Below are 51,093 nucleotides of genomic sequence, written 5' to 3' on the forward strand. Positions count from 1 at the left end.
GATTTTGGTGATCGGTTCAAAATGAAAAATGCGAAGATCGTCTTTTCCATGGGAAAAATGACCTTCGCATTTCGTAACAGGATGTCCCTACCCGGATTCGAACCGGGGGCGTTTCGCTTAGGAGTAGGGGCTGAAGCCATAAATCCTAGGCAAAAGTAGGTAAAACAAGTAACGTTTTATCAATTGATTTTTTGTTGCGCTGTCAATCTGAGTAAAGAACACAAACCCCGAAATAAAACGAGTAAAAGGCTTTTCATTAGCAGAAAATTAGCAGAGCTAATGAAAAGTGGAAGGTTCATTGTAAAATGCCCACCTTTCATTAGCTGGGAAGTGTACGTTTCCCTACGGATATTTGCTTGTTTAGCATTCGTGAACCAGACCATACAGCCGTAGCTGGTGTGATGGACAAATGTTTTCAATAGAAAAAGACCAGAGCTTTCTGCGAGAAAACTCTGGTCTATGTAACAGTGCGAATGGAAATGCGCATTGTCTTGTAAAAGGAAGGGGCTTATGGTATTCTTACGGGAGTAAAGGCACTGGATGCAAGGAACTTTGCGTGATTTTAGGAGTGTGCGATGGAAAAGAAATTTAATATTGTAGTCGGTGAAGATGGAACTGTAAAACTCCCAGATGCGGTTCTGGAAAAACTTGAAGTCAAACCCGGAGAGGAAGTTCGCTTCGAGGTAGATGACAATTTCTATGCAGTCAGGCTTCTATCGCGGATAGAAGCTGAACGCTTGGATTACTTGAATTGGATGCATAATAAACATTGCCCCTCTATTGAGGAAATGATTGCAGAGTCGAGAAAACAAGCCACTCAGAACATTGTGATCTCCCGTATCCTTGATGGGATGCCGGCAGAAAAAATCGCAGAAGGCTATGAAGTTTCACTCGATTATGTAAAACAGCTTACACATCAGCTGAAGATGGACATAGAGGAAGCTAAGGCGAAAAAACACAAAGAAACGGGATCATCCTAAAACAGATAGCGGCAGTTTTCCATATACGGAAAACTGCCGCTGTTTATGTATAGAGGCTTATAGGTTCTTTGCAAGATTTTTAATGAGTGTAGCCATAGAGGGGTCAGCCAGCAGTTTAGCAAGAGCTGCTGCCGCATCTGTATCGACGGGACTGGCTTTGGGAGTGGATTGCTCTGCGCGAGGGAGGACTTCAGGCTCTGCACCATGATGCTGATAGAAGAAATCGTCGAATCGTTGTGCGTTCAAACGCCGATCATCATCCAGAATGTGTGCGTACTGCTCGGTGACCATCGAAGCCTGTGCATGACCGGAATCGCCCTGCACGGCTTTGATATCGCCGCCGTTCAGCTTGAGCTTGTATGTAATGCTGGAGTGTCGGAAGCTGTGGAAAACCACTTTGGGGAGATCGTTTTCCTCAATCAGCTGCTTCAATGCACCGTTAATGGTGGATTGTTCGGTCGGCATTCCCAGCGGGCCGGCAACCACGAGATTATAGTCTGCATACTCTGCACCCAGTGCGTCCTTTGTCATGTCCTGCTCGGCTTTATAGTGGACAAGCATTTCAGCAACTGTTTTGGGGAGAAAAATGGTTCGGATACTGCTGTCTGTTTTAGGGCTTTTCAGAACCTGGACCGTGGTGCAGCGGGAACTCAGCGAGGGAAAACGAGTGATGACATTTTTATTTTCCAAGGCGTTCAGCGAAGCAATATCTACACGCTGCAATTCCTTATTTATGTAAATGGAGGCTCGCCCGGCTTCAATGCTTTCGGGGGAGATATCCACACAATCCCATGTCAGACCGAGCAATTCCCCTAAGCGCAGGGAACAAGAGAAGGAGAGGTTGATGCAAAGCCGGAGCCGTGGATCATCACAGACTTCTAAGGCATGGAACAGGGTCTCGGCAGTCCAGATATCACGCTTCTTTGCAGTGTATTTGGGCAAGGTGGCATAAATACAGGGATTCTTTTCCATAAGTTCCCACTTTACGGCCTGCTCAAAGGCACTTCTCAAAATTTTGTGAACCGAACGAACTGTGCCGGGAGAAACGTATTGATGCTGACGCTTTCCACACATAGGGTCAACGGCTTCGTATTTAAGCAGCCGCTGATAATATCCCTCAATTACGCGGGTGGTGAGATCTTGCAGCTTCATTGAGCCGATAAGCGGTTCTATGTAGTTTGAAATCAGTGCAGTGTTTGATTGATAGGTTGAAAGTGCCCATTTGGTTCTTCCGTACAGGGTGACGTATTCTTTAAGCAGGTCTTTTAGAGTTCGGCACTGGGGTGCCACAAAGGTACCGACGGATTCTTTGTATTCGACCTCTTTCTTACGGTTTTTGGCATCTGCAAGGTCGGTAAAGGTTTCCCATTTCTGCTTTAGCGTTCCATTAGTGTGTTTGTAGGTATAGACAACGCAGTATCGGTTATTGCGTTTGACAATGCTAGCCATTATACATCCTCCTCTACTTTACGTTTGGACTTCAGAACTTCATCGAAAGCATCTTTTTGGATGCGTTTTACCCTTCCCAACTTCATCGTTGGAATTCCTTCTTTGAGAACCCACGAGTCAAGTGTTGGGCGGCTGATTCCGTAAAAAGCCTGAATTTCCTGAAAACTGTAGTATTTCCCATTCTTGGGACATTGCAGTTTTAGCGGCGGCTCCTCATGCGTTTCTTTTTTCGGTTTTTGAAGTTGGTATGTAGATTGGCTTTTAAGCCATGCCTTAAAACTTTTTTTGGTAATGCGCGGCCTGTCGGCCATGCACTCAATGACGAAACAATCTCGGTATTTTTTGCAATCAAGAATCCCATAAACATTCTTGCATGGGATACCGAGTAGTTTTGCCATTTCCGGGATGGAGATGGTTTGCGCTTCAATCTCCCGGTCACGCTCCCGGTCAGCTGCTGTGCGGTAGCGGCTTTGTGACCGGTACCACCGCTCAAATTCCTCTTTGGGAATCCTCATACAGAAGTCTGTCGTTTCTGTTTTCAACTTGCCCTGTCGGATGAGTGTATAGATCGTTTCGGGTTTCACCTTCAATATCTCGGCGGCATCAGGAACGGAATAGGATCGTTTGCAAAGTTCCTCGCCCGGTGGTGGGCCATTGACCTTATGATATTTGACCTGATTGGTATACCATTTCTCAAAGCTGGAAATAACGATACGCCTTTTTTCGTTTATCAGAATGACTTCAAAGAGATTCTTATGAAGCAGCCAATAGCTGTCTGTTTTGCCAAGGCCGAGAAGCTGCCGCATCTCACGAACCGACATGGTGGTTTTGGTAGTGGCAGGTTCAGCTTTTCCGTATAAGGGAGCCGAAGTATTCCGCATATCATCCATGAAAGACACCTCTCTATCTATGTAAAAGTTTAGCCGGGATTTCTCATCCCGGCTAAAGAATAGCAGATTTCGCGTGAAATGTTGAGGATGTCAAACAGCAGGATTGCGTTCAACAGTGCCATCATTGAGCCATGCTTCAAAGCTGGCTTTGGAAATACGGTAAGCGCCGCTTACCTTGAACCAGCGGAATTCGTTCTGCTTCAGTAGACGGTAGACAGTGGGACGGCTCAGGAGCAGCATTTCCATCAGGTCTTCTACGGTATAGCAGCGGCTGTCCTTTGCTGTGGAAACAGGGGAGGAAACCGAGTTGGGCGAAGGTTCTTCATGGATAATCATTGGATAATACCTCGTTAAATATACTTGAAGTTAAAACTTGAGCGGCAATGCAGCCCGGCGGCTGCCACCATTATAAATAGTATAGACCTGCTGAAGGTACTTCGTCTTGCCGGGAAGGCTTACGCCTGCGGTTCGTGCAAGGCGAAAAATCGTGAATGCATCGACCTGCCGCAGTTTGGCAATCAGACGGCTTTTACTGTATTCGGAGTGGTACAGTTCTACAAAGCGGCAGATGCCGAGCAGATTTGCAGAACTCATGGAATCAGGTTCTCCGTCCCACGCATTCAGCAAAACATCAAGGGATTCGATATACAGTTCAGGACCAAGCCGGATGAATTCGTGATAGGCGGTTGCGATGCAGCTGATCCGCTGCTTGCCCCGGCCTTCTTCAAAAGAAAGATGAACGCCAGCCAATTCGGTGGCCTGCTGGAATGCAACGGCAGCAGGCTCCCCTGCAAAAATCAGGGCACGGAGCTTCTGCCCTGCACTCAGCCGTTCCGAAATGCCTGTCTGCTGTGCAAACAGGAGGGCTTCTTCCTGCTCGGTCATGTTAAAGTAGACCTTGCAGCGAATCTGCAGATCATCACCACCGTTCAGGAACTTCCGGGCAGCGATGGTGTTCTGCCCGTCCATCACATAGTAGTGACCATCCCGGAAGCTGATCTTCGGCTCATTGGCAACCCGCTCGTCAAATTCTTTTGCGATGCGGGCAACACGAGCGGGGTGAAGAGCACGCTGATAAGTGTCGCGCGGCACGATCAGTTCGCTGCTGTTCAGGCACATCTCATGGTAAGGTTTTACAACTGCGTTCATCATAAAGGAACCTCCTTCTTTTGCAGAAAATCAATTCCTGATTGGATAATCAAACCGATTTTCTTCTTTTCGTTATCGGATAAGTGAAAACTGGAATACCGTTTATAACAGATATTCCAGCGGAACATAAGCGATTGAAGTGCATCATCCAGTTCTGCGACCATGAACTCAACAGAAGATTCTGTTGGGGTGGAGAGCATCCTTTCCGATATCTGCTCAATGCTATGTAAATCGCCTTTTGTGTGCTTGGTGAGAGCAGGGGGCTGACTGTTCAGCACACGAAGATTCTGAAACTGCTGGGAGAGCAGCTCTTTTGCAGCGGCGAGAACATCCTCCTGCGGAGGAGCCGTAAGGTATTTTCGGAATGACTTATACCCAATGAAGCCAAAGCTGTATTGCAGACACACTGACACTTGCCGCATTTCATATTTGGACAGGTGCCCAAGGTAGCTTAACACTCTGGATTTATCTGCGGGGCGCGGACTTTCGCAAATCGCCATAGATGGCGCACTCAAAAAACGATTGTGCAGAATAAAATGCGTTGGCATATTTCGCTTTTTGATCTGTGTTGTCAGTGGAACGACCAGAAGAACATTGGAATAAAAATTACCGTCATCGTTTTGGACAACAATGGCAGGTCGGATGCCGCCTTGCTCGGAACCGCTGTAAGGATTCAGATCCATCATGTAGACATCCCCGCGCTTGTACATCCAGTTTGCGGGCATAGGCGGATACTCTTTCTCTTTTTTACCTCGTGTGGCCAATTTGGATTTCTCCTTTCTATCCGTATATGTAACAGTGGGCTGCTCGCACAGCCCACCCTACTATCTCAAACAGCAAATTGCTGTGATTTATAGTTCTATACCTTTCCGTATTTGTCCCCGACATCCCCGGAAACCGAAAACTCTGTTTTCGTGTGGGAAATCTTTCAGCCGTCCGGCAGCGTACCGAATCCATAGGGTTCTCACCTCTCCGTGGTTCTCACCGAGCTGCCCGAAGGCAGAAGTATCATTATTCTGTGATGGCTCTTAGCTATGGAGAAGCTGTCATCCATTTACCGTCAACCTACCGCTCATTCCCTCAGTGGGAGATCATCGCATTTGTTACGGACGTGGCTCATCATCACAGGAACGTGACTGAAGAATGCGTGTTCAATTTTCAAGGGGCGGGATAGCTTGAGGGCTGCTTTGAACGCTTGCCGAAGCTATGGCTGTATTGTAACCGATGCGGAACGAAATGAACAGGAACTCAGAGTTCACAATTTTTGAGGAAAATAGGAAGTATCGTTCCTGTTTCTCGATGAGCCGTCAAAAATATATTTCCTGACTTTATGTAAGAAATGAAGTATTATACTCGTAAGAAACTAACTTACGAGTATATAAATTCGATAAATACACTTTGGGGAGGGAACAAACTACCACTACTACATTTTCTCGAAAGGCGGATTTACGGACGGACTACTTCAGGCACAGGAACGCGGAGAAGTACAGCTGCTTACCCTTGCCGATATTTTTGAATAACACAAGAAACGCTCTTGCCGGTGTAAAACTGGCAGGAGCGTTTCTTGTTGAAGTGATTATAAAAGACCTTTGATTTTTTCAAGATGATCTATAGCGGCTTGCAGTTCATTTTGAAACTGATCCCTAGAAGGATCTCGACCCAAAAGAAGATAATCCATACTGACATGGAAGTATTCTGCAATATCGATCAGGATTTTTACAGAGCCATTGGAGCTTCCCCTTTCAAGATCGCCGAGGTGTCGATGGGAAACACCAAGTTTTTCAGCAAGTTTTTCCTGCGATAACTTCGCATTTGTACGCAAAGTAAAAATACGGTTACCAATAGCATTCGGATCAAAACTCATGTGTGACCTCCAAATTTTCGATAAAGCGTGAGAAGTCGAAAACTCGGAGTTGCTACGGATATCTAGCCGCTTGGGGCATCCACGAAAAACGGACAAACATAAAGCCTGCTCCTTTTTACGGGAGCAGGCTTCCTGAAGGCTAAAAAAATAGCCGGACAACAACCAACTGAGGGATCTTCAAAGAAAATCTCTCAATCAGCTGTTGCCCGGCTATTTGGAGCACGTTTCATACATTGCCTTGCGGCAATGGCCCGTTGCTCGGAGCGAACAGTCCATATTCAGGGTGCAATGCACCCGTATTTGTTAAAATGACTGGAAAATCACCGGCATCTAAATGCCAGATCAAGTCTCAGGGTTTCTTTGCATCTATTGCACTTCACTTGTAGTATACCTGAACACCCCTCGATTTTTTGGTATAACTTATTTCCACAAACAGGGCAAAATCTCCAGCCTATGCTAAATTCTGCCTGCTGTGTAGTAGTCGGTGCTTTACCGGCAAAGGGACGGTTCTTTAACTGAATCATATTCATTCTCCAAATCGCATGATGTCCAATGGATGGCAGTGGATGGGTTTGCCTTTTATAACCTGCATCTGCTGCAGTCTGATCCTGATTGCAGACCACGATACTCCCATCCGCACAGCCATCTCCAGAATTTTTTCATAGTTCGGGTCAGATGCGGATTTGTATAGGATTCCATTCGGCAGGCACAGCGCTGCCCGTTCTATTTCGACGTTGACCAGAAATGTCGGCATCAGCAGCTCTGCTGCAAGGGTGTTTGCCTGCCATTCTTCCCATGAGGGTTGTCCGTTTCGTTCCCGATAGGCAATGTGCCCACGGCACTTGACTGCTTTTCCGTAGTCGTTCGGAAACAGATCGGCCAAAATCTGATGTGCTGCTTCATGCGCTATTGTGAAATTCCGGCATCCAGTGCATCTGTCTGCCGCAAGAGCAGAATCGATTACGATATCCCTCGGCATAAATACTTCAACAAGCTTTGTTCCATCCTCAAGGGTTGCGGTGAAGCTACATCTCTGGAAAACCGTTAATCCAAGGATGTGAGCATCGCTACACAGCGGCAACATCTTCAGATTCAGTCCAAGAACAGAATTTGCAAACTGCTCTGGGTTAATAGGAGCGGGGTCATTTTTGCTTATTCCGAAGAGTGCATAATACATTTCAATATATTTGCCTGCTATGCACGAAAGTTCTGCACGCGATAAGTATCTTGCCATTATGAAGCCCTACCTTCTGATGTGGCACAGTAGGCTTCCACAAACCACTTGCCCTTTTCAAGCCAAAGATTCCGCTTCTGCCCGCAAATCAGGCAGGTGAAGCAATGCCCTTTCACGCCAAAACGTGATGTACCGTGCTTGACTGCCAAGACACGATCAATTCCATAAGTACGAGTCTTGTCATAGTTTATGGCAAGAGGACGGATCTTGCCGTCAGGAGTAAAACGAACATCCACTTCGACGTATCTTTTCTCACGGCGAAGGTTGTAATCACCACACATCAGAATTCCTCCTTTTTGCAGATTTATCAGAATGCAGCGTGTATTACTTGCGAATCATACTGCGTGCCACGAGCTGCTTTTCGTTTAACAGAGGAACGGACACTGTATGCTTTTTCCACTCATCCATAGAGCAGGTTACTGCTTTGCACAGACGGCATTTTGTCCAGCCGTCGGTTGCATCAAGATCTACATCATAGTTCATGGTTCCGCACATCGGGCATCTTAAATTTTCTTTTCTCATATTATCACCTCTCAAAAACGCCAAATATACACGATTTCGGTCCAGAATCAACACCAAAAAGCTGTTATTTGTGAATTTGATTCGATTATACACCCACTTTATGGGGATGTAAATTACGCATTTGTCGCTATTTTGGAGATTTCTTGTTGATTTCTTATGTTTTCTATACTATAATAGAGCTACCGGATCACAAAGGAGTGTTCTTGCTATGAAAAAGAAAACTGCGCTCACCAAAATGCACATAGCCCCATCCACGGTGCGCTATGATGCAGTCGCCGCAAGGGATAGTAATGAGGTTGGTCTGATTCTCGCAGCTGTACGAAAAAGGAATGGCTATTCACTTGTAACTTTCTCCGAACTTCTCCGCCACTATGGCGTCGATGTCAGTGACAAGGGAATCAGTAAATGGGAAAAAGGATACACCACTCCCAGCATCTACCAACTGGTTGCAATCTGCCATGCATTGAACATCAAGGAAGGACCTTCCTACTTTACAAAGACCTTTCAGAAACCCGCCCTTCTAAATGCCATCGGGCAAAAAAAAGTCGCCGAGTACGAAATGGACTTGATTGCATCTCGGCGCTACCAGCCAGGCACAGAAGAGCCTGCGAAAATCGACTGCATAACGATGCCAGTATCAGAGTTGCCAGTATCGGCAGGTCTAGGAGCTTTTCTTGAAGGTGAAATGTTTCAACAGATACAGGTGCCTGCCAGTAGCGTTCCGGCAGGGACTGAGTTTGGGATATACGTTAGTGGCGATAGTATGGAGCCGCGTTATCATGACGGACAAATCGTATGGGTGAAGCGCTGCGAAGAACTTGAATGCGGGGATATCGGTATATTCGTATATGATGACTGTGGATATCTGAAAAAATACGATGAACATACCCCAGATAAGTCTCAAGCAGAGTTCTTTACCGACAGCTATGGCGTGGTGCATAACCAACCGGTTTTGGTTTCTCTTAACACCAAATATTCACCGATCCTTATATCTCCAGAGCAAAGATTCGAGGTTGTTGGAAAAGTTTTGAACTAAAAAGATGGGAGGGATTTTCGTGGATACGATCAAGCGTGTTCAGGATTTGATGCAAGCGCGTGATATGAATCTGTGTGTGTTGGCAAAGAAATGCGGAATATCGTATTCCACGATCCAAACCACTGCTCGTCGGGGAGGCCAGTTAAGCGTAGAGACGATTGAAAGAATCTGTCTGGGTTTGGAAATTACACTAAAAGACTTCTTTGATTCCTCATATTTGTAGTAAAAAGCCGCTCACCATGCTGGAAACCTGCACGGTGAGCGGCTTTAATACTGCTTCTATTTATCCTTTGGCAACCTCCAGATAAACGCTATTCTCCATGCTCATTACTATTGAAGGAATATACGGGATCGCATTGTCATTATACCGTGTGGAAATAGTGGTCGATTTCATCTCTGTATGAGTTGCTAAATCATAAAGTGACCAGTTGCGTTCTTTACGGTGGGCGGTTATAGTATTCAGAATATTATCCGCCGCCGCTCCTCACTTTCGCACAATAAACTTTTGCTTATTATACTGTACTACGCAAAAAACATATGCCTTCTCGTCGCATAAAAAGTACGAAGTTCGGGAGTGTTAAAATCATGGATAGCCTGTCCGCATTTGACGATTTATACACTGCCATCGAAGCGTGCCTCATTTACCCTGATGAAGTCATCGATCGTTTGGCACGGGCATTCTACCCAGCCATCCTTGCCTGCTGGAACAGCGAGGAAGGCCAGCGTGAGTTTGCTGCATGGCAGGCGGAACAGGTTCATCTTGCTGGAAAAGAGAAGCAGGAAGTTCCCGCTGGGGAACTCCCTGCTGTACATATCATTCTTGTCTGTGGCTTTTGGCAGGGTACGTCCGGGTGGGCGCACCCTGTTTTTTTGTTTTTAATAAACAAGATGGAGCAAATCGGCCAGTACGATCATAGCAACAATTATAGCAAAAAGAAACACGGGCAATCAATCTCCGGGCTGTGATATGGGATTACCCGGCCAAATTGATTCTTTTCCGCAAGCTCCCGGCACTGCATTGCATCCAGATGCACCGGATACCGCAGGAAGAGCATCTGCCCGTTTTTCAGCATTTCTGCGCTCAGGCTGCCCGCATCCGGGGTGCCTGTCATGATGCCGTGTGCTCCGTGCGCCACCATTTCGCGGGCGCGCTGCCCGGCTTTTCCTGCCAGCTGCGGTCCGCTGAGAAAGACAACGCCTTTTTCCCGGCTGAGGAAAGCATCCGGCTGCACCCAGTCCGCAAAATGCGGCGGCACAGGCAACAGCCACGGTCCACCCAGCTGGATCTGCTGTAGCTGACGAAGGAAATGCGCATCGCCGTAAAATTTCAGATTCGGTGCAAAGCGTTTCAGCAACAGAAGGATCTCCGGCCCTCGGCCATATTTCGGCACCGGGAAGAACAGGAGCTGTGTCTGTTTCAGGCACTGCACGGTCTCCACACAGAGTTTTTTGACGCAAGTGTTCCAGTCTGCGTCCGTGCTGCCGTAAGCCGCATCCAGAACGGCCAGATCTGCCGTCTGGCTCCGCAGCGGGTCACAGGGGTAGAGCGGGCTGTGCTCTGCATAGTCGCCAGAAAAGAGAATGCTCTTTCCGTTCCATTCAAATCGCAGCCAGACGCTGCCTGCGCAGTGCCCGGAACGCCCCCATGTGACCTGCAGGCCGGGCAGTTCCGGCACAGAGCCGGAGCCTTTGCAAGGGCAGAGACTTTCCAGCGTTTGGATATGATTCAAGGAAAAGGGCAGTTGGGTCAGAGTAGGCAGCGTAGCATAGACCGGCCCCTGATACCCCTGCTGCGCCAGCCACGGCAGCGCCCCGGTGTGGTCTGCGTGGCTGTGGGTCAGAAAGACAGCCCGCAGTTTTTGAATCTGCTCTGCATTCAGCCGGGGCAGGTCGTCCTCTGCGCCAGCCAGCAGACCGCAATCCACCAGAAAAGCAGCACTATTCTGTTCCACATAAAAGCAGTTGCGGCCATGTTCGCCGCAGCCCCCGGCAATAAAAAGTTCCATCTCAATGCACCTTCCGATGATCGATCACCGTGTTCAAGATCAGCAGTGCCGTGGTCGAAAACAACACACACAGCACCGCCATCGCCATGCCAACCGAAACGCTGCCCTGCTCAAATTCCCGCACGATAAAGGTGGAGACCACCAGTGTGTTGGGCGGAGCGATCAGACTTGCCGTTACCAGTTCCCGGAAAGCGATGATGAAGGTCATCATCCAGCCGGTGGCGATGCCCTGCCGGATCAGCGGCAGGGTGATACGCCGCAGGATGTAAACCGGGCTTCCGCCGAACACCTGTCCTGCCGCCATCAGGCTGTCACTGATTTGGGTAAAGGACGAAGTGACGTACTGCACCGTATAGGGAAGAAACAGCACCACATAGGCCAGAACCATGATGCCCATAGTGTTGTACAGCGGCAGGATGTTGTAGATTTGGTTCCAGAATAGCATAATTCCAATGACCAATACAATACCCGGCAGCATTTCCGGCAGCAGACCAATGGCTTCTACCACCTTGCGCAGTTTGGAGTGCGACTTCCGCACCGCCAATACCAGCAGAGTGCCCAGCACTGCACAGATGGTAGCCGAAGTGACCGCAAGAAAAACGCTGTTCTTCAGAGCACTCAATCCCTTTTCGTTCTCGGTGAACAGTTCTACATAATGTGCGATGGTAAAGTTGCCCGGTGCCAGACCGTAGCCGCGGAGATTGATGAGAGATGTGGAAATGACCGAGAAGTACGGAACCCCAACTGCAATCAGCAGCACCAGAACGATATATGCCCACGCAGCGACGGTGGCTCCTTTGCCCATGGACTGCTCTACGCGGCGGGCACCCTTGCCGCTGACCAAATTGTAACTTTTGCGCGTGGTAATGTAATTTTGCAGCATCCACATACACAGACAGATGCCTACCAGCACGGAGGAGAGCGTGGCTGAACTGCCAAAGTCGATGGGGGCTACGGTGGCGTGGCGGTGGATCTCGGTGGTAAACACCTCAAACCCGATGCGCTTGCCCAGCGTAGAAGGCGTGCCGTATTCAGACAGCGTTTTCACAAACACCAGCAGCGCACCGATGGCGTAGTTGCCGGAGAGCAGCGGCAGAAAGATCTTGCGCATCCGGGCAGAGAATCCGGCCCCAAACACAGCACCTGCCTCTTCCAGACTGGAGGGGATATTCAGCATGGCGTTTTTGAGCATGGTGAGCATGAACGGAAAAACGTGCAGGCTCATCACCAGCACCAAACCGCCCAGAGTGAAGAAGATCTTTTCGCACCCGGCAGCTGCGGGGATCAGCTGCTGCAAAAGCCCCTTTTTCTGCATAAATAAGATCCAGCCCATGGAGGCAATGTAGGGCGGCGTCATGAACGGGATCATAAAGAGGATGTCAAAGACACGGTAGCGGGCAAACTTTGTCCGGGAGAACAGATAGGCCAGCGGTGCGGCAATCAGAGTAGACAGCAGCACCACCAGCACACCCAACAGCAGCGAATTGCCGATCATGTGGGCGTTTTCCGGGTTCAACAGCGTCTGCACAGCGGGAGAAAAGTCAAGGCGGCCATTCTGCATGACCGCCTTGGCAAAAATCATTCCCACAGGACAGACGATCAGAAAGATCAACACCACTGCCAGCAACAGCAGCGGAAGATCCGCCTTACGATTCGTCTGTTTCATGGAGCGTTACCCGTTGCTGGCACCGCAGATCTGGTTGATCTTTGCGGCATCATCGCTGGCTTCCGCCATCATCTTGTCCCAATCGGGCGTGATCTGAGGAATATCCTCCAGATTGCTGCGCTTGTCGCACTTGATGTCGGTGCGGCCGGGCAGCAGATAAGCATTTGCCACCAGCTGCTGTGCCTCATCGCTGAACAGATAATCAACAAATGCCTTGGCATTGTCCATGTTGGGAGCCGTTTTCAGGATCATTGCCGGGCGGGGGTTCACGATGGTGCCGCCTGCCGGGTAGTAGATGTCCAGCGGCTCGCCCTTATTCTTGGAAGAATAGGCGTTGTAGTCCACGCCGGCCACAAGGATGCCCACTTCGCCGGTGGTGACAGCTTCCAGTGCAGCCTTGTTTGCGCCGGGGACCGTCATACCGTTGTCGGCCATAGCCTGAAAATCATCCCAGCCATTCTTGACCACATAGCCTGCCACAAAGTCCTTGCAGGCACCGGACTTTTCCGGGTCGGGGATGGCCAGCTGATCCTTATACTCTGCGTTGCCAAGGTCTTTCCAGTCGGCATCAAGCGTGGAGAACACCGTGGTGTTATAAATAACGCCCACAGCGGATGCACTGTAACCAAACAGCACACTGTCGTCATCCAGCCAGCCGTCCACGATGAGGTCGGCGTTTTCCGGGGTGTAGCTTTCCAGCTTGTCATCTGCTTTCATGGACAGACCATCCGACCAGGAAGCCAGAATCACTACATCGGCCACAGGGTTTGCTGCTTCGGCTTCCAGACGAGCGAGGATCTCGCCGGTAGTGCCCTGAAACTGCTCTACCTCGATACCAGTCTTTGCCGTAAAGCCCTCGGCCAGCTTATCGGCCAGACCAGCCGGAGAAGGCATATAGACCGTCACTTTGCCGGTGCCGGATGCGGCAGCGGGAGTGCTATCGCTTGCCACGCTGGAAGAAGCTGTGCTGGAAGCAACCGTGCTGCTTGCGGAGCCGCCGCAGGCGGTCAAGGCGGCAGCGGCAGTCAGAGTACCCGCCACAGCAAGAAAATTACGACGGCTGATTTTATAATTACGCATAAGGATTCTCCTTTTTCATTTCCAATGATGTATCATCAAGCCGCACCTTGCGGCAGGAAGCTGATTCAGACGGCAACGATGGCACTACGGGGCAGATAAAGCGAGATCTTTTCGCCCACCGAGACCCGTCGGGGGCTGATATATGTCCAGTCCTGTCCGTTGTGGTTCAGCTGTAGCTGGTAGCTGCTGCCAAGGACCTGCACCGCCGTGACATCGGCATCGTATTTTTCGGCCTGCTCGGTGGGAACCGTCTGTGCCTGTTCCGGGCGGAACAGATGATTCTGGTCGAGCCAGTTGGAAGAGCCTACAAATCGTGCCACGAACTCCGTTGCCGGATGGGAATAGATTTTTTCCGGGGTATCATACTGCTCAATTTTTCCGGCGTGACAGACCGCAATTGCATCGCTCATGCTCATGGCCTCAATCTGGTCGTGGGTCACAAACACGCCGGTAATGCCCAACTTGGTGATCAGCGTCCGCAGTTCCGAGCGCATCTCTTCCCGCAGCAGTGCGTCCAGTGCGGAAAGCGGCTCGTCAAACAGGATGCAGGCCGGTTCAATGACGATCGCGCGGGCAAATGCCACACGCTGCTGCTGACCGCCGGACAGCTGATGAGGATACCGCTGGGCAAAATCATCCAGCTGTACAGCGTGGAGTGCATTTTTCACCTTTTCGTCCAATTTGTCCGTCTTGCCAGCCGCCCGCAGGCCAAAAGCCACATTTTCAAAGACAGTCATGTGCGGCCAGAGGGCAAAATCCTGAAACACAAAGCCAAGGCCGCGCTTTTCGGGCGGGATATTGATCTTCTTTTCCGAGGAGAACACACAGCGATTCTCAAACCAGATCTCACCGCTGTCCGGCGTTTCCAGTCCGGCGATCATCCGCAACAGGGTGGTCTTGCCGCAACCGGAAGGTCCCAGCAATGTGGTCAGGCTGCCGCTTTGAATGACAAAGCTGGTAGGCTGGATCACCTGCTTTGCGCCAAAGGATTTTGTAACATGAACGAGCTTGATCTCCATATTTTGCACTCCTACTTTTGATACCTGCTCTATGGTAGCACGAAGGATTTGTGCAAACTATCCCAGTGGCGTAAATCTCATGTAAAAGTTTGGCAACAAAAAGTCCCCGCTGAACCTTAAGATCCAGCAGGGATTTCATGAAGATATAAATATCCGAAAATAAGCCCATCCAGAGGAAAGTCAGGCAAGATGGAACAGATCAATCAGCACCACCATTGCAAGGCCATAGTAAACGACAACCGCTACCAAATCGTTGATCGTCGTGATCAATGGTCCGGAAGCAACAGCCGGATCAATATGAATTTTATGGAATAGCATCGGAACCAATGTGCCCACCAGACTGGAAACGACCATGGCGACAACAAGTGATGCGCCTACACAGCCAGACAGCAGAAGTGCCGTATTCCAAGCGTAGCCTTTGAAAAAGTGGATATAACATCCCAGAAAACTCAGCGCCATTACGGCCAGAATCGTACCATTCAGCAATCCAACTCTGACTTCTTTCCAGAGCAGCTGAAATTTCTTGGATACCGTCAGATTTTCGTCTACCAGAACTCGAATCGTAACGGCCAATGACTGCGTGCCGACATTTCCCGCCATACCCAGCACCATAGACTGAAAACAGATCACAACCGGAAGCACTGCTACCACCGATTCAAATGCGCCAACGACCGAGGAAACCAGCATTCCAAGAAATAACAGAGCGGTCAGCCACGGAAGACGCTTTTTCACACTTTCAAAAACGCTTTCCCTCAAATCTTCCTCGCCGGTCAGACCACCCAGCTTTGCGTAATCATCGCTCATCTCATCGTCAACCAGTTCCACCACATCGGACGATGTTATGATACCCATCAATTTGCCTGCCTCATTCAGCACCGGCAGACTGCGCTCCGCATAGTCCACAATGCGCTCGATACAGTCGCTGATTTTTTCCCGATCTGTAACGTAGGGGTAAGACCCAACGATGAGTTCCGCAAGAGGATCTTCTGCACGTGCAATAATCAAATCTTTTAAGTCGATTGCACCATAGAAATGTTCATTTTCATCCACCACGTACAACACAGAGATGTTGTCATTCTCCCCGGCCTGCTTGACCAGCTCACTCATAGCCTGCCGGATGGTCATATCATTTTTGATGCGGATATAATTCGTCGTCATTTTGCTGCCGATCTCATCTTCGCTATAAGAAAGCAGCATCTTTACGTCTTCAATCGAATCTCTGTCCAGTTTGTTGACGATTTCACCCTTGTCTATCTCGTCAAGGCCTTCCAGCGCATCTGCCGCATCGTCCGAGTCCATGTTGGAAATAACTTTTGCAGCCTCATCTCTGGATAATTCTTTCAGATACGGCTCTGCATCGTCCAGATAGGCGAAGATCTCAGCCACTTCGTCTACTCCCAAAATGGGATAAAGCGACTTGCGTTCTGCAGGCATGAGCGCTTCCAAAGCATCCGCCAGATCTTTTTCATGGTAATCCGACAGTTTTTCGGCCAGTTCAGCCTGAGGTATATTGCCATGAATGATGTTCAAAATTTCCTGCACATAGTTTTTCTGCATGATCTGTCCTCTTGATTCTGTTATGTCAATCAAAAAATATCGTTTCACTTCAAAAATTCGAATTCTATCATAGCACGTCCGTCCTGTGACAGCCACCATTCCGGTGTAAACCCTTTGTAAAATCAGATATAAAAAATTCCCGTCAAAGCAGCAGACTTTGACGGGACGAAAGAAGAAAAGAAAGATACTCAATTGATGCACAGAGCCATTCAAGCTATAACCTGATCTCTTGCACAGAGCATACGTTGATGCCGCTCTGCCCTGTACCATGGCAGATAAAGAAGCAACAGGACTGCAGCAAGAACCGGCAGAAAGCCCAGTAGATAAAAACGTTCTCCAAAGCAGTGGGCGAAAAAGGCAGTAATCGCATTGCCCTGCGGATCATTGAGAAAGAAAAAGTTTGTTTTCAGCAGCCGATTCAGGAAAAAGATCGGCGTTGCGATTGCACACAGAAACGCCAGTACCCAGCGGATATGATGCACCTGCGGGCGAAATCCGCCAGCAAGCAGAAGGACCGGATAGAGGATCAGCAGAACGTGAATGCTATAGGAATGCAGATGCAGCAGGTTCCAGACCGGGAGCCGCTGCCATGAGGGGCTCAACATTGCGACCACTGCTCCCGGAATACAGAGCGCATAAAGGATTTCCTTGCTCCAACGGCTCTGGTGTATGGCATCGTACCAGCAGACAAAGATGTTGATGCTGCACAGGTGGAGAGGCAGATAGGTCACGTTCCATTGACCGGTGTACAGCAGGACGGCCTGCTTCATAAACTCATCGGCCAGCATCAGGACAAACACAGCGCGAAGGATCTGATGCCGGGTCACTTCCCTGCAGCGGTAGTAGATCACCGCACAGAGAAAAATGACCGCCGCTGCTCCCAGCAATTCTGCCCAATGCGTTGCACTGAACAAAGAGAAGGCGCGGTAATCCGCCCCGCGTTCTGCCTGTATCGTCTGCACGGATTTCCAGAAATCTTCCATAGGATTCTCCCTTTCTGCGATTTCATTCTACAATAAAATTGTATCATCGAAATCCAGTCGAAGAAACCGTGCTGCGGTCAAATCTGTGTGAAATCCGAGTGCATCTCACTTCAGACTGGAGTGCACGTTGGCCTGATAGGCTTCCTCGTAGAACTGTGCCTGACAATCCACGGCATCGGCACCGGGCATCCGGCGGACATAGCTGCCGTCCGGCTGCTGCACGCGGGCGTTGCAGTTGTCGGCCAGCATCGTGTCAAAGATGTGCTGCAAACGTGCCTTCAGAGCCGGAGCCGTGACCAGAGCCGCGATTTCCACGCGGCGGAGCGTAGAGCGGGTCATCCAGTCTGCCGAGCCGATGTAGTACCGGGCACGCTCTCCCTGTCCGAAAATGTAGATGCGGGAATGCTCCAGATAGCGGCCCACGATGCTGATGATATGGATATTCTCGGTCTCATCCGGGACACCGGCACGCAGGCAGCAGATGCCGCGCACCACCATATCGATGTAGACGCCCGCCTGACTTGCCTCGATGAGCTTGTTGATGAGCACTTTGTCGGTCAGGCTGTTGATCTTGATGCCGATGTAGCCGCCCTCGCCGCGGGCGGCAGCTTTGATCTCACCGTCTATCCGATTCAGCAGACGGTTCTGTAAGCAATGAGGCGCCACCAGCAGGTTCTTGACCGAATCCACCGTTTCGCCCTGATCCAGTGCGCGGAACACTTCGGTGGCTTCCAGACCGATTTCCTTGGATGCGGTCAGGAAAGAAAGGTCGGTGTACAGGCGGCTGGTCTTTTCGTTGTAGTTGCCGGTGCCGATCTGGGTGATGAAGGAAATACCCTCCTTCGTTTTGCGGGTGATCAGGCAGAGCTTGGAGTGGACTTTCAGCCCTTCAATGCCATACACCACATGACAGCCGGCACGTTCCAGCAGGCGGGACCACTCGATGTTGTTTTCCTCATCAAAGCGGGCTTTCAGCTCCACCAGAACATCCACCTGCTTGCCGTTTTCGGCGGCTTCCACCAGTGCATCCACCACCTTGCTGTGGTTGGCCAGACGATAAAGAGTCATCTTGATGGAGACCACGTCCGGGTCGCAGGCGGCCTCGTGCAGCAGCTGCAGGAAGGGACGGATGCTCTCATACGGATAGTGAATCAACTTGTCCTCTTCCAGGATCTGCGGAATGATGGGCTTGCGCTCGTCCAGTGCAGGGCTGGGCTGCGGGTGGCGGGGCGCAAAGAACAGGTCGGTGTGGCTGCGCAGCTGATCCTCGATCTGGAACAGGAAAGAGTGATCCAGCGGAGAATCGTATTCAAACACCCGCTTGGGGTCCAGTTTCAGGTTTTTGCACAGGGACTGGATAATTTCTTCGTCGATCTCACGGCTCAGTTCCAGACGGACAGGTGCCAGCTTTTTGCGCTTCTTGACCACTTCGGCCATGTGATCCCGGTAGTTCAGGTCTTCGTCATAGATCAGGTCGGCGTCAATATCCGCATTGCGGGTGATGCGGGCCAGCGTTTTGCTGGTGACCTTATAGCCCTTGTAGAGCAGTGGCAGGAAGTGCAGGATCAGTTCTTCCGACAGGATAAAGCAGCCAGTACGGCCCGGCACCGGCACCAGCCGGGGGAAGATCTCATTGCCGCAGGGCACAATGCCGATCTTCTTCTTTTCTGCCTTGGTGCTCAGCACCGCAACCGCATAGATGCCCTTGTTTTTCAGGAACGGAAATGCCTGCTTTTTGCTGATGATGAAACTGGACAGCAGCGGCAGGTAGTCCTGCCGGAACAGCTTTTCCAGTTCGGTACGGCTTTCTTCCTCCATATGGGCAAAGTCCAGCAGACGGATCCCCTGCTCTGCAAGCTGTTCCAGCAGACCATTATAAGCAGCGTCCCGGCGGGCTGTCAGCTTGTGGATAAAAGCCAGCGCTGCATCGATCTGTTCGCCGCTGGTCATATTCGTCTTATTTTCCCGTGCGTTTTTGTCCAGCAGCATCTGGTCTTGCAAGCTGCCGATGCGCACCATGAAAAATTCATCCAGATTGCTCTGGAAAATCGACAAAAAACTCAGCCGTTCACACAACGGCAGACGGGAATCCTCTGCCTCCTCCAGAACGCGTTCGTTGAACCGCAGCCACGAAAGCTCACGGTTTGCATAGCAATGATAGGTGTTTTCCATATTCCTCTTCCTTTTCTCTGACCGGAATGCTTCGGATTGCATGATACAAACGTTTTTATTGTACCGTGCAAATGTAAAATCAGAAATCAGGAATGTGTCTGGAATATGTAAAATCGCTTCTGCACACAGATTTTACCGCAATTTGATTGCAACCGCCTCGAAATCATCTTACAATAGTAGATACTTTCTTTTAATATATGAATCGGGGGCAGAGAACCATGACGTATAAAGACATCAAACACAATGAGGAAGTCAACGAACTGCTGAAAAAAGGCAACCAGAATCTAGGCCTGCTGGGCTACACCGAGCACTCACAAGCCCATTGTGTCCGGGTGGCAGAGACCGCCGCCCACATCCTGAAAAAATTCGGCTATCCGGAGCACGACATCGAGCTTGCCCGGATCGCAGGCTATATGCACGACATCGGAAACGCCATCAACCGCAGCCGTCACGCCGAATACGGCGGGCTACTGGCCAACGAGATTCTGAAGCAATATGACCTGAGCGTCCCGGACCGCATCACCATCGTGTCCGCCATTTCCAACCACGATGAATCCACCGGCGGGGCCGTGGATCCCATCTCGGCAGCACTCATCATCGGCGACAAGACTGATGTGCGCCGCAGCCGTGTGCGGGAAAAGCCCAAAGCATCCTTCGACATCCATGACCGGGTCAACTATGCGGTCACAGACCAGACCCTGAAGATCAACACCGAGAAAAAAGTCATCTCGCTGAATCTGCAAATCGACACCGATATTTGCAGCATGTACGAATATTTTGAGATTTTCCTGCAGCGGATGCTGATGTGCCGCGGGGCTGCCGATATGCTGGGAGCAACCTTCAAGTTGACGGCCAATGGGGCCAAAGTTCTTTAATGTGTGGCCATCTCCGCAAAGAACAGGAACTAGCCTTTATAATAAAAAACAAAAAGTCCCGCCTGAAAGTAAAGCCTTCACTTTCAGGCGGGATGTCTTTCAATATGACTGCTATGGCGGCATGCGTGACCATACCCTGTCAGATACAGCGTACTCCAGAGGTTATCTTCCGAGGCGTGCAGATAATCATAGGTCAGGTTTTCATCCACACGCTCAACGATGCAACCACCCGCCATCAGCGTTTCCAGTTTTTTTGTGATCGTACTGCCGGCATAGTCGATAAAGGAACGGATGATGGCATTTCTTCCTTGGTCAAAATGCGCTTGGTCACCCGCTCGGTGCGCTGCTTTTCTGCGGCAAGTTGCTCATCATAACGGCAGCAATAAGAGCGGGGCCTTGCAAAAGGCTCCACTCTTATCATAACGGACAGATTGTATGGGTGAAGCGCTGCGAAGAACTTGAATGCGGGGATATCGGGATATTCGTATATGATGACTGTGGATATCTGAAAAAATACGACGAACATACCCCAGACAAATCCCAAGCAGAGTTCCTTACCGACAGCTATGGCGTGGTGCATAACCAACCGGTTTTGGTCTCTCTTAACACCAAATATTCGCCAATCCTTATATCTCCAGAGCAAAGATTTGAGATCGTTGGAAAAGTTTTGAACTAAAAAGATGGGAGGGGTTTTCGTGGATACGATCAAGCGTGTTCAGGATTTGATGCAAGAGCGTGATATGAATCTATGTGTGTTGACAAAAAAATGCGGGATATCGTACTCCACAATCCAAAGTACTGCCCGTCGAGGAGGGCAGTTAAGCGTAGAGACGATTGAAAGAATTTGTCAGGGTTTGGGAATTACATTAAAAGACTTCTTCGATTCCTCCTACCTGTAAATATAGGGGCAGCAAAAAAGCCGTTCGCCACGCTGGAAAATCTGCGTGGTGAACGGCTTTAATACTGCTTCTATTTATCCTTTGGTAATCTCCAGATAAACACTAATCTCCATGATTGTTACCATTGAAGGAATACATTTGCGACGATCTTCGGGCATACCGAATAAGATTTGCCTTGGCAGTTGAAAACAGCTCAGGTTACCTATTGCAATTCTGACTATTTGGAATATACTTGTAAGTATCAAATTATTTCACTGTATGAGGACATCCGCACCAAACTTATCCAGTCCGGTGTAATGAAATGCAGAGAATAAAAGACAAAATTGGTATGTTCCACGAAATTTAGGGAGAAAACTGAGCAAGTAGGAAGGCGGAATATATATGAAACAAGATACTTTAGAGGGCAAAGCAAAAACAAAAAATGGGGTAAAACGGCTGTGTTTTTCCATAATCTGCATTCTTCTGGAAGTGATTTTTATTATTACTATCGTAACACGCTTGAATGAATATGCAGAAGTCATAAATTTATTTACAAGGATTTTGAGTGGGATCTTGGTTTTGGGATTGTACGCATCAAATAAGACATCCTCTATGAAAATGCCTTGGGTCATCTTAATTCTAATTTTCCCAATTATGGGTGTAGGCCTGTATTTGTTGATTGGTTTGAATGGTGGCACACATAAAATGCGTGAGCGGTATGCAGAAATTGATAGCAAATTGTTACCAATGCTTCCGGACAGTCAGGAGTGTTTGAGCAGAATAAAAGAAACAATTCCGAAAGCAGGAAATATAGCAAGTTACATACAAAGAAATTCGCAGTATCCAATCTATCAGAATACGGATATTGTGTATTTTGATGAAGCAGTGAAAGGATTAGAGGCACAGCTTAAGGATTTGGAGAAAGCACAAAAGTTTATCTTTATGGAATATCATGCGATAGAAGACGCTGAAGCATGGCATAAGATTCAAGATGTTCTGGAAGAGCGAGTAAAAGCCGGTGTGGAAGTTAGAGTATTCTACGATGACATGGGTTCTATAGGCTTTATTAACACAGATTTTGTGAAAAAAATGGAGACAATAGGAATTCATTGCCGTGTATTCAATCCGTTTATGCCAGGTTTAAATCTGTTTTTGAACAATCGTGATCATAGAAAAATAACAGTTATTGATGGAAAAGTCGGATTTACAGGTGGATATAATCTAGCAAACGAATATTTTAATTACACACACCCGTATGGACAGTGGAAAGATACAGGTATTCGTTTAGAAGGAGATGCTGTTCAGTCGCTTACAGTGACATTTTTAGAAATGTGGAATGCTGTTAGTGAAAAAGCTACGAATGATACTGATTTTAGTAAATACATTATTCATTACGATTATAAAGCACAGCAAACAGGTTTTGTTCAGCCTTATGCAGACAGTCCTATGGATAATGAGCAGGTCGGAGAAGAAGTTTATATCAGTATGATAAATAAAGCTGAAAAATATTGTTGGTTTATGACTCCATATCTAATCATAACAGATGAAATGACGCATGCGTTATGTCTGGCTGCTAAGCGAGGGGTAGACGTAAGAATTATCACACCTGGTATCCCTGATAAAAAATTCATTTATAATGTAACTCGTTCTTTTTATCATGGATTAGTTAAACATGGTGTTCGTGTTTATGAGTGGACTCCTGGTTTCTGTCATGCAAAAATGAGTGTGGCAGATGACTGTATGGCAACTTGTGGAACAATTAATTTGGATTATCGAAGTTTATATCACCATTTTGAAAACGGCTGTTTTATGGCAGATTGTCAGGCAGTTGTGGAAATAAAAAATGATCTGATAAGAACGATGGGAGAATGTCGTGATGTGACAGACCAATATCAAACCGGACGAAGTGCATATTTGCGACTGGGACAATTATTTATGAGATTATTTGCTGGATTGCTATAAGAATCTGATGAAACGACCTTTCAAAAAACAGTTGATTTAGAAGTTAACTGTTTTTGAAAGGCCGTTTTTGCTATATCTAACAGTCTGTTGTACAAAGAAGATTTTGCATGGATGAAAAAACAAACCTTGTTGAGGTTAAATTGAGTTTTCTATTGTATTGTATTGCTAATGAATAAGAATAAGAAATAAAAAGGAATCAGGTGATGTACAATGAAAAAGCATAAAATATGTAAAATCCTTCTTGTTATACTGGCAATTTTTTTATGTGTGGCTTTTTATGAATTGCTCGGAATCTGCGTTGCATATAAAAAGCAGCCGGAAGTGTCCAATACAACCAAAAAAGAAACAAAAAATGGGTCATGGAACAAATGCAGTGAAAATACAGAACGGGCAGTAATCATAGAAAAGAATCCAGAAGCGCTTTTACAAAGAGTACGTTTGATCAAGAATGCAAAAAAGGAAATTATTCTTTCTACTTTTGCATTTCAATCCGATGAAAGTGGAAAATTGATCTTAGGAGCACTGCATGATGCGGCAGACAGAGGTGTACAAATTCGTCTGTTAGTAGATGGAATGGAGAGCTGGCTTGATATGGAAGGAAATCCGTATTTCTATGGATTATCTTCCCATGAGAATGTTGAAATTAAACTGTATAATAAGGCCAATCCGTTGAAACCGTGGAAAATAATGGGTAGAATGCATGATAAATATTTGATTGCAGATGGAAAGAGATATATTCTTGGGGGAAGAAATACATACAATTATTTCCTGGGTGATTTTCCGGGACATAAGAACTATGACAGAGACGTGTTAGTGGTTTGCGATGAACCTGAGAAAGAAAATTCAGTTAACCAGTTGTTAAAGTATTTTGAAACGATATGGGAACAAGAAGACAGTGATTATTTTCATGACAATAAAAAACTGGCAAATAGAAAATCTGTAAAGAACGCAGTTTTAGAGCTGCAGAACGGCTATCAGAAATATTTTGAAGAGAATAAGGAAAGAATCTGCGATACCGATTACACGGACGAAACTTTTGAGACAGAAAAGATTGCATTAGTGTCAAATCCTATTCACACAGGTTCCAAAGAACCAGTAGTGTGGTATCAGTTGGGAGAATTGATGAAAAATGCAAAAAATCGTGTGAAGATCCACACGCCATATATTATCTGTAATGATATGATGTATAATACATGGGAGGAGATTGCAGAGAACGTTTCAGATTTTTCTATCATGACAAATTCAGTTGCGAATAATGGGAATCCATTTGGGGCTACCGATTATGCGAAAAACAGAAATAGAATCTTAAGTACAGGAATTAATATCTGGGAATATGAAGGCGGTTATTCATACCACGGAAAAAGTATTCTGATTGACGATGATCTGTCTGTAATCGGTTCCTTTAATATGGACATGAGAAGTGCATATCTGGATACGGAACTGATGCTTGTAATTCGCAGTAAAGATATTAATAAACAGTTGGAAGAGGGCATGATGGAATATGAAAGAGTGTCCCGCCAGGTATTGGAAGATGGAACCTATCGTGATCCATATCATGTAGAGCCAATCGAATTAACAAAGAAACGTCAGAGAAAAATATTTTTGGTACAGCATCTGCTTGGATGGGCAAGGTATCTGTTTTAATAAGGAGGAAGGAAAACGTGTTTCAAATATTGATTGTAGAAGATGATAAAGAATTAAGCCAGCTATTCCAAAAAGTGCTTGAGAAGAATGGATATCAAGTCAAAAGTGCATCGGATGGAGCACAGGCATTAGAAGTATTGGTTAAGGAATATATTGATCTGATCATTTCTGATATTATGATGCCGGTTATGGATGGTTATGAACTGGTGTCGGAACTCCGTTCAGCAGGATATCAGATACCTGTACTTATGATCACTGCGAAAGGTTCCTTTGATGATATGCGCCAGGGATTTCTTTCGGGAAGTGACGATTATATGGTAAAACCGGTAAATGTGAATGAAATGGTTTTAAGAGTCGGAGCACTGCTTCGCCGTGCACAGATACTGAATGAACACAAAATTGTGATCGGTTCAACAGAGTTTGATTATGATGCAATGACGGTTACAACTGATAAGGAAAGTCTTGTTTTGCCTAAAAAAGAATTCCTGCTTTTATATAAGCTTGCAGCTTCGCCAGGCAGAATATTTACAAAACAACAGTTGATGGATGAAGTATGGGGATACGAGACGGAGGCAGACCCACATACGATAGAGGTACATATAGGAAGAATCAGGGAGCGTTTGAAAGATAACCCTGATTTTGAAATCGTAACAATGCGTGGAATTGGATACAAGGTGGTGAAAAAATAATGGAACAAAAGAAAGAAAAAGGATTGCGTATCCGATCCTGTCTGACTGGTGCAATCTGGCTGGCACTTGTATTTTCAACAGTCATATCTGCGTTATTATTTGCTTTTTTGAATCATTTTTTTAATCTGCCGGGCAGCATACCTGTGCTTGGCTGGCTTTTGATTTTCAATACATTGATTGCAGGGCTGATCACTTCCTTTATTAATGCAAAGTTACTGGAACCAATTACAAGACTTAGTAAAGCAATGAAGGAAGTTTCTCGGGGAGATTTTGAACAGCATTTGGAAACGAACAGCCGTATAGCAGAAGTTGGAGAATCTTATCAAAGTTTTAACGTTATGACAAAAGAACTTCGTGCAACAGAGGTGCTGCAGATGGATTTTGTATCTGATGTTTCTCATGAGTTTAAGACCCCGATTAATGCCATTGAAGGATATACAATGCTGCTTCAGGGAGAAGAACTGTCTCCGGATCAAGAGGAATATGTAGAAAAAATCTTATTTAACACCCAAAGACTTTCCGGATTGGTTGGTAATATTTTGCTGTTATCCAAGTTAGAGAATCAGAATATACCAATGAAAAAAACAGAATATCGTCTGGATGAACAGATCCGCCAGGCAGTTCTTTCATTGGAAACAAAATGGACAGAAAAAGAAATTGGTTTTCAGGTAGAATTGGAGGAAGTTAAATATACTGCGAATGAAGGACTTTTTATGCATATCTGGATAAATCTTTTAGATAATGCGATTAAGTTCAGCCCTTCAAAGGGGACAATTACGATGTTTCTGAAACAAGAACAGGATTCTGTTAAGTTCATTCTGGAAGATGAAGGACCAGGAATAGAGGATGATGTAAAATCCAGAATATTTGACAAGTTCTATCAGGTAGATGGATCTCATAAAGCAGAAGGAAATGGCCTAGGTCTTGCACTTGTAAAACGGATTGTAGATAGTGCCGGAGGAACAATCAAAGCAGAAAACCGTGAATATGGTGGATGCAGATTTGTTATAGAGTTGCCAAAGCAGAAAGATGAGATTATCTAGTTTTAAGATAAATTAGAAGATGGGAGAATTTATATGACATTTTATCAGGAGTTGCAGTTAAATCAGGCAGGTTCTAAAAACCTGTTGAAAAAGAGTGAAACACTAAAAGAAAAATTATATCATATGTGGGTATATCTGGTGAAGATAGCTGCTACAATGGCATTTTGTTTTTTCTTTGTTAGTATTTTCAGCATCCTATTTGGAAATGAGAACAGCATTGTAGGTGTAGTAGTCTTATTATGTCTCATGGTGTTTAGGAATGCGGATCTGGGGATCCACACCGGACAATCTACGATGCTTTTGGCTTTGTTCTTTGTAATTATGACTGTATGTCCGCATTTAGCAAATCAGTTTTCACCGGTATTGGGAATGCTGTTAAATATTGCGGCACTGGCTGTGTTGATTCTGTTCGGATGCCATAATCCATCCATGTTTAATCAATCTACATTGGTTCTTGGGTATCTGTTGCTATATGGTTATGATGTTACGGGAAAAAGCTATCAGATGCGATTAGTCGAAATGGCTTTAGGTGCAGCACTTACCTGCTTCGTATTTTATCGAAATCATAAAAACAGAACTTATAAAAGAAATCTGAAAGATCTGATACAAGAATTTGATATCACTTCTTCCAGAACAAAATGGCAGATATGTCAGATTTTATGCGTACCGATTGTCCTTTGCATTGCAGAACTTTGTAATATGCCACGTGCAATGTGGGCTGGTATTGCGGCCATGTCCGTGATTTTGCCGTCTATGGAAGATATGCACTACAGAGTCCGTAAAAGGATTGTCGGAAATATTGCAGGTGTTATATGTTTTACAGTATTATATTTTCTGCTTCCTTCGTCAATCTATGCATATATAGGAATTCTTGGTGGAATCGGTGTAGGATTTTCAGCACAATATGGCTGGCAGGCAGTATTTAACACATTTGGTGCTTTAGCCATTGCTGCAGAGACATATGGACTACAAGGAGCGGTTAGTCTTAGAGTGAGTCAAAATGTTTTTGGTGTTGTGTTTGCTTTAGCATTTTGTGTTATATTTTATTGGTTTATGCCTAAAAAAAAGGAAAGTGAGGTGACCGTACATGCAGAGTGAAGTGAATCAGGAAGAAAATTTGAATACCACTGATTTTGACGAGCACTTCGCTAAAATTTCGTCCTATATTGTAGACACATTGCACGGCGTTCCACTTGAGATGACCGAGGATGAAAAAGAACAATTTCGCATACAGGTTATTTCAAATCAGTATGCAGAACGGTTGCTAAGTGAAGCCGAAAAGACAGAAACGTATAGAGGTTTATCAAAAATTGATATTCTCCATACAGTTTCTATCCCTCAACTGGCTAGAACAATCCCACTTAAAGGTTTGAATCTCAGTTTAGAAAAATACAGAATGCCGGATGGTGTAATAATAGAGGTTGAGAGTTCGTCACATTATTTGGGGTCATTTAGTGAGAAAAATGATTCTTCCACAAATTGGATAGAAAAGATCATGGAGGGTGTCGGTATTCACTAGATGGATTCTCAAGAAGCATATGCACGAAAGTTCTGCACGCGATAAGTATCTTGCCATTATGAAGCCCTACCTTCTGATGTGGCACAGTAGCAGTTGAAAACAGCTCAGGTTACCTATTGCAATTCTGACTATTTGGAATATACTTGTAAGTATCAAATTATTTCACTGTATGGGAGGAAATTATTATGGCAAGACCCAAGGGAAGCAAGAATAAGACCCGTATTGTAAATGCCAACGTTGATTATGCAGCCGTCGTTGCAGAAAAGACCGCCGAAAAGGAAAAAATCGAATCTGAGGTTGCTGCGCTGACTGCAAATCTCGATGATCTGAAGACGCAGCTGAAAGCCAAGAAAGCAGAATTGAAAGCCGCCACCAAGGAACTTACCAAAGCCGAAAACAAAAAAGCTGCCGCCGAAGCAAAGGCAATGGAAGAAGCAAAGAAAGGCGAAGCAGAAGATGTGCTGAAGAAGCTGCTGGCCAGCGGTATGACGGCTGAGGAAATCCTTGCAAAACTCCAGTAATGCAATGCCGAGAGGAGGGAACACGATGACCGAGCAGGAACAGCCCAAAAACGATTTTATGCACAAGCTCGCGCTGCAAATTGTTGAGCGGCGCAACCTTGTGTTCCTCATCGTCATTCTGGGAACCATCTTCACCATCTTCTCCCGCAGCTGGGTCAAGGTGGAAAGCGACCTGACCACCTATCTGCCCAAGACCAGCGAGACCCGCATGGGCCTGGACATTATGGAAAAAGAGTTTACCACCTACGGTTCTGCCGATGTCATGGTGGCAAACATCACGCCGGACGAGGCAGACCAGCTGAACGACGAGCTGGCGGGCCTCAGGGGCATCCAGATGATCGAGTACGATGATACCACCGCCCATTATAATAATGTATCGGCGCTGTACTCCATCACATTCGATTACCCCGAGGACGACGACCAGTGCCTGGAAACGCTGGAAAGCGTCAAGGAGTACCTGAAAGACTACGATATCTACGTTTCCACCTCGCTGGGCAATACGCAGGAGGAGACGATTGAGCGTGAAGTCAATGTCATCATGGTGTATGTTGCCATCATCATTGTGGTGGTGCTGATCTTCACCTCCCAGACCTATGCGGAAGTTCCCGTGCTGCTGCTCACTTTCGTGGTGGGCATGATCCTCAACATGGGCACCAACTTCCTGCTGGGCACCATCTCGTTCGTTTCCAACTCGGTCACGAACATTCTGCAGCTGGCCCTTTCGCTGGACTACGCCATCATCTTCTGCAACCATTTTAAAGAAGAACACGAGACCCTGCCCTTGAAAGAGGCGGTCATCGAGTCGCTGGCCAAGAGTATCCCGGAGATCAGTTCCAGCTCCCTGACCACCATCGGCGGTCTGGTGGCCATGCTGTTCATGCAGTTCAAGATCGGCCCGGATATGGCCATCTGCCTCATCAAGGCCATCCTGTTCTCCATGCTGTCGGTCTTCGTGGTCATGCCCGGCCTGCTGATGCTGTTTGGCCCTTACATGAGCAAGACCAAGCACCGCAACTTTGTGCCCAAGATCTCGTTCGTGGGCCGCTATGCTTACAAAACCCGCAAGATCGTTCCCATCGTCTTTGCAGTGGTGCTGGTGTTTGCCTACCATTTCCAGACACAGTGCCCCTACGCCTATGGCTACGGCCCGATCAAGACGCCAGTGTTGAATGAGACGCAGATCGCCGATAACATGATCGACGAAAACTTTACCAAGTCCAACCTGGTGGCTCTCGTCGTACCAAAGAACGACGATTACCGGGTGGAAGCAGCCATGATCAAAGAACTGGAAAGCCACGATGAGGTGGACCACACCCGCGGCCTTTCCAACATTGAGGCCATGGACGGCTACATGCTGGAAGACCGGCTCACTTCCCGCCAGTTCTCTGAGATGGCGGGCCTGGATTACGAGCTGGCCCAAGTGGTCTACACAGGCTACGCGTTGGAAAATGATGAGTACGGCCAGGTCATTGGCAACTTCTCCAACTACAGTGTGCCGCTCATTGATATGTTCCTCTACGTCTGTGACGAGGTCGATTCCGGCATTGTCAGCCTGGACCAGGATCAGATCAACGACCTGCATGATGCCCAGACCCAGATGCTGAGCGCAAAGGCCCAGCTGCAGGGTGCGGATTACAACCGTATTCTGGTCTACCTGAACCCCAGCCTCCAGAGCGGGGATGAAATGTATGAGTTCACGGACCAGATGCGCACCATCGCCCGGAAGTATTACCCGGACGGCGACATCTATCTGGCGGGCGACGCCACCAACGAGTACGACTTCCAGAAGTCGTTTGCCATCGACAACATCGTGGTCAGCGTGGTCTCCGTGCTGATCGTGCTGATCGTCCTGCTGTTCACGTTCCAGTCGGTGGCAATGCCCATCCTACTGATCCTCGTCATCGAGGGCGCGATCTGGGTCAACTTCTCCGTCCCCGCTTTTATCCACACGCCGCTGTACTTCATGGGCTACCTGATCGTCAGCTCCATCCAGATGGGTGCAAACATCGATTACGCCATCGTTATTGCAACCCGCTACAACGAGCTGCGGGATAAGATGGACCATAAGACAGCCATGATCGAGACGCTGAACTTTGCGTTCCCCACCATCCTCACTTCCGGCACCATCATGACGGTGGCCGGTACCCTTATCGGTCAGATGACGTCCGATGCCTGCATCGTGGGCATCGGCCAGTGCCTGGGCCGCGGTACCATCATCTCCATCTTCCTGGTGCTGTTCGTCCTGCCGCAGATCCTGCTGGTGGGTGGCAAGCTGGTGGATAAAACTTCGTTCTCCATGCATCATGTGGTGCTGCACACCAACACGGCCAGCGGCCGGGTGCGTGTCAATGGCATGGTGCAGGGCGAGGTGAACGGCTCCGTGGCCGGTACCATGAACGCCGTTGTGGATGGAAACGTACATCTTACCGTTCTTTCTGGTAAAATCTCACAGGAGGTGCAGGATGAAAACGACTCCCATGCGGACGAATGAGTCTGCGGCGGGCAGCACCCGGCTGCTGCACCGCCTGACCGCTGCGCTGCTGGCACTGGTGCTGGCGGCTTCGGCGGCGCTGCCGGTATTTGCGGCCGACACCGCGCCGACGGATACCATTTACATCAACAGTGTTTCGGACCTGCTGGCCTTTGCCGACAAATGCGGCTTTGATCAGTGGTCCAAAGGCAAGACCGTGATCCTGCAGGAAGACCTCTCGCTGGAGGATACGGAGTGGGCCCCCGTTGCGTCGTTCAGCGGCGCGTTCAAGGGCAACGGCCACACCATCTCGGATGTCAGCCTCGTGGGGGCTTATTCTCCAGCCGGCTTCTTCGGCATCCTGGAAGAGGGCGGTTCCATTCAGGACCTTACCATCAAGGGTGTGGTCAATCCCGCTGGTACCCAGAAGACCGCAGGCGGTCTGGTGGGCACCAACTACGGCACCATCATCAACTGCACGTTCTCCGGTGCTGTCCACGGCGAGGAGGAGGCGGGCGGTCTGGTGGGCCGCAATGAGACGAGCGGAACCATCGACCACAGCACTTCCCGTGCCATGGTCAGCGGTGCGTATGCCACCGGCGGCATCGTGGGCTACAACCTCGGTGTCATCACCGGCTGCACCAATGTGGGCGCCGTCAACTCCGAGTATCAGGAGTCCGCCCTCGATATGGAGGGCCTCCCGGCCACCCTGCTGGAGCTGGTCAAGAAGGATATGGGCGATGACCTGAGCAATAACATCTCCAATGTCTCCTCGGATACCGGCGGCATTGCAGGCCGCTCCTCCGGCCTGATCCTCAGCAGTGCCAACGCGGGCGACGTGGGCTATGCCCATGTAGGCTATAACGTGGGCGGCATCGTGGGCCGGACCGATGGCCTGATCTCCGGCTGTGTCAACCAGGGCCTGGTACAGGGCCGCAAGGACGTGGGCGGCATTGCCGGCCAGGCAGAGCCCTATGTGGAGCTGGACCTGGACCAGAGCACCATCAACCGTCTGCGCACCGAGCTGGACACGCTGCACACCATGGTCAACGGCGCGGCCGATGACATGGACGGCAGCACCAGCCTCCTCAATACCGACCTCAACACCCTGAACTCTCAGATGGACACTGCCGTGCAGGCAGCCCGCCGTCTGCAGGAGCAGGGAGGCGATTACTTTGACGAAGTGGCGGACGAGGTGGACCGCACGGGAGACCTCATCTCCGATACATTTACCCGGCTGGAGCCCGTGATGGACACGGGTGTCGACGCACTGGATAAGATGACCACCGCCGTGGGCCAGCTCAAGTGGGTCACCGCGGAGATGGCGGCCGAGATGCTGACCGCCTCCACGGCACTGGCCAAGGCTTCTTCCGGCGCGCACAAGGCCAGCGACGCGCTGGATTCCAGCAAGCAGGGTCTGGAGCAGATCAGCAAGGGCCTGGACGACCTGATCGCCTCGCTGCCGGGCAAGGATGACAGCGGCCTGAGCAGCGCCATCAGCACCATTCTGGGCGGCTATTCCAGCGTGTCCGGTGACGCGGTGGACGATCACATCAAAACAGCCATCTCCCTGCTGCAGGTGGCGAATTCCGCCATGAGCATCCTCTCGTTGGGCTCCGGCATGAGCGGCCAGATGAAGCTGCTGACCACCGGCCTGGGTCTGCTGCGGAGCGCCACGCTGCTGGCCGATGACGGCCAGCTGGCTTCCGCCGGCAAGCAGGTCACCCGCGCCGTGGGCAATATGGCAGGCCGGGCCACGCAGATCGGCGCGCTGCTGGGCAACACCGCCAACCTCGTTTCGGAGCAGGGCAATCCCCAGATGGCTTCTGCCCTTACCAGCATGTCCGGCGCGCTTGGCAATGTGGGCGACCAGCTGGGCAATCTGGAAGATATTCTGGATAAGCTGGGCTTCAACACCGGCAACATCAGTTCCGGCAATGCCTCCATTCAGGCGGGTCTGGATTCCCTGAGCGATGCCGCACAGGATCTGGGCAAGGCTGCGGATGATTTTGACAAGTCTCTGGATATCCTCAAGACGGATTCCGCCCTCACCAGCGCAACGCTGGGCCACATGTCCGCCAGCCTCGGCATCATGGCGGAGGGCATGAGCGGCCTGACCAGCATGACCAGCCAGGCGGCGGATATCGTCCACTGGCTGGCGGAGCAGGATCCCATCCATGTGCCGCGCCCCTCTTCCGAGATGACCGCGACCAAGGATGAACTGTTTGACGCTGTGACGAACATGACCGACCAGATGAGCACCCTCAACCGGGATATGCTCTCGGCCAGCAACACCCTCACCAGCAACCTCCGCTCCATCAACGACCAGATCAATGTGGTCTCCAACCTGCTGCTGGATGCTGTGGAAGAGATCAGCGACCCCGGCAGCAAGAACATCTTTGAAGATGAGTCCGAGAACCTGACGGCTCAGAACGAGGGCAAGATCGAGGGCTGCACCAACCGCGGCACCGTGGAAGCCGACATGAATGTGGGCGGCATCGCGGGTACCATGGCGGTGGAAAACACCCTTGACCCCGAAGACGACGATAAGGATGAGAACCGTTCGCTCCTGCGCACCGAGTACACCATCAGCGCGGTGGTGATGAACTGTGTCAACGAGGGCACCGTTACCTCCAAGAAAAAGGCGGCAGGCGGCATCTGCGGCGAGATGGATCTGGGCTACATCACGGGCTGCGAAGCTTACGGCAAAGTGGATGGCAACAACAAGGTGGGCGGCATTGCAGGCCATTCCTCCGCAAAGCTGATCTCCAACTGGGCCAAGTGTGAGCTGACTGGCAGCAAGTACATTGGCGGCATCGTGGGCCAGGGCGCGGACAGTGTCCTGACCGGCAACAGCTGCATCATCAAGGATAACCGCGCCATGGTGGAGATCCATGAGCCGGACGATGACGGGGATGACTCCGAAGTGGCCCTCTCCACGAGCAGCAGCAACACCGACGGTCAGTATTGGGGCGCCATTTCCGGCGGCCAGGATGGTACGTTCACGGGGAACCTGTTTGTCTCCGATACCCTGCGCGGCGTTGACCGCATCAGCCGTGCCGGTCAGGCAGAGCCCATTGATTACGATACCATGCGGGCACTGGAGGGCGCGCCCAAGGGCTTCCAGAAGCTGACGCTGACCTTTATGGCCGACGGCCACATCGTGGACCAGCGCACCTTTACTTACGGTGCATCGTTTACCGAGGCGGATTACCCCGAACTGCCTCAGAAAGACGGTTACCTTGCCGAGTGGAACACCCCGGTGCTGGATGACCTCCATCTGGACACCGTGGTCACGGCGCTGTACACCTCTTACACCCCGGCACTGAAGAGCATTGATGTCCGCATCAACGGCCGTCCGATCTTCTATGTGGATGGCCTGTTTGGCGGCTCCAATGCCCTGAGCGTTACCTCCCAGACGCCGTCCGGCGTGGCCAATGCCACCGAGCAGTGGCTGCTGGACTTCTCGGACGACGGGCAGGAGACCCACACCATCCGCTATCTGCCGCAGGGCAAGCAGGGCAGCGTCTATGTCCAGCAGGATGGCAAATGGATCAAAGTGCCTACCGATACCTTTGGCAGCTACATCACCTTTACGGCTGCCGGGACCGAGATCGTCATGGCCTTTGTGCCCAAGGGCATCCCGCTCTGGGAGCTCTGCGGCGGCACGGTAGCCGCGCTGCTGGTGGCAGCATTCCTCGCACGGAAGCTGATCCACAAGCGTAAGGCCCGTAAGGCCAAAAAGAACGCTGCCCCCGTGGAGGAACTGGATACGCCGATTGAATCGGACGACCAGAGCACCGAGCAGCACACCAAATAAAAACCAGCCCTTGGGCTGAAACGGAAAAGGCTCCGGGCTTGCCTCCCTGTGAAAGGGGAGTGCAGGCCCGGAGCCTTTTTTGCGTATACGGAAAACGTGTCAGACGCTCTTTTTGTAGACGATAAGGGAAACGATGGCGGAGAGCACTTCCGTGGCCCAGAACGCGTTCCAGACGCCCACAGGGCCAAACTGTCGGCAGAGCACCCAGGCCAGCGGCATGATGAAGACGATGTAGCGGCACAGGGAGATCACCAACGACTGCGTGCCCTTGCCCAGACCCTCCAGCGCGCCGGAAGAGGTGGTGGAGATGGCGGAGACCACAAAGCCCAGGCAGATGATCCGCAGAGCAACTTTTCCGGCTTCCACCGTCTCCGGGGTAGAGGTAAAGAGCCGCATGAGAGGCTCCGAGGCCACCAGACAGCCAAGGGTGCCCGCTGCCATGATGGCGGCGCTCAGGATGAGGGTGATCTGGTAGAGCCGGCGTACCCGTTTGTGCTCCCCGGCACCGTAGTTGTAGCTGATGAGGGGACGCATTCCCTGCACGATGCCGTTGGCGGGCAGGTAGAGGAATGCCTGTAGTTTGTAGTAGATGCCCAGCACCACCACATAGCTGCCTGAGAACGCGGCCAGCAGGCTGTTGAGGAACGTGACCAGCAGAGAGGGAAGCGCCAGGTTGAGGATGGCCGGGATGCCGATGGAGTAGAGCCGGGTGTCCAGCTCTTTGTCCAGCTTCAGGCAGGCGCGGCGCAGCCGGACGGGCAGCTCCGTGGAAGCATACACCACGAGGTAGATACCAGTGCTCAGTGCCTGGCCGATACCGGTGGCCAGCGCCGCGCCTGCAATGCCCATGGCAGGGAACGGCCCGATGCCAAAGATGAGCAGCGGGTCCAGGATAATGTTGCCCACACAGCCCACGATGAGGGCTACCATGGTCACTTTCATCCGGCCCACGGACTGGAAGATCTTCTCAAAAGCCAGGGAGGCCATGTTGACCGTGGCAAAGCCAAACACGATGTAGGAATATGACATCATCAAGCAGAATGTGGACGGCATCCTACGGACAACACCGGGAAAGGAGCAGATGCAGGAACGGTAAATCTGCACAAAATATTGTTCGGATTTTTGAATCCCAAACGCTTAGACCGGGTGGCGTTTCCGCCCGAAATCATGTAAAATAGACTTAGACAACGAAAGCGAGGAACCCTCTATGGCAGAAGTGAACGATAACAGCTCTATCCAGCTTTTTGAAGATCAGAAAATCCGTACTGCATGGGATGCAGAAAAGGAAGAATGGTATTTTTCTATTGTGGATGTGGTTGCGGTTTTAACCGAGCAAAAGGATAGTCGAAGTGCTGCTAAATATTGGAGCGTTCTGAAAGTTAGACTGAAAAACGAAGGCAGTGAACTGACTACAAATTGTAGTCAGTTGAAAATGAAGGCAGCAGATGGCAAACGTCGTCTTACGGATGTTGCCAATACGGAGCAGCTTTTACGTATCATTCAGTCGATTCCTTCCAAAAAGGCTGAGCCGTTCAAGGCATGGCTGGCAATGGTAGGCAAGGAACGCATCGAGGAAACCATCGACCCGGAGCAGGCCATCGACCGCGCGCTTGATACCTATTTGAAGAAAGGCTACTCCGAAGAATGGATTCATCAGCGGCTTTTGGCAATCCGCATCCGAAATGAGCTGACGGATGAATGGAAGAAGCGCGGAGTGCAAAAGGGTAAGGAGTACGCTATCCTGACCGACGAAATCTCCCGTGCATGGTCCGGCATGACCACAGGACAGTATAAGCGGCTGAAAGGTCTAACAAAAGAAAATCTCCGGGATAATATGACCGATTTGGAACTTGTGCTGACCATGCTGGCGGAAGCATCTACCACGGATATTTCCAAGACTGCAAAGCCACAGACCTTTGAAGAAAACAAGCAGGTTGCCAAACGCGGCGGCATGGTGGCCGGCATTGCGCGGCAGGCTCTTGAAGCGGAAACCGGCAAGCCCGTTATTACAGAAAAAAATGCGTTTGACTTCCAGCAGCTTGTGACCGACGTTGTAGAAGATGCCGCCGAACTGCCGGAAAATCCCACCGAGAAAAAAGATAAAGACTGATACATGAAAAATAGCCGGACACAGCAGCCACAAGGCCACCGTGTCCGGCTATTTCTGTGTTGACAATGGCACATTACTTTGATTGAAAATAATGTGTGGATGTCAAGCTGGCGGTATTATTCACCCGTGAAATCAAACCTCTGCCCGTCAAAGTCAGCATCGGTCATTTGCTCCAATTTTGCAATGGTGCTGTTTGCCAGTTGCCGCATTTCGGTGTCCATATCCGGCAGAGCGGTCAGCATTCGCGCTATCGTGCGGCGGCGGTCAGAAGTGTGGTACATACAAATCAAATTTTCTTCTTCTACGCTGAAATTCATGGTCAGACCTCCATTTCATGTTGTTTACTGCGGGCCGCTGACCTTTTCGGGCTGGCGGCCTGTTTCGTTTCGGAAAGCTGCTTGTGGACAGAAGCACGGGGCTTACGGATGTCCTTATCTCGATTCTCGCTTTTGTCAACCAGCGCGTAGATGCCGAAACGGTCTTTCACGCTGGACAGGTGCAGGGACTTGTACGGCAACATGGCAAGCAGCTGGTCCGTGTCCCGACTGGATGCCAGTTTGGTGAAGTAGGGCGATACCTCCACCATAAAACGATTCTTGTCCGGGCTGTTGGGAGCAGCCAGACGCTTCATATCGGCTACGATACGCTGTGCCTCGGCCTCGATCAGCCCGGTGTGCAATGCCGCAAGGTGTTCTTTGAAATCACCGGGCTGTGCAGATTCCCGACTGCGCTGCTCCTGCCGGATGGCCGCTTGCAGAAGTTCCGGGTCACGGGGCTGCATTTCATACCGCACGAACTCTCCAAAATATTTGTCCGATCGGCTGTCGAAATGCTCTTTGAGGCCAATCTCCCGCATTCCACTTTCGTAGATCAGGCGATTGGAGCCCACGGGCAGGGCGGCATCCCGGATGTGCTGGAAATGCTGCTGGTAGTCCAGTTCATACAGATTGCCTTGCACAGTTCCGTTGGCCGCGCCGGTCAACTCTACCGCATAGGCAAGAATCCTGTCGTGGGTCTGTTCACCGCAGAATTTCCATGTGTTGTAGGCTTGGGTGTTTTTGAGCAGCACATCCCGTTCCCGGAAGCAGAATGTTCCAGAGGGCCGGGACAGCCACAATAGCAGCTTATCTTCCGGCTGGTCGCTGCGGGCGGTCTCCCGCAGCATCTTGATGTCATAGGCAAAATCGCTCTGATAGTACGCAGTGTTCTGGTGCATAATGGCTTCCAGTGCAGCGATCACATCCATGCTTTCAAATTTTTGCACGGCTTACACCTCCAATTCTTTTGTCTTTTCCCGTGGCTGCGTTTGTTTGCTCTGCTCCTTTTTTGCGGCATCCAGCTGTGCCCGGATGGACGGCTTTTTCGGTTTTGCGGCGCGGGACTTCTTGGCTTTCGGTGCCTTTTCCTCGGCCTTGACTGCGGCGGCAAGGTCCGTCAGAGAAATTTGTTCTCCGGCCTTTGCTTTGGCCTCCAATTCGCCCAGAGAGGGCGCATTGTTCAGCACACCGTCAATCATGTTTTCGTTCTGTTCGGTGGAAAGTTCTGCGGTGCGCAGCGGGTTTTCCCGCAAGAACTCTGGCACCTGCTGGAAGCCCACACTATCGCAGTAGTGAGCGGTATTTTGTCCGTTCTGGTGCAGCACCACCACATCCGAAACAGACAGCGAATGCCCCTTAAAGTCTGTCGGATGGTCTACATTGAATGTACGGTAGATGTCCTCCAATGTGGTACCCGCAGCCAGCGGCGCGGCGTATACTTCCGTATAGTTGGCCTTGTCCACGGTCCGGCCAGCGGCCTGCAGGCGGTCGTAGGGCTCAAAACGGTAATCGCGGGTGGAATCTTCATTGCGCAGCTGGTAGATTCAATAAATGTTACCAATTATAGAGTTGCAGAAGATGACGAACTCGGATTGGAAGGCAAGATGCCAACTGTCGAAATAGTATCGAAGTAAGCAGCCAAGCTGTTTTATAATGAAACACAAAGATGTTGGTACACATTGGAATAGGATTCAAAAGCCGTATGAAGAACACAGCATCAAAAAAGAAAACTTGTCTCGGATTTTTGCTGATCGTATTTTTAGCATATGTGGTGTGCTATCTTCTTTCTCAAACAGTGTTTCATGAAGTCTACTTGTTTGAATGGACAGCAGCCCATTATTATTTGTGTTTATGGGTTGCATCTGTTGCTTTCTGTTTTCTGGAAATGTATAGAGCAGCTCTTATCACAACAGCTGGAAACTGGACAGGAATTTTGATCGGACAAGTGTTGGGCGATTTTATTATCAAAATAAACGCCACAAAAATCACGCCGGATATGTATATAGGAAAAGTATGGCAGCTCAAGGCACACTACGGAGTTTTGATTTGGCTACTCGTTTTCCTACTTTCGTTTATTATCGGAATGATTGTTGAAAAGAAAAATCATTGTTAAAATGCGTAGTTAATAATAGACAGCCCTCTATTTGCAAGTCGCAAGTAGATGGCTGTTTTGTCTGCTTTGGATATTTTAATTAAAGGTTAGTCTTCCATTCTACCGTGGTCACAACCAAGTGAGAGATAGTGCTCAATCTCACCAATCAGCACAAGCTGGGCGTACTCCAAAGGATTATTATACAGCAGCGCGTCCAGTTTTGCCCGCTGTGTGGGGCATGGCAGTACTTGCTCATCAAAGATCAACGCGGTCGTCCACTGTATTTCAATACAGAAGCAGACGACCGCATTGACTTTTTTACGAGATGAGGTCTCTTTTTTCTCTCTTAAGTCACCTAACCGCACTACCTTGCATCACAGGCATTGACGATGATATCCACGTCGGAGCGGTTCATCAGGTCTTTCAGGATGCCAAACTGCTTTTTGGTACCAGCAGACACCAGATTTTCATTATCTATCTTTTTGTATTAAGGTCTACAGCAATCTAATCCCACATTAAAACGAGAAAATGCTTAATTGTTCTCCTCAAAGTTCTCTACCTGTTCCATGACCTTTTTGAGAACTTCGGGGCTGTACTGCGGGGGATATCACGCTTTTCAAAGAACGAGCCGGAGTTGCGCGCAGCGCGCAGATAATCCCGGCAGTTAAACAAAATCTGATCAAGGTTGAGAGCTTTTTCTTCAGCCTTCGTCTTTGCCATGGCTTTTTTCTCCAATCTGAAAATTACAAATTGCGGACAAAAAGGACGCATTGTTGTGGCAAGCAGTGCATTCGTGCGCACAAATGCAAATTTTGCGTTGCAAAATGCTTGTTGGGAAATCCCAAACCCTTTCTGATCTGCACCGTTCCGGTGCAGGCTGCGCGTTCTTTCCGAACGTTATTGAATGTGTCAATGCACACTCTCTCCGAAAATCCGGGGCGCTTTTTGGTGCAAGCGTCAATGGCATAATTCCTAAGTTCATGATAGAATAGGTGCGTTGTGTGCCTGACACATGAAAACGGAAAGGACGATGCAGAAATGGAGCAGCTTTATCTGATGCCCGGTGAGGAACGCTACACAAAGTTTCGGGATGAGAACGGTGTGCCCAAAATCCGTTACACCTACTGCTCCCTGCACGGCAAGCTGTTCAATTGCGTGTGCCGCTCAACAGATGAAGCCCAACGGCTGTGTGAAGATTGGCTCGTAACGCAGGATCGCTGCTACATAAACTAAAAAAGTCGCCGAGGATTCCGCCCCATGAAAGGGTTAGAATCCTCGGCGACTTTCGTTTATCGGGTCTGCTGCTTTTCCTGTGCGTCTTTTTCTTCTGCGAAGAACAATTCAATATTTTTCTGTGCCTTTACCAACTCCTGCATTTCTTCTCGTGCCTTGCGATAGTCCGGGTAGCGTACTTTCTTTTCTGTCAGCAGCTTGGAATATTCCGCATCCAACTCCTTGACCTTGGGGAGTTTTTTCAAGTTGGCTTCATCAAACGCCGCTTTCGCTGCCTTGTGCAACGTGATCTCCGTGCGGTGCGTTTCCAGAAAGCGCTTGCTGTATCCGGTCTTACGGTAGGCATCATAGACCGGTCGCGTTTTGGCGTAGTTGGTGATATGCGCTTTCAGCACCGCAATTTCTGCCAGCCGATTTTCAGAGGCTTTAATGGAATCTCCCAGCTGGTGATATTTTTCTGTTGCCGCCGCTGCGCGTTCATTCAGTTCATCTGTGCTGCCAATTTTGTGCTCCTGCAAGAAAATCAGCGTCTTGGACATTTCTTTCAGATTATATTTTTTCGCCCATCGTGCATAGCCTTCGCTTTTGCCCTCGGAGAGCTTTGCCTGAATGTTAACCAGCAATTGGAACGGTTGCTCTTGGGGCGGCTGCTTCTGGTGGGGATGGTGTTCTGCTTTTCCTGCAATCACTGCTTTCAGTTCGTCCTCGCTATAGCCTGCGCCCAGCGTTTTGAATCGGATGAACCGTTTTTGTCGTGCGCCCTTGACGGAAGTGTATTTTCCGCGCTTGACCTCATAACCCTGTTGTTCCAGTTTTTGCAGAAAATCTTCGTAATCCTTGGGCTTTTCTGTAAGGATGCTGTCGATGATGCCACACAGCCTATCACGATTGCTTTCTTTGGGTGGATAGAGGGTACGTTTCTGCCGTTCCCGGTAGGGCTTTATTTCAATAACAGAGAGCTGATGCTCCAGACAAATCAAGTCGCTCAACCGCTGCACTGCCAACGCCGAAAAGAAAAAATCCCGGAACTTTCTGGTGCCATCCAACGCTGTGGAGTTGAAGATCACATGGTTATGGATGTGGTGCCGGTCCGTGTGCGTTGCCACTACAAAGGCGTACTTGCCCGTGGTAAAGCGCATGGCCAGTTCGTAGCCCACCTTGTTAGCCTCCTCTGCGGTGATTTCCCCCGGACGGAAGGACTGCCGTATCTGATAAGCGATTACATCACTTTTCTGCCTGCGTCCGTTTACGAGATCGTACTGCCGCTTGGTAAGCATAAATTCTTCATCTGCTGTCAGGGCGCTGCAAGCATAGCTGCTGACAAACTGCCCCTGCTCGGTCTTGTCCGGGTTTTCAATATAGTCCGTGCGATTTTTCAGGCAGGCCGCAACGGCCATGCCCTTGTTTTTGTGCAGCGCAATCAACCGTGTTGCTGCCAGCATCATCACCTCCTTTGCAACAAAAATGCCGCCCGAAGGCGGCATCGAGATCATTTAGATATTTTTTCGTAATCGGCAGCACCCGCCAGATACATTGCCTTGTATCTGGCGCATTCCAACTCGTTGCAGATCTCATCTAAGGCGAGATATTGCTTCCACGCTTCTTTGCTGATAACGTTCTGCAATGCTTTCTCGGCTGCTAGTTTGGCTTTTTTCAGCCGTTGATAGTTTTCGTCCTCGTCCAGCATTTCAGAAAAGATCGTGCTGTTGCGCTCAAAATAATAATCCTCTAACTTCTGTTTGTCCATAATATCCCTCACAGTTCTGCAAGCCATTCACTGAAACGTCCGATGCCCTCGGTGATGGCAGTTGCACCGAAAAAGAGGATGAAGCAGATGAACTCGGCCACCAGCAGGATAAGAAACTGATCCCAAGTCTGGCGATAGGCAGTGTAGATGCCGCAGCCGAAGATGTAGAGCATCAGCGGAGCAACTACATAGCTGGACAGGGTTAGCAGCCACCTTGCCATCAGAGCTAGAAAGGCCACAAAGAGAGAAATTGGGAAAAGAACAATTTTCTTCAGCATAGACATCATATCAAGCACTTCCTTTCTGTTCGCCCTTATTATAAAGGTATCGACTACTACGTTGCAAGGATGTCAAGCATTATATGTACACCCGCAGTTCTCCAACTGCGGGAATTTTTATAGCTCTGCCAGCTTGGAAAGAATTTGCTTGCCAATGTCGATCAGCTCATCCAGCCGTTGTCGCAGGTCCTCCATGTCGGCGGCATAGACCCGACCATTTTCATTGGCGGCTTTGGCGTACTGGTTCAGATTGTTGCTGCACATCTGCAAGAGATATGCCATCCGCCGCAGTTGCGGCAGGTCAAGGTTCAAGCAGTAGCCATCCAGAGCCATTTTTCGGATATAGGCACTCAGGCTTCGGATGCCCATACTGAGCATCTTTTCATAGATACGGTTCTTTTCTGTTTTGCTCAAGCGCAGGATGATGGTTTCATCCCGCTTTTCTTTCATCGTGCATCACCATCCTTATCATAATAGCTACGGAACGGTTTGATAGGCTCCGGCTGATTGGTCTTTTCCCCCAGTGCAGCCAGCACAGACGGACGAGTTGCAGGTGTTTCGGTTTCCTCGGTTTCTTCGGGAGCATCCTGCGAGGAACTGCGGTCACGGTCGATGTTCAGCAAGGCGTTCAATTCAGCAAGGCGGGCTGACTTTTCAGCCAGTTCTTCCTCCTGTGCAAAGGGCTTTGCCACTTCGACCTCTGCGGCCTGCTTCTGCTGTTCAAGGTTTTGCAGAGCATTTTCGGCATCTGCAATACGGTCAGCGAAATTGTCGATGGCATTGTCCAGACGAGTGATATTGCCGCGCGCATCATCGCCCAGCGACACCGGGTAACTCAACTCTGCCCGGAGTACGGCCTGATGCTCATTTTTGAAGCTGTCGAATCGAATGTTCAGTTCAAAGCCACGGTAGGTGCCCAGCAGCATCATATCAGCATTGGGCATCTCTTGCCGAGCCAGCAGCAGCCGTTCGCCTGCAGCCTTTTTGTCATCGTACACCATGCCCTTGATGGTCATGCCGCAGAAGTTTTCTTTGTCCTGCGGGTGTGCTGCTGCAATCTGTGAATCCTGTTGTAAAGCAGCAATGCGTGTTTTCTGTTTCTGGATCTCCTCTGGGAAAGTTTTGAGCAGCTTATCCTCCAGACGATATTTCTGATTCTGGAAGTCTCCGCGCAGCACCTTCAATTTTGCTACCTGCACGTCCAAATCCATCTTTTCCCGGATGCGCGGGTCACCAGCACACAGAGCCTTGATTTCAGCGTAAGACAGAGCCTGCTCATCAATATCATCGCAGGAGCGCATAGGCGACTTGCTCGTCATGATCTGCGAAATGAACTTCTGCTTATTCTCTAAGGTCTGGTACAAGTAGGCGTCAAATGTCGATTCAGTGACGTAATTATAGACGTACACTTGTTTGTTTTGATTGCCTTGACGGATGATTCTGCCATTGCGCTGAGTCATATTCGACGGACGCCAGCCTACATCCAGATGATGCACCGCCACAAGCAGCGTCTGGACATTTGTACCGGCTCCCATTTTTGCAGTGCTGCCCAGCAGCACACGCACCTGTCCGCTGCGCACCTTGGAGAAAAGTTCTGCTTTCTTGTTCTCCGTATCTGCGTTGTGGATGAACTCGATTTCCTGCTCTGGCACACCAGCAGTGAGCAGCTTGGAGCGGATATCGTCATAGACGTTGAACGAACCGTCCCCCTTGGGAGTAGACATATCGCAGAAAATCAGCTGGGTCAGCTTCTGTTCCTTGGTGTCGTTCCAGATGCGCAGGACGTTGTTGACGCAGGCATTCAACTTACTGCTGGGGTCATCAGGCAGAGCCGAGTTCATCAACCGCTGATCAAGACCGATTTTGCGGCCATCCGACGTAATTTTCAACATATTATCCACAGAAGGGTCAACAGAACCGCTGTGGACTTCGGTTGCACGTTCGCTCAACGCCTGCACCATGTCCTGCTGGATTTCCGAAGGCTTGACCACTACGGTTTCAAATTTAGCTTGGGGCACTGGCAGGTTCAACTGATCACTGGTCTTGATATCCGCCGCTTCTTTGAACATCGCCATCAATTCGGGAAGGTTGAAGAACTTAGCGAACCGGGTGCGTGCACGGTATCCGGTACCTTCGGGCGCAAGTTCAATGGCCGTGGTCGTCTCACCGAAGGTGGATGCCCACGCATCAAAATGGGTCAGTCCTTTCTGCTGTAAGGTGTTGTACTGGAGATAGCGCATGAGGGTGTACATCTCGGTCATGCTGTTGCTCAGGGGCGTACCCGTTGCAAAAATGACACCGCGCCCTCCGGTGATTTCATCCAGATAGCGACACTTGCCGAACATATCGCTGGATTTTTGCGCCTCGCTCGTACTCAAACCTGCGACATTACGCATTTTCGTGTACAAGTAGAGGTTCTTAAACGCCTGACTTTCATCTACAAACAACCTGTCTACGCCCAATTGTTCAAACGTAACCACATCATCTTTACGGTCTGCACCTTGCAGCTTTTCCAGTTTCTGTTTCAGAGACTTGCGCAACTTTTCCAGCTGCTTTACTGTGAAATGCTCGCCAACCTGTGCTTTCGCTTCTTCGATGGCCTCCTCGATTTCATCCATCTGTTCCTGAATCAGACGTTCCTGTCGTTCTGCGGACAAGGGTATTTTTTCAAACTGACTATGCCCGATGATAACCGCATCGTAGTCACCGGTCGCAATTCTCGCACAGAATTTTTTGCGATTACCGGGTTCAAAATCTTTTTTGCTGGTAACCAGCAGCTTTGCATTGGGGTACAGGCGTAAAAACTCGCTGGCCCATTGTTCCGTCAAATGATTTGGCACGACAAAAAGACTTTTCTGGCACAAGCCCAGACGTTTCAGCTCCATAGCGGAAGCCGCCATCTCAAAACTCTTGCCGGCACCGACTTCGTGCGCCAAAAGGGTGTTGTACCCATACAGCACATGGGCAACCGCATTGCGCTGATGCTCTCGCAAATTGATCTCCGGGTTCATGCCCACAAAATGAATGTGGGAACCATCGTATTCACGGGGGCGGGTGCTGTTAAAAAGCTCGTTGTACTTCTTCACCAATAGGGCACGCCGCTGAGGGTCTTTCCAGACCCAGCCAGCGAAAGCATCCTTGATGGCCTGCTGTTTCTGCTGGGCGAGGGTGGTTTCGTTTTGATTCAGCACACGCTTTTCTTTCCCATCCTCCTCGATGGTATCATAAACGCGGCTATCACGCAAATTCAAGGTGTCTTCCAAAATCTTGTAAGCATTGGCCCTGCGGGTACCGTAGGTTTCGGTGGCCATAATGTCACCGAAGCCAGTAGCAGATTTATTGCTGATTCGCCATTCGGAAGTGTAAGGGGAGTAGCGAACGGTGATGGCATTGTTGTAGCGGATACGATAGGGCGGCTGAAAAGTTTCCATCATGAACTGCTGCACAATAGAGGGGGCAAGCCATGTGGCACCCAGCCGCACATCAATTTCAGATGCTTCCAAATCTTTGGGCTGCGCCTTGGTCAGTGCGTCCACATTGACCTTGAACTCCGGGTGGTTTTCCGCAGCAAGTTGTGCCATACGCAGTTTATCACGCACATTACCGGAAAGGTATTCGTCCGCTGTTTGCCAGCCGGCTTCCGGGTCGTCTACATCGGCGGCAGGATCTTTGAAGATCACGCCAGAGAGTTCGGTGGTGATGCGCCCGTACTCGCCGGGTGTGCCCAGCAGTTCTGCCATATAAGGCAGGTCTACTTTACCGTGTTCCCCAATGGACACCGCCAACGCTTCGCTGGGGGTATCCACGCTGGTGACAACACGCTCTGGCCGAATCGTCCGCTTGGTGAACATATCTGCCTTGGACTTGAGATTTTTATTCTCGTCCAGATTCTCCAGTGAGCAGAGCAGATAGTAGGAACTGTCATCATCGAACAGGCGCGCGTTTTTCTTGTCGTTAATCAGACCGTACTTTGCGGTAAAGTCACCATAAGCGGCATTCAAACGCTCCTGCGCTGCCTTGATGTCCTCGTCCGGGTAATCCTCCAACTGCTGCTGAATCAGCTCGTTGACGATCTGCCGCAGCTCCACCATGCCGGTGACACGCCCCTTGGCGGTGTCGGACAGCTCCACCTGCGTCATCACGGAATTTTCCCGGTAGAACACCTCGCCGTCCACCACGGTGTAGGAAAAGTTCTTCACCTCCGGGTCGGCAGGCAGGGTGCGCCGGGTGGTTTCTTCCTCGGCAATGTCGGGGGTGTCCACCTCAACTTCGGTGTATTGCCCCTCAATATGCTGCACTGCTTCGGCAAGCTGGTCGGAAAGGTTTGCGCCCTCGATGGGGGAAACGGTCAATTCCTCTCGTCCGTATTGGGTGCTTTCTGTGGTCAGCTCGCCCAGCACCATCTCCGGGTGGTCTACGAAATACTGGCTGATGGCAAAGCCGTCCTCGGTCTTGCCAAGCTGCACCCATGCAGGCTCAATGTCCGCAGGGCGGTCACGCTTTTGCAGGAAGATGATGTCCGAAACGACTTCGGTGCCTGCGTTCGCCTTAAACGCATTATTGGGCAGGCGGATAGCACCCAACAGATCGGCACGTTCTGCCATGTGCTTGCGGGCGGTGCTGTCCTTGCTGTCCATGGTGTAGTGGCTGGTGACGAACGCCACCACGCCGCCCGGACGCACTTGGTCGATGGCCTTGGCGAAAAAGTAGTTGTGGATAGAAAATCCCAGCTTGTTATACGCCTTATCGTTGACCTTGTACTGACCGAAAGGCACGTTGCCGACAGCGAGGTCATAAAAATCACGGCGATCAGTGGTCTCAAAGCCCGCCACGGTGATGTCGGCCTGCGGGTACAGCTTTTTGGCGATGCGCCCGGTGATGGAATCCAGTTCCACGCCGTACAGACGGCTATCCTGCATAGTGTCCGGCAGCATTCCGAAGAAGTTGCCTACACCCATGGACGGTTCCAGAATGTTACCACTGCGGAAACCCATGCGCTCCACGGCATCGTAAATGCCATGGATCACGGTGGGACTGGTGTAGTGGGCGTTCAGGGTGCTGGAACGGGCGGCGGCATACTCCTCTTCGGTGAGCAACCCTTTCAGTTGGGTGTACTCGGCAGACCAGTTTTCCTTGTTGGGGTCAAAGACATCTGCAAGACCGCCCCAGCCTACATACTGCGAAAGCACCTGCTGCTCCTCGGCGGTGGCACCGCGATGCTCCTGCTCCAAAGTGCGCAAGGTCTGGATGGCTTCAATATTGCGGGCGAATTTCTGCTTGGGGCCTCCGACACCCAAATTATCATCCGTGATGTGAAAATTTACTGCGGCTTCCGGCATCGGTTCAGCGTTCAGGGCTTCGTCTGCGGCAGCAGCATCCGGAAAGGTCTGCCACTCGCCATTGACCTCCACAGAGATAGGCAACTTGTCCAGTTCCTCATCAGGTGTAGGTTCATCCCGCCGCAGACCGTCCTCGAATTGCTGCTTGTTGAGTACCTCGTTATCCCACGACTGCCCATGCGCGCTGGTGTCGATGCGCACATCGGTTTCGCCAACATAGCCGATTTTGCCTTCGATGGTTCGGGTGGGAAGGTCAACAACAACTTCGTCACCGACCTTGTAATCAACAGCCTTTTCAGGAGAAACGTCAATAATTTCATCCTGCTGCTGTTCATACAGTTCCCGGATATTGGGCAACCGTTCAACCCGGAAGATGGGCTGTCCGCTGTTGGTCAAGTCCATGTCCTGCAAGCTGACGGATTTGAACATGAAGTTGACGTGATCCACACGGAAATCCCGGCCATCTAGCTTGACGATGATGCCGATCGGCAGATAATCTTCCTCTCGCAGATATTTTGTCTGATGGTGGGTACCATCTCCGCCCTGTCCGGCTAGATAGATGCTGTTGCCCTCGGCCCACAGCTTCTGCGATTTTGCTACCCACTCTCTGCGCAAAAAGCCGGTCACTTTGACTTTTCCCAGCGCATTTTCCTGTGACAGCAAATTAGAACGAAAAACTTCCTTTACAGTGATTGCATCTTTGTCATAGAACAGAAAATATCCGCCCAGTTCAAAGCCAATCAGGGTATTGGGGTACTGCTCTTTCAGAGCATTGTATTCGGCAGCGGCATCACCATCCAGCATTGGGAGCTGTCGTTCCGCTTCCTGCACGGCGGCACGATGCTCTTTTTCCTTATCGGTCAGGTAGCGGTCAGACTGAATCATCAGGTCGATGTATTTCTCGACCTGTGTCCAGCTTAACGTAACCTTTTGATGATCCGGGTAGTGGTCAAATTCAAGTCCTTTTCCATCATGATTTACAAAACCGCTGCTGCCATCCAGAAAATCCTGCGAATGTCCGCCGATGCCGTACTCTTTCGCCAATGCTTTAGCGCGGAGTTTGCGGTCGGGCTGTGTCTGGTACAGTTCGATGATCCGCTGCTTGCCATCCTGAAAACCGGAACCATGCTTGCGCAGTTCATTCTCAATTTCAGCCTGCGACAAAACAAAAGCGGAGGGCGATTTTTCGCTCTCCGCTCGGTCGATATGTTCAATTTGCTGGGCTTCGGTGGGGATGACGGCATCCAGAAAACTTAGCTGTAGATCAGTTCCGTCCGAATCACTTCCTCGACCTGCTCCTGTAGGCTGTTCATGTGCTGTACCCACGCCATCTGATTCTTCTCCTTGTCCGGGGCCGGGTTCTTCGCCAGCAAATCGGCCATCAGTTGCTTCTTCATCGCTGCTGCGGTCTGCTCCAGTTCGGTCAGGGTCGGGTACAGGCTCCCGTTCAGGAGCATCGTGTTGTACAGCACCGGGCGCTGTTGCCTCAGAAAGCTCAGGCGCATCCTGCCGTACTTGCCCAGCGGCTTCCGGGGCTGGTTCAGGGTCAGGTTCGGGAGCTGGTAGTCCCCGACGGTCGAGTAGGTCACGTTCCTGCTGTTCGTATTCATATTGGCTCCTTTCTGCATTGCGGCGGCGAATGGTTGTTTTAACGGTGCGTTCGATGTTTCGCAGCACCTCCCGGCTCATGTCGCTGACGGCTGCGCCGAGGGCGTAGACACTATCCGGGGTAGAGAAATTGTAGATTGCCTGAAAATCGTCCTTGTCGAACCACCCGGCAGGCTCAAAGCCGCAGCGTTCCAGCAGCGTGTAGGTGACGCTGATGGCGGCAGCGGACTTGAACTGCATCTCCACCCCGGCTTCATCATAATCCATCAAGAGCGAGCCGTCAACGATGGCACGGATATCCTCGCCGTTGTTGTCCCAGTAATCTGCCACCAGTTTCCCGGCAACATCCGCAAGCTGCTGGCTGACACGCTCTCCGCTGATGCCGTAGGTGGCGGCGAGCATTTCCGAAACCGGCTGCACCAAATCGGGACCGAGCTGCCACACCTCCGGGGCACGGGAATTGCGGCGCACCCCGGTGTCCGACACATCGAAAACGTAGTGCAGTCGGGGGAATCCGCTGGATTCGTCCAGCAGGGCGATGCCCTTGGCACCCCGGCGCACATAGCGGTTCATCCGGTTGTTCCAGATGTCAAAGTCGGCGCAGGCGGTGGCATCCGGGCGCTGGGCGTAGATCATCAGCTGGTCTGCAAAACTGTACTTGTACAGCCGGGATGCAGTGGTCAGGTAGTCCGACCAGTTTTCCCAATATCGGGTCAGTTCCTTTGCCGTTTGCTGGGCGAGGTTAAGGTATTCTTGCGTTTTGTTTGGCATTTTGGCCTCCTTTCAGCTCTGTGGTAAACAAAAAAGCGAGCGGCCTTTTCAGGTCACTCGCTTATGGAATCTATGGTAGTTTATGGCGCACTTCGGCCTTCCGGTCTTGCTGCCTGCGGGCTGATACGCCGTCTGCATAAGAGCGACACCTTTGTGCTGGCTGTAGACCTGCCCAGCGGCATCAACACGGATACCGGGGAGGTTGCCGAGGGTGCTGCCCATGCAGATTTGACCGTAACCTTCGACAGTTATAAGCCTTTGCATATGGCAGAAGCTTCTGCGCCGCTGTGCGGAAAAATCATCTGTGCTGACATTGGCATCCGGGATGAATGGCACCCGGAGTTTTGACGAAGGCTTGCCGCTGCGGAAAAATACCAGGAAACAAAAAATGCCCCCGGAGGGCTTGTTGCGGCTCTCCGGGGGCATCTTATGTGCGTTGTGCCTTGGCGCACACGACCGGCGTTTTACTCGATTGCAATCAGATTCGGGTTCTCAGGCAAAGCCTTCGTCTGCTGAGGAGCAGGCAGCTCGACGTGCAGGACGCCATCCTCGAACTTTGCGTGGATGTCT

The 51,093-nt window shown here is 49.9% G+C and carries 48 protein-coding genes and 1 pseudogene; 21 read left to right on the forward strand and 28 right to left on the reverse strand.

What is annotated here, in order from left to right; genetic code table 11:
- Nucleotides 1-575: 575 nt before the first annotated feature.
- Nucleotides 576-980, forward strand: a complete 405-nt coding sequence (locus J3350_RS06340) for an AbrB/MazE/SpoVT family DNA-binding domain-containing protein (protein WP_015536742.1) — start codon at nucleotides 576-578, stop codon at nucleotides 978-980.
- A 57-nt stretch (nucleotides 981-1,037) separates the two neighbouring features.
- Here J3350_RS06340 and J3350_RS06345 read toward each other — a convergent pair whose 3' ends face one another.
- The 9 genes from J3350_RS06345 to J3350_RS06385 form a co-directional block, all read right to left on the reverse strand.
- Nucleotides 1,038-2,429, reverse strand: a complete 1,392-nt coding sequence (locus J3350_RS06345; RefSeq protein ID WP_112090681.1) for a site-specific integrase — start codon at nucleotides 2,427-2,429, stop codon at nucleotides 1,038-1,040.
- On the reverse strand, nucleotides 2,429-3,319 hold the full coding sequence (locus J3350_RS06350) for a helix-turn-helix domain-containing protein (protein WP_207686075.1): 891 nt from the start codon (nucleotides 3,317-3,319) through the stop codon (nucleotides 2,429-2,431). The genes J3350_RS06345 and J3350_RS06350 overlap by 1 nt, the downstream gene beginning before the upstream one ends.
- A gap of 90 nt (nucleotides 3,320-3,409) precedes the next feature.
- Nucleotides 3,410-3,655, reverse strand: a complete 246-nt coding sequence (locus J3350_RS14075) for a helix-turn-helix domain-containing protein (RefSeq protein ID WP_005933015.1) — start codon at nucleotides 3,653-3,655, stop codon at nucleotides 3,410-3,412.
- Nucleotides 3,656-3,685: 30 nt separating this feature from the next.
- Entirely contained in the window at nucleotides 3,686-4,471 is a 786-nt protein-coding gene (locus tag J3350_RS06360) for a DUF6551 family protein (protein ID WP_005928324.1), read from the reverse strand.
- Complete coding sequence (locus J3350_RS06365; RefSeq protein WP_242700166.1) at nucleotides 4,468-5,232, reverse strand: type II toxin-antitoxin system PemK/MazF family toxin; 765 nt, start codon at nucleotides 5,230-5,232, stop codon at nucleotides 4,468-4,470. The genes J3350_RS06360 and J3350_RS06365 overlap by 4 nt, the downstream gene beginning before the upstream one ends.
- A gap of 812 nt (nucleotides 5,233-6,044) precedes the next feature.
- Nucleotides 6,045-6,332 carry a helix-turn-helix domain-containing protein gene (locus tag J3350_RS06370; protein WP_005928332.1) on the reverse strand — a complete coding sequence of 96 codons (288 nt, stop codon included), beginning with the start codon at nucleotides 6,330-6,332 and terminating at the stop codon, nucleotides 6,045-6,047.
- 526 nt (nucleotides 6,333-6,858) lie between these two features.
- Nucleotides 6,859-7,566: an ImmA/IrrE family metallo-endopeptidase gene (locus tag J3350_RS06375; protein ID WP_207686076.1), complete on the reverse strand. Its 708-nt coding sequence runs from the start codon at nucleotides 7,564-7,566 to the stop codon at nucleotides 6,859-6,861.
- Nucleotides 7,566-7,847: a hypothetical protein gene (locus J3350_RS06380; protein ID WP_005928337.1), complete on the reverse strand. Its 282-nt coding sequence runs from the start codon at nucleotides 7,845-7,847 to the stop codon at nucleotides 7,566-7,568. Before J3350_RS06380 ends, J3350_RS06375 begins: the two co-directional genes overlap by 1 nt.
- A 43-nt stretch (nucleotides 7,848-7,890) precedes the next feature.
- Nucleotides 7,891-8,088 (reverse strand): hypothetical protein, encoded by a 198-nt coding sequence (locus J3350_RS06385; protein ID WP_154261131.1) that lies wholly within the window; start codon nucleotides 8,086-8,088, stop codon nucleotides 7,891-7,893.
- 208 nt (nucleotides 8,089-8,296) lie between these two features.
- On the opposite strand from J3350_RS06385, the gene J3350_RS06390 reads away from it, so the two are divergent.
- The 3 genes from J3350_RS06390 (at nucleotide 8,297) to J3350_RS06400 (ending at nucleotide 10,090) form a co-directional block, all read left to right on the forward strand.
- Nucleotides 8,297-9,124 (forward strand): S24 family peptidase, encoded by an 828-nt coding sequence (locus tag J3350_RS06390; RefSeq protein WP_207686077.1) that lies wholly within the window; start codon nucleotides 8,297-8,299, stop codon nucleotides 9,122-9,124.
- Between the two features lie 19 nt (nucleotides 9,125-9,143).
- Nucleotides 9,144-9,347 carry a helix-turn-helix domain-containing protein gene (locus J3350_RS06395; RefSeq protein WP_249253785.1) on the forward strand — a complete coding sequence of 68 codons (204 nt, stop codon included), beginning with the start codon at nucleotides 9,144-9,146 and terminating at the stop codon, nucleotides 9,345-9,347.
- A 362-nt stretch (nucleotides 9,348-9,709) separates the two neighbouring features.
- Complete coding sequence (locus J3350_RS06400; protein WP_223388105.1) at nucleotides 9,710-10,090, forward strand: hypothetical protein; 381 nt, start codon at nucleotides 9,710-9,712, stop codon at nucleotides 10,088-10,090.
- Here J3350_RS06400 and J3350_RS06405 read toward each other — a convergent pair.
- From J3350_RS06405 to ppk1, 7 genes are all read right to left on the reverse strand, one after another.
- Nucleotides 10,048-11,130 carry an MBL fold metallo-hydrolase gene (locus J3350_RS06405; protein ID WP_207686078.1) on the reverse strand — a complete coding sequence of 361 codons (1,083 nt, stop codon included), beginning with the start codon at nucleotides 11,128-11,130 and terminating at the stop codon, nucleotides 10,048-10,050. The two genes, J3350_RS06400 and J3350_RS06405, sit on opposite strands and share 43 nt — an antisense overlap.
- A 1-nt stretch (nucleotide 11,131) precedes the next feature.
- Nucleotides 11,132-12,796, reverse strand: a complete 1,665-nt coding sequence (locus J3350_RS06410) for an iron ABC transporter permease (protein ID WP_207686079.1) — start codon at nucleotides 12,794-12,796, stop codon at nucleotides 11,132-11,134.
- A gap of 6 nt (nucleotides 12,797-12,802) precedes the next feature.
- Entirely contained in the window at nucleotides 12,803-13,876 is a 1,074-nt protein-coding gene (locus J3350_RS06415) for an ABC transporter substrate-binding protein (protein WP_112115028.1), read from the reverse strand.
- Nucleotides 13,877-13,941: 65 nt separating this feature from the next.
- Complete coding sequence (locus tag J3350_RS06420; RefSeq protein WP_207686080.1) at nucleotides 13,942-14,895, reverse strand: ABC transporter ATP-binding protein; 954 nt, start codon at nucleotides 14,893-14,895, stop codon at nucleotides 13,942-13,944.
- A 180-nt stretch (nucleotides 14,896-15,075) separates the two neighbouring features.
- Nucleotides 15,076-16,452 (reverse strand): magnesium transporter, encoded by a 1,377-nt coding sequence (gene mgtE / locus J3350_RS06425; protein WP_207686081.1) that lies wholly within the window; start codon nucleotides 16,450-16,452, stop codon nucleotides 15,076-15,078.
- A gap of 209 nt (nucleotides 16,453-16,661) precedes the next feature.
- On the reverse strand, nucleotides 16,662-17,435 hold the full coding sequence (locus J3350_RS06430; RefSeq protein WP_015536748.1) for a TIGR02206 family membrane protein: 774 nt from the start codon (nucleotides 17,433-17,435) through the stop codon (nucleotides 16,662-16,664).
- Nucleotides 17,436-17,540: 105 nt separating this feature from the next.
- The gene (gene ppk1 / locus J3350_RS06435) at nucleotides 17,541-19,649 is read right to left on the reverse strand and encodes a polyphosphate kinase 1 (protein ID WP_207686082.1); all 2,109 of its coding nucleotides are present in this window, start codon (nucleotides 19,647-19,649) and stop codon (nucleotides 17,541-17,543) included.
- Between the two features lie 176 nt (nucleotides 19,650-19,825).
- Here ppk1 and J3350_RS06440 point away from each other — a divergent pair, with 176 nt between their 5' ends.
- The 12 genes from J3350_RS06440 to J3350_RS06495 all read left to right on the forward strand — a co-directional run bounded on the left by J3350_RS06440 (nucleotide 19,826) and on the right by J3350_RS06495 (nucleotide 35,028).
- Nucleotides 19,826-20,482 (forward strand): HD domain-containing protein, encoded by a 657-nt coding sequence (locus J3350_RS06440; RefSeq protein WP_015536750.1) that lies wholly within the window; start codon nucleotides 19,826-19,828, stop codon nucleotides 20,480-20,482.
- 104 nt (nucleotides 20,483-20,586) lie between these two features.
- Nucleotides 20,587-20,856 (forward strand): hypothetical protein, encoded by a 270-nt coding sequence (locus tag J3350_RS06445; RefSeq protein ID WP_207686083.1) that lies wholly within the window; start codon nucleotides 20,587-20,589, stop codon nucleotides 20,854-20,856.
- Between the two features lie 321 nt (nucleotides 20,857-21,177).
- Nucleotides 21,178-21,381, forward strand: coding sequence for a helix-turn-helix transcriptional regulator (locus J3350_RS06450; protein WP_242821978.1), 204 nt, complete (start codon nucleotides 21,178-21,180; stop codon nucleotides 21,379-21,381).
- Nucleotides 21,382-21,762: 381 nt separating this feature from the next.
- Nucleotides 21,763-23,322, forward strand: a complete 1,560-nt coding sequence (gene cls, locus J3350_RS06455; RefSeq protein ID WP_005921174.1) for a cardiolipin synthase — start codon at nucleotides 21,763-21,765, stop codon at nucleotides 23,320-23,322.
- Nucleotides 23,323-23,532: 210 nt separating this feature from the next.
- A complete protein-coding gene (locus J3350_RS06460) occupies nucleotides 23,533-24,966 on the forward strand; it encodes a phospholipase D family protein (RefSeq protein WP_207686084.1) in 1,434 nt (477 codons plus the stop codon).
- Nucleotides 24,945-25,655 carry a response regulator transcription factor gene (locus J3350_RS06465; RefSeq protein WP_005946428.1) on the forward strand — a complete coding sequence of 237 codons (711 nt, stop codon included), beginning with the start codon at nucleotides 24,945-24,947 and terminating at the stop codon, nucleotides 25,653-25,655. Before J3350_RS06460 ends, J3350_RS06465 begins: the two co-directional genes overlap by 22 nt.
- On the forward strand, nucleotides 25,655-26,698 hold the full coding sequence (locus J3350_RS06470) for a HAMP domain-containing sensor histidine kinase (protein WP_005929825.1): 1,044 nt from the start codon (nucleotides 25,655-25,657) through the stop codon (nucleotides 26,696-26,698). Before J3350_RS06465 ends, J3350_RS06470 begins: the two co-directional genes overlap by 1 nt.
- 33 nt (nucleotides 26,699-26,731) lie before the next feature.
- On the forward strand, nucleotides 26,732-27,796 hold the full coding sequence (locus tag J3350_RS06475) for an FUSC family protein (RefSeq protein ID WP_207686085.1): 1,065 nt from the start codon (nucleotides 26,732-26,734) through the stop codon (nucleotides 27,794-27,796).
- A complete protein-coding gene (locus J3350_RS06480) occupies nucleotides 27,786-28,217 on the forward strand; it encodes a hypothetical protein (protein ID WP_005921183.1) in 432 nt (143 codons plus the stop codon). Before J3350_RS06475 ends, J3350_RS06480 begins: the two co-directional genes overlap by 11 nt.
- Nucleotides 28,218-28,402: 185 nt before the next feature.
- A complete protein-coding gene (locus J3350_RS06485) occupies nucleotides 28,403-28,738 on the forward strand; it encodes a hypothetical protein (RefSeq protein WP_055189757.1) in 336 nt (111 codons plus the stop codon).
- A gap of 25 nt (nucleotides 28,739-28,763) precedes the next feature.
- Nucleotides 28,764-31,229: an RND family transporter gene (locus tag J3350_RS06490; RefSeq protein ID WP_055189758.1), complete on the forward strand. Its 2,466-nt coding sequence runs from the start codon at nucleotides 28,764-28,766 to the stop codon at nucleotides 31,227-31,229.
- The gene (locus tag J3350_RS06495) at nucleotides 31,201-35,028 is read left to right on the forward strand and encodes a GLUG motif-containing protein (protein WP_227612051.1); all 3,828 of its coding nucleotides are present in this window, start codon (nucleotides 31,201-31,203) and stop codon (nucleotides 35,026-35,028) included. Before J3350_RS06490 ends, J3350_RS06495 begins: the two co-directional genes overlap by 29 nt.
- Nucleotides 35,029-35,127: 99 nt before the next feature.
- Here J3350_RS06495 and J3350_RS06500 read toward each other — a convergent pair whose 3' ends face one another.
- Nucleotides 35,128-36,081 (reverse strand): MATE family efflux transporter, encoded by a 954-nt coding sequence (locus J3350_RS06500; RefSeq protein WP_370569274.1) that lies wholly within the window; start codon nucleotides 36,079-36,081, stop codon nucleotides 35,128-35,130.
- 154 nt (nucleotides 36,082-36,235) lie between these two features.
- Here J3350_RS06500 and J3350_RS06505 point away from each other — a divergent pair, with 154 nt between their 5' ends.
- Nucleotides 36,236-37,138, forward strand: a complete 903-nt coding sequence (locus tag J3350_RS06505) for a Bro-N domain-containing protein (RefSeq protein ID WP_207686087.1) — start codon at nucleotides 36,236-36,238, stop codon at nucleotides 37,136-37,138.
- A 116-nt stretch (nucleotides 37,139-37,254) separates the two neighbouring features.
- Here the strand turns inward: J3350_RS06505 and J3350_RS06510 are convergent, their stop codons facing one another.
- From J3350_RS06510 to J3350_RS06520, 3 genes and pseudogenes are all read right to left on the reverse strand, one after another.
- Nucleotides 37,255-37,455 carry a transposon-transfer assisting family protein gene (locus J3350_RS06510; protein WP_113992744.1) on the reverse strand — a complete coding sequence of 67 codons (201 nt, stop codon included), beginning with the start codon at nucleotides 37,453-37,455 and terminating at the stop codon, nucleotides 37,255-37,257.
- Between the two features lie 2 nt (nucleotides 37,456-37,457).
- Nucleotides 37,458-38,384 carry a hypothetical protein gene (locus J3350_RS06515; protein ID WP_207686099.1) on the reverse strand — a complete coding sequence of 309 codons (927 nt, stop codon included), beginning with the start codon at nucleotides 38,382-38,384 and terminating at the stop codon, nucleotides 37,458-37,460.
- A 21-nt stretch (nucleotides 38,385-38,405) separates the two neighbouring features.
- Nucleotides 38,406-38,999: pseudogene (locus tag J3350_RS06520) on the reverse strand (YodL domain-containing protein); the annotation flags it as partial.
- A 158-nt stretch (nucleotides 39,000-39,157) separates the two neighbouring features.
- Here J3350_RS06520 and J3350_RS06525 point away from each other — a divergent pair.
- A complete protein-coding gene (locus J3350_RS06525) occupies nucleotides 39,158-39,568 on the forward strand; it encodes a hypothetical protein (RefSeq protein WP_242700168.1) in 411 nt (136 codons plus the stop codon).
- Nucleotides 39,569-39,654: 86 nt separating this feature from the next.
- On the opposite strand, the gene J3350_RS13940 is transcribed toward J3350_RS06525, so the two are convergent.
- Nucleotides 39,655-39,837: a DUF6061 family protein gene (locus tag J3350_RS13940; protein ID WP_242889553.1), complete on the reverse strand. Its 183-nt coding sequence runs from the start codon at nucleotides 39,835-39,837 to the stop codon at nucleotides 39,655-39,657.
- A 265-nt stretch (nucleotides 39,838-40,102) separates the two neighbouring features.
- Entirely contained in the window at nucleotides 40,103-40,267 is a 165-nt protein-coding gene (locus tag J3350_RS06535; RefSeq protein WP_170126654.1) for a hypothetical protein, read from the reverse strand.
- A 318-nt stretch (nucleotides 40,268-40,585) separates the two neighbouring features.
- Here J3350_RS06535 and J3350_RS06540 point away from each other — a divergent pair, with 318 nt between their 5' ends.
- Nucleotides 40,586-40,780, forward strand: coding sequence for a DUF3873 family protein (locus J3350_RS06540; protein ID WP_005924624.1), 195 nt, complete (start codon nucleotides 40,586-40,588; stop codon nucleotides 40,778-40,780).
- Nucleotides 40,781-40,836: 56 nt separating this feature from the next.
- On the opposite strand, the gene J3350_RS06545 is transcribed toward J3350_RS06540, so the two are convergent.
- The 6 genes from J3350_RS06545 to J3350_RS06570 form a co-directional block, all read right to left on the reverse strand.
- Nucleotides 40,837-42,219, reverse strand: coding sequence for a relaxase/mobilization nuclease domain-containing protein (locus J3350_RS06545; protein ID WP_207686100.1), 1,383 nt, complete (start codon nucleotides 42,217-42,219; stop codon nucleotides 40,837-40,839).
- A gap of 50 nt (nucleotides 42,220-42,269) precedes the next feature.
- The gene (locus J3350_RS06550) at nucleotides 42,270-42,527 is read right to left on the reverse strand and encodes a hypothetical protein (RefSeq protein ID WP_207686089.1); all 258 of its coding nucleotides are present in this window, start codon (nucleotides 42,525-42,527) and stop codon (nucleotides 42,270-42,272) included.
- Nucleotides 42,528-42,535: 8 nt separating this feature from the next.
- Nucleotides 42,536-42,814: a hypothetical protein gene (locus J3350_RS06555; protein ID WP_128117862.1), complete on the reverse strand. Its 279-nt coding sequence runs from the start codon at nucleotides 42,812-42,814 to the stop codon at nucleotides 42,536-42,538.
- Nucleotides 42,815-42,922: 108 nt separating this feature from the next.
- On the reverse strand, nucleotides 42,923-43,255 hold the full coding sequence (gene mobC / locus J3350_RS06560) for a plasmid mobilization relaxosome protein MobC (protein ID WP_207686090.1): 333 nt from the start codon (nucleotides 43,253-43,255) through the stop codon (nucleotides 42,923-42,925).
- On the reverse strand, nucleotides 43,252-49,029 hold the full coding sequence (locus J3350_RS06565) for a DEAD/DEAH box helicase family protein (protein WP_207686101.1): 5,778 nt from the start codon (nucleotides 49,027-49,029) through the stop codon (nucleotides 43,252-43,254). Before J3350_RS06565 ends, mobC begins: the two co-directional genes overlap by 4 nt.
- A gap of 368 nt (nucleotides 49,030-49,397) precedes the next feature.
- Nucleotides 49,398-49,754, reverse strand: a complete 357-nt coding sequence (locus J3350_RS06570) for a TnpV protein (RefSeq protein WP_207686091.1) — start codon at nucleotides 49,752-49,754, stop codon at nucleotides 49,398-49,400.
- Nucleotide 49,755: 1 nt separating this feature from the next.
- Between J3350_RS06570 and J3350_RS06575 the strand changes: the two genes are divergently transcribed.
- Together J3350_RS06575 and J3350_RS06580 are read left to right on the forward strand one after the other, a co-directional pair.
- Nucleotides 49,756-50,550, forward strand: coding sequence for a hypothetical protein (locus tag J3350_RS06575; RefSeq protein WP_207686092.1), 795 nt, complete (start codon nucleotides 49,756-49,758; stop codon nucleotides 50,548-50,550).
- 36 nt (nucleotides 50,551-50,586) lie between these two features.
- The gene (locus J3350_RS06580) at nucleotides 50,587-50,871 is read left to right on the forward strand and encodes an NAD(P)H-hydrate epimerase (protein WP_156068789.1); all 285 of its coding nucleotides are present in this window, start codon (nucleotides 50,587-50,589) and stop codon (nucleotides 50,869-50,871) included.
- Nucleotides 50,872-51,093 lie beyond the last annotated feature (222 nt).

The organism is Faecalibacterium sp. Marseille-Q3530 (assembly GCF_017377625.1).
Classification (GTDB): Bacteria; Bacillota; Clostridia; order Oscillospirales; family Ruminococcaceae; genus Faecalibacterium; species Faecalibacterium prausnitzii_E.

Coding starts and splice junctions, on each gene's coding strand:
- J3350_RS06340 (WP_015536742.1), top strand. CDS start 576: ATGGAAAAGAAATTTAATATTGTAGTCGGTGAAGATGGAACTGTAAAA.
- J3350_RS06345 (WP_112090681.1), bottom strand. CDS start 2,429: ATGGCTAGCATTGTCAAACGCAATAACCGATACTGCGTTGTCTATACC.
- J3350_RS06350 (WP_207686075.1), bottom strand. CDS start 3,319: ATGGATGATATGCGGAATACTTCGGCTCCCTTATACGGAAAAGCTGAA.
- J3350_RS14075 (WP_005933015.1), bottom strand. CDS start 3,655: ATGATTATCCATGAAGAACCTTCGCCCAACTCGGTTTCCTCCCCTGTT.
- J3350_RS06360 (WP_005928324.1), bottom strand. CDS start 4,471: ATGATGAACGCAGTTGTAAAACCTTACCATGAGATGTGCCTGAACAGC.
- J3350_RS06370 (WP_005928332.1), bottom strand. CDS start 6,332: ATGAGTTTTGATCCGAATGCTATTGGTAACCGTATTTTTACTTTGCGT.
- J3350_RS06375 (WP_207686076.1), bottom strand. CDS start 7,566: ATGGCAAGATACTTATCGCGTGCAGAACTTTCGTGCATAGCAGGCAAA.
- J3350_RS06380 (WP_005928337.1), bottom strand. CDS start 7,847: ATGTGTGGTGATTACAACCTTCGCCGTGAGAAAAGATACGTCGAAGTG.
- J3350_RS06385 (WP_154261131.1), bottom strand. CDS start 8,088: ATGAGAAAAGAAAATTTAAGATGCCCGATGTGCGGAACCATGAACTAT.
- J3350_RS06390 (WP_207686077.1), top strand. CDS start 8,297: ATGAAAAAGAAAACTGCGCTCACCAAAATGCACATAGCCCCATCCACG.
- J3350_RS06400 (WP_223388105.1), top strand. CDS start 9,710: ATGGATAGCCTGTCCGCATTTGACGATTTATACACTGCCATCGAAGCG.
- J3350_RS06405 (WP_207686078.1), bottom strand. CDS start 11,130: ATGGAACTTTTTATTGCCGGGGGCTGCGGCGAACATGGCCGCAACTGC.
- J3350_RS06410 (WP_207686079.1), bottom strand. CDS start 12,796: ATGAAACAGACGAATCGTAAGGCGGATCTTCCGCTGCTGTTGCTGGCA.
- J3350_RS06415 (WP_112115028.1), bottom strand. CDS start 13,876: ATGCGTAATTATAAAATCAGCCGTCGTAATTTTCTTGCTGTGGCGGGT.
- J3350_RS06420 (WP_207686080.1), bottom strand. CDS start 14,895: ATGGAGATCAAGCTCGTTCATGTTACAAAATCCTTTGGCGCAAAGCAG.
- mgtE (WP_207686081.1), bottom strand. CDS start 16,452: ATGCAGAAAAACTATGTGCAGGAAATTTTGAACATCATTCATGGCAAT.
- J3350_RS06430 (WP_015536748.1), bottom strand. CDS start 17,435: ATGGAAGATTTCTGGAAATCCGTGCAGACGATACAGGCAGAACGCGGG.
- ppk1 (WP_207686082.1), bottom strand. CDS start 19,649: ATGCAATCCGAAGCATTCCGGTCAGAGAAAAGGAAGAGGAATATGGAA.
- J3350_RS06440 (WP_015536750.1), top strand. CDS start 19,826: ATGACGTATAAAGACATCAAACACAATGAGGAAGTCAACGAACTGCTG.
- J3350_RS06445 (WP_207686083.1), top strand. CDS start 20,587: ATGACTGCTATGGCGGCATGCGTGACCATACCCTGTCAGATACAGCGT.
- cls (WP_005921174.1), top strand. CDS start 21,763: ATGAAACAAGATACTTTAGAGGGCAAAGCAAAAACAAAAAATGGGGTA.
- J3350_RS06460 (WP_207686084.1), top strand. CDS start 23,533: ATGAAAAAGCATAAAATATGTAAAATCCTTCTTGTTATACTGGCAATT.
- J3350_RS06465 (WP_005946428.1), top strand. CDS start 24,945: ATGGGCAAGGTATCTGTTTTAATAAGGAGGAAGGAAAACGTGTTTCAA.
- J3350_RS06470 (WP_005929825.1), top strand. CDS start 25,655: ATGGAACAAAAGAAAGAAAAAGGATTGCGTATCCGATCCTGTCTGACT.
- J3350_RS06475 (WP_207686085.1), top strand. CDS start 26,732: ATGACATTTTATCAGGAGTTGCAGTTAAATCAGGCAGGTTCTAAAAAC.
- J3350_RS06480 (WP_005921183.1), top strand. CDS start 27,786: ATGCAGAGTGAAGTGAATCAGGAAGAAAATTTGAATACCACTGATTTT.
- J3350_RS06485 (WP_055189757.1), top strand. CDS start 28,403: ATGGCAAGACCCAAGGGAAGCAAGAATAAGACCCGTATTGTAAATGCC.
- J3350_RS06490 (WP_055189758.1), top strand. CDS start 28,764: ATGACCGAGCAGGAACAGCCCAAAAACGATTTTATGCACAAGCTCGCG.
- J3350_RS06495 (WP_227612051.1), top strand. CDS start 31,201: ATGAAAACGACTCCCATGCGGACGAATGAGTCTGCGGCGGGCAGCACC.
- J3350_RS06500 (WP_370569274.1), bottom strand. CDS start 36,081: ATGCCGTCCACATTCTGCTTGATGATGTCATATTCCTACATCGTGTTT.
- J3350_RS06505 (WP_207686087.1), top strand. CDS start 36,236: ATGGCAGAAGTGAACGATAACAGCTCTATCCAGCTTTTTGAAGATCAG.
- J3350_RS06510 (WP_113992744.1), bottom strand. CDS start 37,455: ATGAATTTCAGCGTAGAAGAAGAAAATTTGATTTGTATGTACCACACT.
- J3350_RS06515 (WP_207686099.1), bottom strand. CDS start 38,384: ATGGATGTGATCGCTGCACTGGAAGCCATTATGCACCAGAACACTGCG.
- J3350_RS06525 (WP_242700168.1), top strand. CDS start 39,158: ATGAAGAACACAGCATCAAAAAAGAAAACTTGTCTCGGATTTTTGCTG.
- J3350_RS06535 (WP_170126654.1), bottom strand. CDS start 40,267: ATGGCAAAGACGAAGGCTGAAGAAAAAGCTCTCAACCTTGATCAGATT.
- J3350_RS06540 (WP_005924624.1), top strand. CDS start 40,586: ATGGAGCAGCTTTATCTGATGCCCGGTGAGGAACGCTACACAAAGTTT.
- J3350_RS06550 (WP_207686089.1), bottom strand. CDS start 42,527: ATGGACAAACAGAAGTTAGAGGATTATTATTTTGAGCGCAACAGCACG.
- J3350_RS06555 (WP_128117862.1), bottom strand. CDS start 42,814: ATGATGTCTATGCTGAAGAAAATTGTTCTTTTCCCAATTTCTCTCTTT.
- mobC (WP_207686090.1), bottom strand. CDS start 43,255: ATGAAAGAAAAGCGGGATGAAACCATCATCCTGCGCTTGAGCAAAACA.
- J3350_RS06565 (WP_207686101.1), bottom strand. CDS start 49,029: ATGATTCAGTCTGACCGCTACCTGACCGATAAGGAAAAAGAGCATCGT.
- J3350_RS06570 (WP_207686091.1), bottom strand. CDS start 49,754: ATGAATACGAACAGCAGGAACGTGACCTACTCGACCGTCGGGGACTAC.
- J3350_RS06580 (WP_156068789.1), top strand. CDS start 50,587: ATGGAATCTATGGTAGTTTATGGCGCACTTCGGCCTTCCGGTCTTGCT.